This window comes from Neptunicoccus sediminis, assembly GCF_001719615.1.
GTDB lineage: Bacteria > Pseudomonadota > Alphaproteobacteria > Rhodobacterales > Rhodobacteraceae > Amylibacter > Amylibacter sediminis.
The window spans coordinates 115,343-172,579 of record NZ_MDVX01000008.1 but is presented as its reverse complement, the minus strand read 5'-3'; the positions used below and the strand labels follow the sequence as shown (position 1 = coordinate 172,579).

Annotated in this window: 53 protein-coding genes (2 of these 53 only partly in view); 36 read left to right on the top strand and 17 right to left on the bottom strand. The window is 58.1% G+C overall.

The window, feature by feature from the left end:
- On the top strand, window positions 1-705 hold the 3' end of the coding sequence (locus BFV97_RS09695; RefSeq protein ID WP_069300157.1) for a SulP family inorganic anion transporter. The gene continues 1,047 nt to the left of window position 1, outside the view; the window shows 705 of its 1,752 coding nt (coding positions 1,048-1,752); the start codon falls outside the window, past its left edge; the stop codon is at window positions 703-705.
- A 25-nt stretch (window positions 706-730) separates the two neighbouring features.
- On the opposite strand, the gene BFV97_RS09690 is transcribed toward BFV97_RS09695, so the two are convergent.
- On the bottom strand, window positions 731-2,362 hold the full coding sequence (locus BFV97_RS09690) for an AMP-binding protein (RefSeq protein WP_069300156.1): 1,632 nt from the start codon (window positions 2,360-2,362) through the stop codon (window positions 731-733).
- 160 nt (window positions 2,363-2,522) lie between these two features.
- On the opposite strand from BFV97_RS09690, the gene BFV97_RS09685 reads away from it, so the two are divergent.
- Window positions 2,523-3,173 (top strand): sulfotransferase family 2 domain-containing protein, encoded by a 651-nt coding sequence (locus tag BFV97_RS09685; RefSeq protein ID WP_069300155.1) that lies wholly within the window; start codon window positions 2,523-2,525, stop codon window positions 3,171-3,173.
- A 10-nt stretch (window positions 3,174-3,183) separates the two neighbouring features.
- Here the strand turns inward: BFV97_RS09685 and BFV97_RS09680 are convergent, their stop codons facing one another.
- A complete protein-coding gene (locus BFV97_RS09680; RefSeq protein WP_069300154.1) occupies window positions 3,184-3,987 on the bottom strand; it encodes a sulfotransferase family protein in 804 nt (267 codons plus the stop codon).
- Between the two features lie 170 nt (window positions 3,988-4,157).
- Here BFV97_RS09680 and BFV97_RS09675 point away from each other — a divergent pair, with 170 nt between their 5' ends.
- The 3 genes from BFV97_RS09675 to BFV97_RS09665 all read left to right on the top strand — a co-directional run bounded on the left by BFV97_RS09675 (window position 4,158) and on the right by BFV97_RS09665 (window position 6,401).
- Window positions 4,158-5,732, top strand: a complete 1,575-nt coding sequence (locus BFV97_RS09675) for a DUF5928 domain-containing protein (protein ID WP_069300288.1) — start codon at window positions 4,158-4,160, stop codon at window positions 5,730-5,732.
- Between the two features lie 11 nt (window positions 5,733-5,743).
- The gene (locus BFV97_RS09670) at window positions 5,744-6,127 is read left to right on the top strand and encodes an HIT domain-containing protein (RefSeq protein WP_069300153.1); all 384 of its coding nucleotides are present in this window, start codon (window positions 5,744-5,746) and stop codon (window positions 6,125-6,127) included.
- A 97-nt stretch (window positions 6,128-6,224) separates the two neighbouring features.
- Window positions 6,225-6,401 (top strand): zinc-finger domain-containing protein, encoded by a 177-nt coding sequence (locus BFV97_RS09665; RefSeq protein WP_069300152.1) that lies wholly within the window; start codon window positions 6,225-6,227, stop codon window positions 6,399-6,401.
- Window positions 6,402-6,455: 54 nt separating this feature from the next.
- Here BFV97_RS09665 and BFV97_RS09660 read toward each other — a convergent pair whose 3' ends face one another.
- The gene (locus BFV97_RS09660; protein WP_069300151.1) at window positions 6,456-6,956 is read right to left on the bottom strand and encodes a hypothetical protein; all 501 of its coding nucleotides are present in this window, start codon (window positions 6,954-6,956) and stop codon (window positions 6,456-6,458) included.
- Between the two features lie 43 nt (window positions 6,957-6,999).
- On the opposite strand from BFV97_RS09660, the gene polA reads away from it, so the two are divergent.
- The gene (polA, locus tag BFV97_RS09655) at window positions 7,000-9,801 is read left to right on the top strand and encodes a DNA polymerase I (RefSeq protein ID WP_069300150.1); all 2,802 of its coding nucleotides are present in this window, start codon (window positions 7,000-7,002) and stop codon (window positions 9,799-9,801) included.
- A gap of 299 nt (window positions 9,802-10,100) precedes the next feature.
- Here polA and BFV97_RS09650 read toward each other — a convergent pair whose 3' ends face one another.
- Window positions 10,101-10,736 (bottom strand): TetR/AcrR family transcriptional regulator, encoded by a 636-nt coding sequence (locus BFV97_RS09650; RefSeq protein WP_069300149.1) that lies wholly within the window; start codon window positions 10,734-10,736, stop codon window positions 10,101-10,103.
- A gap of 142 nt (window positions 10,737-10,878) precedes the next feature.
- Here BFV97_RS09650 and gndA point away from each other — a divergent pair, with 142 nt between their 5' ends.
- Window positions 10,879-12,300: an NADP-dependent phosphogluconate dehydrogenase gene (gene gndA, locus BFV97_RS09645; protein WP_069300148.1), complete on the top strand. Its 1,422-nt coding sequence runs from the start codon at window positions 10,879-10,881 to the stop codon at window positions 12,298-12,300.
- A gap of 83 nt (window positions 12,301-12,383) precedes the next feature.
- Here the strand turns inward: gndA and BFV97_RS09640 are convergent, their stop codons facing one another.
- Window positions 12,384-12,983 carry a DUF1285 domain-containing protein gene (locus BFV97_RS09640; protein WP_069300147.1) on the bottom strand — a complete coding sequence of 200 codons (600 nt, stop codon included), beginning with the start codon at window positions 12,981-12,983 and terminating at the stop codon, window positions 12,384-12,386.
- A 68-nt stretch (window positions 12,984-13,051) separates the two neighbouring features.
- Between BFV97_RS09640 and BFV97_RS09635 the strand changes: the two genes are divergently transcribed.
- The 4 genes from BFV97_RS09635 to BFV97_RS09620 are packed head-to-tail and all read left to right on the top strand — an operon-like array spanning window position 13,052 to window position 19,833.
- On the top strand, window positions 13,052-14,071 hold the full coding sequence (locus BFV97_RS09635; RefSeq protein ID WP_083225582.1) for an AAA family ATPase: 1,020 nt from the start codon (window positions 13,052-13,054) through the stop codon (window positions 14,069-14,071).
- A 1-nt stretch (window position 14,072) separates the two neighbouring features.
- A complete protein-coding gene (locus BFV97_RS09630; protein ID WP_425412270.1) occupies window positions 14,073-14,966 on the top strand; it encodes a DUF58 domain-containing protein in 894 nt (297 codons plus the stop codon).
- The gene (locus BFV97_RS09625) at window positions 14,963-17,740 is read left to right on the top strand and encodes a DUF4159 domain-containing protein (protein WP_069300146.1); all 2,778 of its coding nucleotides are present in this window, start codon (window positions 14,963-14,965) and stop codon (window positions 17,738-17,740) included. Before BFV97_RS09630 ends, BFV97_RS09625 begins: the two co-directional genes overlap by 4 nt.
- Complete coding sequence (locus tag BFV97_RS09620) at window positions 17,737-19,833, top strand: hypothetical protein (RefSeq protein ID WP_245667682.1); 2,097 nt, start codon at window positions 17,737-17,739, stop codon at window positions 19,831-19,833. Before BFV97_RS09625 ends, BFV97_RS09620 begins: the two co-directional genes overlap by 4 nt.
- 44 nt (window positions 19,834-19,877) lie before the next feature.
- Here BFV97_RS09620 and BFV97_RS09615 read toward each other — a convergent pair whose 3' ends face one another.
- Window positions 19,878-20,576 (bottom strand): DUF599 domain-containing protein, encoded by a 699-nt coding sequence (locus tag BFV97_RS09615; RefSeq protein WP_069300145.1) that lies wholly within the window; start codon window positions 20,574-20,576, stop codon window positions 19,878-19,880.
- 112 nt (window positions 20,577-20,688) lie between these two features.
- Between BFV97_RS09615 and BFV97_RS09610 the strand changes: the two genes are divergently transcribed.
- From BFV97_RS09610 to BFV97_RS09580, 7 genes are all read left to right on the top strand, one after another.
- The gene (locus BFV97_RS09610; RefSeq protein ID WP_069300144.1) at window positions 20,689-22,128 is read left to right on the top strand and encodes an FAD-linked oxidase C-terminal domain-containing protein; all 1,440 of its coding nucleotides are present in this window, start codon (window positions 20,689-20,691) and stop codon (window positions 22,126-22,128) included.
- A gap of 38 nt (window positions 22,129-22,166) precedes the next feature.
- Window positions 22,167-23,252 (top strand): FAD-binding protein, encoded by a 1,086-nt coding sequence (locus BFV97_RS09605; protein ID WP_069300284.1) that lies wholly within the window; start codon window positions 22,167-22,169, stop codon window positions 23,250-23,252.
- Window positions 23,252-24,538, top strand: a complete 1,287-nt coding sequence (gene glcF / locus BFV97_RS09600; protein WP_069300143.1) for a glycolate oxidase subunit GlcF — start codon at window positions 23,252-23,254, stop codon at window positions 24,536-24,538. Before BFV97_RS09605 ends, glcF begins: the two co-directional genes overlap by 1 nt.
- Window positions 24,539-24,650: 112 nt before the next feature.
- On the top strand, window positions 24,651-25,463 hold the full coding sequence (locus tag BFV97_RS09595; RefSeq protein WP_069300142.1) for a trypsin-like serine peptidase: 813 nt from the start codon (window positions 24,651-24,653) through the stop codon (window positions 25,461-25,463).
- Between the two features lie 134 nt (window positions 25,464-25,597).
- Complete coding sequence (locus BFV97_RS09590; RefSeq protein WP_069300141.1) at window positions 25,598-26,086, top strand: Hsp20 family protein; 489 nt, start codon at window positions 25,598-25,600, stop codon at window positions 26,084-26,086.
- Window positions 26,087-26,688: 602 nt separating this feature from the next.
- Window positions 26,689-27,240, top strand: coding sequence for a VPLPA-CTERM sorting domain-containing protein (locus BFV97_RS19045; RefSeq protein ID WP_069300140.1), 552 nt, complete (start codon window positions 26,689-26,691; stop codon window positions 27,238-27,240).
- A gap of 292 nt (window positions 27,241-27,532) precedes the next feature.
- Window positions 27,533-28,750: an MFS transporter gene (locus BFV97_RS09580; protein WP_069300139.1), complete on the top strand. Its 1,218-nt coding sequence runs from the start codon at window positions 27,533-27,535 to the stop codon at window positions 28,748-28,750.
- 133 nt (window positions 28,751-28,883) lie between these two features.
- Here the strand turns inward: BFV97_RS09580 and BFV97_RS09575 are convergent, their stop codons facing one another.
- The 6 genes from BFV97_RS09575 to BFV97_RS09550 all read right to left on the bottom strand — a co-directional run bounded on the left by BFV97_RS09575 (window position 28,884) and on the right by BFV97_RS09550 (window position 35,549).
- Window positions 28,884-29,546, bottom strand: a complete 663-nt coding sequence (locus tag BFV97_RS09575; protein ID WP_069300138.1) for a DUF1523 family protein — start codon at window positions 29,544-29,546, stop codon at window positions 28,884-28,886.
- Between the two features lie 10 nt (window positions 29,547-29,556).
- Window positions 29,557-29,826: a hypothetical protein gene (locus BFV97_RS09570; RefSeq protein ID WP_069300137.1), complete on the bottom strand. Its 270-nt coding sequence runs from the start codon at window positions 29,824-29,826 to the stop codon at window positions 29,557-29,559.
- A gap of 4 nt (window positions 29,827-29,830) precedes the next feature.
- On the bottom strand, window positions 29,831-31,288 hold the full coding sequence (locus BFV97_RS09565; RefSeq protein WP_069300136.1) for a DUF6638 family protein: 1,458 nt from the start codon (window positions 31,286-31,288) through the stop codon (window positions 29,831-29,833).
- 73 nt (window positions 31,289-31,361) lie between these two features.
- Entirely contained in the window at window positions 31,362-33,308 is a 1,947-nt protein-coding gene (locus tag BFV97_RS09560; RefSeq protein WP_069300135.1) for an ATP-binding protein, read from the bottom strand.
- 18 nt (window positions 33,309-33,326) lie between these two features.
- The gene (locus tag BFV97_RS09555; protein ID WP_069300134.1) at window positions 33,327-34,445 is read right to left on the bottom strand and encodes a hypothetical protein; all 1,119 of its coding nucleotides are present in this window, start codon (window positions 34,443-34,445) and stop codon (window positions 33,327-33,329) included.
- Between the two features lie 27 nt (window positions 34,446-34,472).
- The gene (locus BFV97_RS09550) at window positions 34,473-35,549 is read right to left on the bottom strand and encodes a coiled-coil domain-containing protein (protein WP_069300133.1); all 1,077 of its coding nucleotides are present in this window, start codon (window positions 35,547-35,549) and stop codon (window positions 34,473-34,475) included.
- Between the two features lie 247 nt (window positions 35,550-35,796).
- On the opposite strand from BFV97_RS09550, the gene BFV97_RS09545 reads away from it, so the two are divergent.
- On the top strand, window positions 35,797-36,225 hold the full coding sequence (locus BFV97_RS09545) for a PACE efflux transporter (protein ID WP_069300132.1): 429 nt from the start codon (window positions 35,797-35,799) through the stop codon (window positions 36,223-36,225).
- A gap of 110 nt (window positions 36,226-36,335) precedes the next feature.
- Window positions 36,336-37,811: an NAD-dependent succinate-semialdehyde dehydrogenase gene (locus BFV97_RS09540; protein ID WP_069300131.1), complete on the top strand. Its 1,476-nt coding sequence runs from the start codon at window positions 36,336-36,338 to the stop codon at window positions 37,809-37,811.
- A 163-nt stretch (window positions 37,812-37,974) separates the two neighbouring features.
- Here the strand turns inward: BFV97_RS09540 and mdh are convergent, their stop codons facing one another.
- Entirely contained in the window at window positions 37,975-38,937 is a 963-nt protein-coding gene (mdh, locus tag BFV97_RS09535; protein WP_069300130.1) for a malate dehydrogenase, read from the bottom strand.
- Between the two features lie 278 nt (window positions 38,938-39,215).
- Window positions 39,216-39,527: a hypothetical protein gene (locus tag BFV97_RS09530; protein WP_069300129.1), complete on the bottom strand. Its 312-nt coding sequence runs from the start codon at window positions 39,525-39,527 to the stop codon at window positions 39,216-39,218.
- A 355-nt stretch (window positions 39,528-39,882) separates the two neighbouring features.
- Here BFV97_RS09530 and BFV97_RS09525 point away from each other — a divergent pair, with 355 nt between their 5' ends.
- From BFV97_RS09525 to BFV97_RS09465, 13 genes are all read left to right on the top strand, one after another.
- Window positions 39,883-40,755 (top strand): HpcH/HpaI aldolase/citrate lyase family protein, encoded by an 873-nt coding sequence (locus BFV97_RS09525; RefSeq protein WP_069300283.1) that lies wholly within the window; start codon window positions 39,883-39,885, stop codon window positions 40,753-40,755.
- 11 nt (window positions 40,756-40,766) lie between these two features.
- Window positions 40,767-41,339, top strand: coding sequence for an NnrU family protein (locus BFV97_RS09520; protein WP_069300128.1), 573 nt, complete (start codon window positions 40,767-40,769; stop codon window positions 41,337-41,339).
- Complete coding sequence (locus BFV97_RS09515) at window positions 41,336-41,539, top strand: DUF1737 domain-containing protein (protein WP_069300127.1); 204 nt, start codon at window positions 41,336-41,338, stop codon at window positions 41,537-41,539. Before BFV97_RS09520 ends, BFV97_RS09515 begins: the two co-directional genes overlap by 4 nt.
- Before the next feature lies 1 nt (window position 41,540).
- Window positions 41,541-42,575 (top strand): MaoC family dehydratase, encoded by a 1,035-nt coding sequence (locus BFV97_RS09510; RefSeq protein WP_069300126.1) that lies wholly within the window; start codon window positions 41,541-41,543, stop codon window positions 42,573-42,575.
- Between the two features lie 313 nt (window positions 42,576-42,888).
- Window positions 42,889-43,275 carry a succinate dehydrogenase, cytochrome b556 subunit gene (sdhC, locus tag BFV97_RS09505; RefSeq protein ID WP_069300125.1) on the top strand — a complete coding sequence of 129 codons (387 nt, stop codon included), beginning with the start codon at window positions 42,889-42,891 and terminating at the stop codon, window positions 43,273-43,275.
- 12 nt (window positions 43,276-43,287) lie between these two features.
- A complete protein-coding gene (gene sdhD, locus BFV97_RS09500) occupies window positions 43,288-43,668 on the top strand; it encodes a succinate dehydrogenase, hydrophobic membrane anchor protein (RefSeq protein WP_069300124.1) in 381 nt (126 codons plus the stop codon).
- Between the two features lie 15 nt (window positions 43,669-43,683).
- Window positions 43,684-45,489, top strand: coding sequence for a succinate dehydrogenase flavoprotein subunit (sdhA, locus tag BFV97_RS09495; protein WP_069300123.1), 1,806 nt, complete (start codon window positions 43,684-43,686; stop codon window positions 45,487-45,489).
- A 9-nt stretch (window positions 45,490-45,498) separates the two neighbouring features.
- Window positions 45,499-45,810 (top strand): hypothetical protein, encoded by a 312-nt coding sequence (locus tag BFV97_RS09490; protein WP_157888305.1) that lies wholly within the window; start codon window positions 45,499-45,501, stop codon window positions 45,808-45,810.
- A 16-nt stretch (window positions 45,811-45,826) separates the two neighbouring features.
- Window positions 45,827-46,126, top strand: a complete 300-nt coding sequence (locus tag BFV97_RS09485; protein ID WP_069300121.1) for a hypothetical protein — start codon at window positions 45,827-45,829, stop codon at window positions 46,124-46,126.
- On the top strand, window positions 46,123-46,452 hold the full coding sequence (locus tag BFV97_RS09480) for a hypothetical protein (RefSeq protein ID WP_069300120.1): 330 nt from the start codon (window positions 46,123-46,125) through the stop codon (window positions 46,450-46,452). Before BFV97_RS09485 ends, BFV97_RS09480 begins: the two co-directional genes overlap by 4 nt.
- A 111-nt stretch (window positions 46,453-46,563) precedes the next feature.
- Entirely contained in the window at window positions 46,564-47,343 is a 780-nt protein-coding gene (locus tag BFV97_RS09475) for a succinate dehydrogenase iron-sulfur subunit (RefSeq protein WP_069300119.1), read from the top strand.
- 290 nt (window positions 47,344-47,633) lie between these two features.
- Window positions 47,634-48,821 carry a type III PLP-dependent enzyme gene (locus BFV97_RS09470; RefSeq protein ID WP_069300118.1) on the top strand — a complete coding sequence of 396 codons (1,188 nt, stop codon included), beginning with the start codon at window positions 47,634-47,636 and terminating at the stop codon, window positions 48,819-48,821.
- An 88-nt stretch (window positions 48,822-48,909) separates the two neighbouring features.
- Complete coding sequence (locus BFV97_RS09465) at window positions 48,910-50,553, top strand: FAD-binding dehydrogenase (RefSeq protein WP_069300117.1); 1,644 nt, start codon at window positions 48,910-48,912, stop codon at window positions 50,551-50,553.
- Between the two features lie 221 nt (window positions 50,554-50,774).
- On the opposite strand, the gene BFV97_RS09460 is transcribed toward BFV97_RS09465, so the two are convergent.
- A complete protein-coding gene (locus BFV97_RS09460) occupies window positions 50,775-51,227 on the bottom strand; it encodes an MmcB family DNA repair protein (RefSeq protein ID WP_069300116.1) in 453 nt (150 codons plus the stop codon).
- 378 nt (window positions 51,228-51,605) lie between these two features.
- Here BFV97_RS09460 and BFV97_RS09455 point away from each other — a divergent pair, with 378 nt between their 5' ends.
- The 3 genes from BFV97_RS09455 (at window position 51,606) to BFV97_RS09445 (ending at window position 54,892) form a co-directional block, all read left to right on the top strand.
- Window positions 51,606-52,169, top strand: coding sequence for a 5-formyltetrahydrofolate cyclo-ligase (locus BFV97_RS09455; protein ID WP_069300115.1), 564 nt, complete (start codon window positions 51,606-51,608; stop codon window positions 52,167-52,169).
- A gap of 37 nt (window positions 52,170-52,206) precedes the next feature.
- Window positions 52,207-53,022: a TIGR00282 family metallophosphoesterase gene (locus tag BFV97_RS09450; RefSeq protein WP_069300114.1), complete on the top strand. Its 816-nt coding sequence runs from the start codon at window positions 52,207-52,209 to the stop codon at window positions 53,020-53,022.
- A gap of 91 nt (window positions 53,023-53,113) precedes the next feature.
- Window positions 53,114-54,892, top strand: coding sequence for an SLC13 family permease (locus BFV97_RS09445; RefSeq protein ID WP_069300113.1), 1,779 nt, complete (start codon window positions 53,114-53,116; stop codon window positions 54,890-54,892).
- 11 nt (window positions 54,893-54,903) lie between these two features.
- Here BFV97_RS09445 and BFV97_RS09440 read toward each other — a convergent pair whose 3' ends face one another.
- Window positions 54,904-56,682: an SLC13 family permease gene (locus BFV97_RS09440; RefSeq protein WP_069300112.1), complete on the bottom strand. Its 1,779-nt coding sequence runs from the start codon at window positions 56,680-56,682 to the stop codon at window positions 54,904-54,906.
- An 85-nt stretch (window positions 56,683-56,767) separates the two neighbouring features.
- Window positions 56,768-57,237: the 3' portion of a LysE family translocator gene (locus BFV97_RS09435; RefSeq protein WP_069300111.1), read on the bottom strand. Its footprint extends 127 nt past the window's final position; the window shows 470 of its 597 coding nt (coding positions 128-597); the start codon falls outside the window, past its right edge; the stop codon is at window positions 56,768-56,770.

The following is a 57,237-nucleotide window of genomic DNA, read 5'->3' as shown; positions in this document are numbered from 1 at the left end:
ATCCCGAAACCTGCAATGGCGGGGCTGATCCTGCTGGTGGCCTATCGGTTGATCGAGTTTTCCGAACTGCGCCACATTATCACTAGCAGCCGTCCCGAGACCGTCATTCTGGTGCTGACACTGGCCGCCGGTCTGTTCATCGAACTGGATTTCGCGATTTATGTAGGGGTCATCGCCTCGCTGTGTGTGTTCATCTACGAAAGCTCCCATCCCGAACTGCCGGTGACAGCGCCGGTGCTGCAACCCGATGGCACCCGCAAGTTCCGCAATGTAGAGCATCAGGGCGTGACCGAATGCCCGCAGCTTATGATCTTCCGGCTGGATGGTCCGCTGTATTTTGGCAGCGTCGAGAACGTGGCCAAAGCCTATAAGAAAAACTGCGCCCGTGATCCGCGCCAGATTCACAAGATCCTGTATATGAAGGGGGTCGGAAAGACCGATCTGGCAGGGGCGGATTTTCTGATTCAGGCGATACGGGACGCCAAGGCCGAAGGCGGGTCTTTCCGCATTGTCGCCCTGTTTCCGCCGCTGGTGGACAGCCTTTACCGCTTTCACGTGATTGACGAGCTGGGGGAGGAAAACCTCCACTCCAACAAGAGCGACGCGGTCAGCGCGGCGATGAACGACCTTAGTCGCAACATCTGCGAAGGATGTTTGCGCGATGTCTTCTGGGAATGTGACAACGTGATGCGCAGGGACGACTGATCCCTGCGCATGGGGTTGGTTGCGGCTAGAGCGTCTTGGCGATTTTGCGCAGCTCGAATTTCTGGATTTTGCCGGTGCTGGTCTTGGGCAGTTCCTGATAGATCACCGTCTTGGGGCATTTGAATCCGGCCAGATGGGCACGGGTGTGGGCGATGATCTCTTCGGGGGTTGGGGCGGTGGCATCCTCTTTCAGCTCGATAAAGGCGCAAGGGGTTTCGCCCCATTGCTCATCCGGTCTGGCCACCACCGCACAAAGCGACACCGCAGGGTGGGACATCAGCGTGTTTTCCACTTCGACCGAGGAAATATTCTCTCCACCTGAAATGATGATGTCCTTCATCCGGTCGGTGATCTGGATATAGCCGTCCGGATGGCGTACAGCGATGTCACCGGAGCGAAAAGCGCCGCCGTCAAAGGCTTCTGCCGTGGCTTTGGGGTTCTTGTAATAGCCCTTCATCACCGCATTGCCGCGAATGACGATTTCCCCGATGGTTTTGCCGTCCCGCGGCACTGGCTGGCGGGTGTCCTGATCGACAACGTCGATGTCTTCCATCATCGGGTATTGCACCCCGACACGGGCCATTTTTGCATAGCGTTCTTCGGCGGGCAGGGCGGCCCAGTCGTCCGGTTCAACACATTCGGTGACATGGCCATAGGTTTCCGTCAGCCCGTAGACCTGCATTACCCGAAAGCCCAGTGCCTCGGCCCCTTTGATCGTCGCGGGGGAGGGCGGCGCACCGGCGGTGATGACGTTAACCGTGTGATCAAAGGCGGCGCGATCCTCAGGCTTGGCGTTGATCAGGGTGTTCAGAACGATCGGCGCGCCGCCGAAATGGGTGATCTTTTCTGCTGCAATCGCTGCGAAAATCGCCTTGGCGGTCATATCACGGCAAAAGGTGATCTGCCCGCCAAGCGATGGCATCATCCACGTGTGGTTCCAGCCGTTGCAGTGAAACAGCGGCACAATGGTCAGATATTTCGGATACAGCCCGATTTCCCAGCTAAGCGCAGTGCCCATTGTCATCAGATAGGCGCCCCGATGATGACAGACGACGCCCTTTGGCCGTCCTGTGGTGCCCGAGGTGTAGTTGAGCGAAATCGCGTCCCATTCATCGTCCGGCAAATGCCATTTGAAGTCCGGATCGCCTGTGGCGATGAAATCCTCATATTCGATATGGGAGCCACTGGCAGGAAAGCCTGCCTTGGGGTCGGCCACTTCGATCACCTCGGGCGGGGTGCCGTCCATCAGGGCAATGGCGTCCAGTGCAAGGGGCAGGAACTGGCTGTCCGCCAGAACGATTTTGGTTTCCGCATGGCCAAAGATATAGGCGACCGTATCCGCATCAAGCCGCGTGTTGATGGTGTTCAAAACGCCACCGCACAGGGGCACGCCGAAATGGGCCTCGGCAATGGCGGGGATGTTAGGGCAGAGCGTCGAGACCACCTCGCCGGGTTTGATGCCTTTTGCGGCCAGTGCCGCGCCGAGCCGCGTGCAGCGTTCGTGAAATTCGCGGTAGCTGTGGCGGCGGTCGTGATAGACAGTGGCGGTGCGGTCGGGAAACACATCACGCGCCCGTGCCAGATGGCTGAGCGGGGTAAGGGGCACGAAGTTGGCCGGATTTTTGTCCAGTCCGGTTTCATCTGCCATCTGCGCCATATGTGTTCCTCCCAAAGCGTCGAAGTGCGAAAGCAACGATGCCCCGCGGCTGCCTGTTTTTCAATAAAATTTTCGCGGCGCTTTGGCGGAGCAGGTCACAAAGGGGGACAAGCCTTCGCGATTGCCTTGCGGTTGGCAGCGGGATCGCTAACGTGCCGTTATGATAATTTCCCACGGTCGCCAGTTTATCTTTGTGCATATCCCGAAAACGGGGGGCACCTCCCTTGCGCTTGCGCTGGAGCAGAAGGCGATGAAGGATGACATCCTGATCGGGGATACGCCCAAAGCACAACAACGGCGCAGAAGGTTGAAGGATGTAAAGACCAGCGGACGGCTGTGGAAACATTCCAAGCTGGCGGATGTTTACGGTCTGGTGGATCAGGACCAATTGGAGCGTTACTTCGTGTTCACACTGGTGCGCAATCCCTGGGACCGGATGGTCAGCTATTACCACTGGCTGCGGGGGCAGGATTTCGACCACCCTGCGGTGACGCTGGCCAAGGGCGTGGGTTTTTCGACGTTCCTGAATGATCGCACAACCCGCGCGTCCCTGTCCATTGACGGGGCAGCGCGGTATGTCAGTGACCGCGACGGGGTGGAACGCTGCAACCTGTTCCTGCGGCTTGAAAATCTGGCCGAGGATATAGCGCGGCTGGAGGCGGGGGTCGGTGTCAGATTGCCCCAGCCGCCCCATGAAAACCGGTCAGATCGCGGGCCGTATCAGCAATATTACTCCGCCGCTGATCAAGCGCTGGTGGCGGATATATTTGCCGCCGACATCGCGCGTTTCGCCTACCAGTTTGAAGGGTAGGCGATCCGCGTCATTCCCCCAGTTTGGCGTGGATTTCGTCCATATCCGGTTCGGACAAGGGTTCCTTGCGGCTGGGGTCGGTGGCGTCATATTTGAACAGCACGAAATCCCGTTTGTAAATTTCATAGACCAGATGCATGGACAGGTCGTCGAAATAATCTTCCACCGGATGGGCGCGCTTGGGCCCGTGGCCTTCGCTTTCGTTGAAACGGGGCATGGTGTCGATGTCGAGAGGATGCTTCACCTCGACGTTTTTCATGACCTCTTTCATACCCTCTTTGAAATTTTCGGTGGTGATCACCTTGTCATAGCGCCCGCCGTTCACAATCAGCGTGGAGGCATGGCCGGACACAGCGGACCAGTGGATGTCGGGATCCATCGGGCGGCGGTATTTGATGGTGTCCCGCGCGAACAGAAGGAACCGGCGAAAGGATTGAATCTGGTCGAAATCGCCCTCAACCTCGACCCCGTATTTGCGGATGATATTGGGCACCAGATTGCCGCGATAGCGTTTGCCATTGCGCTGGATGCCGCAGATTTTGTCGAAAAAGGCCGACAGAATCCGGGTATACGGATTGCGTACACAGGTAAAGGTATAGGTGTCCTGCGCCTTTACCCGATCGGTAATCGGCTTTTGGGAATAGTCCTGACTCCATTTATGCAGCCCTTGGGTGCTGTCGTGAATGTCGCCGTCAAAGTAATGCCCGTGGTCGGAGTAATACATGATCTGACCAATAGTCGAACACGCACATTTCGGAATCACGCGATAGACCAAGCTTTCGCTTTCGGTCATCCAGGTTCCTGGGAAGCCCATATCAATACTACTCCTGTTGTGGCGCCTTTGGCACCTGCCTTTACGGTTTGTTGGTTGTGTCTGATCTACCTTTTGGGCGGAAGATTGCCAAGAAAAAGTGTTTATTGAGGCGATTTTTGCAGATAAACCAACGGGTGAGGTAGCACGACAACAAACAGGCGATGTATCTGATGGCAAAAATTGCCTATATTCTTCTATGCCATAAAGACCCCGAAGCGATTATCCGGCAGGCCGAAGGGCTGACCTCTGCGGGGGATTGTATTGCGATCCATTTCGACGCCAGCGCCAGTGCTGCGGATTTCAAGGAAATCACCGATGCGCTGGGCGACAATCCGAATGTGACCTTTGCCAAACGGGTGAAATGCGGCTGGGGGGAATGGTCCCTTGTGCAAGGCTCGCTGAATGCAATGATCGCAGCAGACGCCGCTTTTCCCGATGCCACCCATTTTTACATGGTGTCGGGGGATTGTATGGCGATCAAACCCGCCAGTTATGCCCACAGGTTTCTTGACGAACACGATGTGGATTTTATCGAGTGTAACGACTTCTTTGAAAGTGACTGGATCAAGACCGGTATGAAAGAAGACCGGCTGCACTATCGCCACTTTTTCAACGAACGCAAAAGCAAGGCGCTGTTTTACAATTCCTATCGTCTGCAAAAGACTTTGGGGCTGAAGCGCGATGTGCCCAAAGGGATCGAGATCAAGATCGGGTCGCAATGGTGGTGCCTGCGCCGCCGCACGGTAGAGGCTGTCTTGCGCTTCGTGAACGAACGGGCGGATGTTGTGCGTTTTTTCAAAACCACGTGGATTCCCGATGAAACCTTTTTTCAGACTGCCGTGCTGCATCTGGTTCCGAAACAAGAAGTGGTCAACCGCACGCTGACCTTCCTGATGTTCTCGGATTACGGCATGCCGGTGACGTTCTTTAACGACCAGTATGATTTCCTGCTGTCGCAGGATTCGCTGTTTGCGCGCAAGATCTCTCCGGATGCGCTGGACCTGAAGGAAAAGCTCGGCCAGCTTTATGCGGGTGGGGATGTAGAACTGAACATCACGGATGAAGGGCGCACGCTTTACAAGTTTCTGACCACGAGGGGGCGGGAAGGGCGCCGCTTTGCCACCCGTTTCTGGGAGCGGGAAAGCACCATCGGACGGGAGCGGGAACTGCTGGTGCTGGTTTGTAAGAAGTGGCACGTGGCCAAACGGCTGCTGGAATCAGCCGAGCAAGTGGCCGGTGTGCGCGGTTTTGCCTATTTGTTCGACGAGCAGGACACCGCCCTGCCGGATCTTGGCGGTATTGAAAAGACACTGGACAAACGCGCCCGCCACCGCCGCGCCGTGATGCGGCTGTTGTTCGAGCAAGCCGCGACCAACAGGCTGATGATCTGTGCCGATCCGGCCAATATTGCCTTGCTCGACGATTTCTATTCCGACCGCTGCACCACACGGGTGCTGGAAATCGCCTGTAGCTTTGACGATGAATACCTGCGCGGTCACGCCATTCGCACCGGTCTTGCCGCCCACAGCAGTTCCGAAGACACTCTAAAGCGGATTATCCCCACCATTCGCATGGACTTTTCCTATGAAAGCAATGCGATACGGGACCGGAACTATCCCCACTTTTACAGTATTTCGGACCGGAACGAACCGGAAGACAACATCATGCAAATATCCACTTTCATGGATATCACCGAAGACAAAGCGCGCGAAATCGCGCATACCCCGTATTTGTTTGCAGACTAAGGACACCAGACATGGCCTATACCTACGACGATCAGAACATCTTTGCCAAAATCCTGCGCGGTGAAATTCCCAACACGACGGTGCTCGAAACAGATCACGCGCTGGCGTTTCGCGATATTGAACCCCAAGCCCCCGAGCATGTGCTGGTGATTCCCAAAGGCCCCTATGTGACCTATGACCATTTCGCCAATACCGCTTCGGATGCGGAAATCCTCGATTTCACGCGGGCCGTTGGCAAGGTTTGCAACATGCTGGGTGTTTCCCCTGCGGACGGGGAAGGCTATCGGATGATCGCTAATGCCGGGGAAAACGGCGTACAGGACGTGCCCCATCTGCATGTGCATATTCTGGGCGGGCGGAACATGGGACGAATGGTGGCAAAACCGGCGTCCTGAACCGGCGCTGCCGTGACGGTGAGCGCCAGAATACCCTTTTCCTTCGGGCCGTTTGACAGTATTTGAAGGGGAACACCAACTTGCAGGAACCAGTGATATGACTATCGAAGCACCGGAAGTGAAAGAAGTAGACAGCTACCGTGTGGCCTGTGATGGCGGCATCGGCGGCCACCCGCGGGTGTGGTTGCAAATCCCGCTGGATACCGGCTGGGTCGAATGCCCTTATTGCGACTGTAAATACGTGATCAAAGACGGCGCCGACGCCGGACATTAATGCGGTTTGCGATGGCTGCCCGACAAAGGGGTGGCTTCGGGCGGGTGACTGGCGTCAGCCGCCTTTTTCCGTTTTAGGCATATCGGGCAGCGGCACCCAAGTGTCTCCGCATTCAAATCCCGATTTGGCATTGCCGGGAAATTTGACCTGTAGATACCCCTCAAGGTCGGCCCCCGCCCATGACATCATCCGCCGCCCTTTATCCGAGACCGCCACGCCCGAGACCACGTTAAAGTCGTTGCTGCGGGTGAAATACTTGAACCGCGCGCTTTCTGGCCCGCAGGTCAAAGTGCTGGTGCCACTGGTTTTGCCCTTTTCGTTGGCCCATGTGCCAAAGCAGGTTTCGCCCTCGCTGGTGCGGCCCGACAATGTGCCGGATGTCTGGCCGATAGAGGTGCCGTGGAAAAATTCCCCCTCATTGTCGATGCACCCGACGAAGCGCACGCAGCTTTGCGGCGACTCCGGATCGAATACACAGGTTTTCGACTGGGATTGTGCAAAGGCGGAAGGTGCGCAAAGCAGCAAAATGGCTATCGCCTTGGAGGGGAGGTTCATCTAATCTGGTCGCTGACTGTTTGGTTCATAAAAAGGTAGGGTCGTGGGTAGCATCGGTAAAGGGCATCATCTTCATTTAATTGACGGTTCGGGGTTTATTTTCCGGGCCTATCACGCGCTTCCCCCCCTTACACGCAAGTCGGACGGACTTCCGGTCGGTGCGGTCAGCGGTTTTTGCAATATGTTGTTCAAGTTTGTCGAGGACAATAAAGGCCATGATGCGCCCACGCATTGTGCTGTGATCTTTGATGCCAAGGGTAAAACCTTTCGCAGTGACATCTATCCGGCCTACAAAGCCAACCGCCCGCCAGCGCCCGAGGATCTGGTGCCCCAGTTCCCCCTGACCCGAGAGGCGACGCGGGCCTTTAATCTTGCCTGTATCGAAGAGGACGGGTTTGAGGCCGATGATATTATCGCGACCTTGGCGGTGCAGGCACGGGATGCGGGTGCGCGGGTCACAATCATCAGTTCGGATAAGGATTTGATGCAGCTTGTGGGGGGCGGCGTTGAAATGCTCGACGCGATGAAAAACAAGCGGATCGGTGTGGAGCAGGTTGAAGAAAAATTCGGCGTTGGGCCGGACCGTGTGGTGGACGTGCAGTCGCTGGCAGGGGATTCGGTGGATAATATCCCGGGGGCACCCGGTATCGGGATCAAGACAGCGGCGTTGCTGATCAATGAATATGGCGATCTCGATAGCCTGCTGGAACGGGCCGAGGAGATCAAACAGCCCAAACGCCGCCAGACCCTGATTGACTACGCCGATCAGATCCGCATCAGCCGCGAACTAGTGACCTTGCGGCAGGACATGACCGTGCCGTTCGATTTTGCCGAAATGGAAGTGCGCGAACCTGATCCGGAAACCTGTCTGGGTTTTCTGACACAGATGGAGTTTCGCACGCTGTCCGCACGGATTGCAGGAAAACTGGGCGTCGAGCCCCCTGTTATTGCCGAACCCGAGGTTCTGGGATCAGCGCCGGTACCTGCAGCGGCGGCCGTCGGCTTTGATGCGGATAAATACGAATGCGTTCGAGACATGGCCGCCCTGCAAGTCTGGATCGACCGGATCAGGGACAAGGGTGTTGTGGCGGTGGATACGGAAACCACCGGACTGGATGAAATGGTGGTGGAACTGGTGGGTATCAGTCTGGCGGTTGAGGCGGGTGAGGCCTGTTATATCCCGCTGGCCCATAAGGACGGGGAAGGCGACCTGTTCGGCGGTGCTGCATTGGCAGAAGGGCAGATGGATGCCGCCGAGGCGCTGGCCGCGCTAAAGCCGGTACTGGAAGACCCTGCGATCCTGAAGATCGGTCAGAATATGAAATACGATCTGAAAATCCTGCGCCGTCAGGGGATCGAAATCGCCCCGATTGATGACACGATGCTGCTGTCCTATGCGCTGCACGGCGGGTTACACAATCACGGGATGGATGCGCTGTCCGAACGGTATCTGGATCACAAGCCGATCAGCATCAAAACCCTTCTGGGCACCGGAAAATCCGCAAAGACTTTTGATCTGGTACCCGTTGACGAAGCGGTAAAATATGCCGCCGAGGACGCCGATATTACCCTGCGCCTGTGGCAGATGTTCAAACCGCAACTGCATAGTTCCAAGGTGACAACGGTGTATGAAACGCTGGAACGGCCACTGGTGCCTGTGCTGGCAGGAATGGAGATGCACGGTATCAAAGTGGACCGCGATGTCCTAAGCCGGATGTCCAACAATTTTGCCCAGAAGATGGCTGCGCTTGAGGATGAGATCCACCAGCTTGCAGGGCGGTCGTTTAATGTTGGCTCTCCCAAACAGCTTGGTGAAATCCTGTTCGACGAAATGGCGCTGGAGGGTGGCAAGAAGGGCAAAACCGGCGCCTATGCCACAGGCGTCGATGTGCTGGAAGATCTGGCCGCCGAAGGCCACGATCTGCCCGCGCGGGTGCTGGACTGGCGGCAGATGTCCAAGCTGAAATCCACCTATACAGATGCGCTGCAAAATCACATCAACGGGGAAACGGGGCGGGTGCACACCAGCTATTCCATCGCGGGGGCAAGCACGGGACGGTTGGCCAGTACCGATCCGAACCTGCAAAACATCCCGATCCGCAGCGAAGAGGGTCGCAAAATCCGCGAGGCTTTTGTGGCGGAGGAAGGCAATCTTCTGGTGGCGCTGGACTATTCCCAGATCGAGCTACGGATTCTGGCCCATATCGCGAAAATCCCGCAATTGCAGGACGCCTTTGCAGAAGGTATCGACATTCACGCGCTGACTGCATCGGAAATGTTCGGCGTGCCGCTGGAAGAAATGACGCCGGATGTGCGCCGTCAGGCCAAGGCCATCAACTTTGGTGTGATCTACGGCATCTCGGGCTTTGGTCTGGCGCGGAATCTGCGGATCCCGCGCAAGGACGCACAGGGCTTTATCGACCGCTATTTTGAGCGGTTCCCCGGCATCCGGACCTATATGGACGAAACGGTGGCATTCGCCAAAGAGCACGGCTATGTGCAGACCCTGTTCGGGCGCAAAATCCACACGCCGGAAATCAACGCCCGCGGGCCGCGGGCCGGATTTTCCAAACGGGCAGCGATTAACGCGCCGATACAGGGGACTGCGGCAGATGTGATCCGGCGCGCGATGATCCGCATGCCCGAAGCGATCAAGGACCTGCCGGCGCGGATGCTGTTGCAGGTTCACGACGAACTGCTGTTTGAAGTGCCTAGGGACGCAGCCGCGGAAACCATTGCCGCTGTGCGCTCCGTGATGGAAAACGCCGCGATGCCCGCCGTGCAAATTGACGTGCCGCTGATCGTAGAGGCAGGGCAGGGCGCGAACTGGGCAGAGGCGCATTAACCGGCTTTGACCCAGCCGCCCAGCATGTTGCGCGTGGTTCGGGGGGGAGCCGGATTTTTTGACAGGCCCGCGCTGGTATCGGCGTGGGCCTAATCGTGAACAATTCCCTAATTCAGAAGCTTCATATATGAAGCTTCATATAACACGCTTCATAAATGAAGCTTCTTGTATCACGCGTCTTGTATGACGCTTCATATTTGCAGGGTCATCGTTTTTCACCAACAATAGCAGTATGTTAGTTTGTTCTGGTTCGCCTGATTTGCGCCACCGCGCCCTTTGCACCCGAACAAATTCGCACCCTAACGCTGCGCGAGATCCAGCCCCAGTGCACGCAAATTGCGATATGTGGTTTCGGCAATAACCGCGTCCAACCGCGCATGATCCATCCGCGCGCCCGATTGTGCCAGATCCGCCGCACCGTGGGTTGCCGACCAGATATACCGGTTGTCCGCCACGTCAGGGCGGCGGGGCAACAGCCCGTGATGGTACAGATCGTTGCAAATCGCCATGCCAACATCAAACGGCGTGTAGCGGGTCGACTCGGGGTCTTTCACCATCTCATCCCGACAGATCATTCCGATCCGGCCAAACATCATATGCCATAACGCGTTGTTATCGTGGGCAAAGGTGATATAGGCGCGAGTCACTTCAAAACAGCGGTCAATGGCCTGCTGCGGGGTTTCCGCCACCGCGCCTTCAGGGCGCACTGCAAGAAACCGCTCACGCAGATCGAAGAAACCGATCTTCACAATCGCCCCCAGTAGCGTGTCTTTATCCGCGAAATGACGATAGACCGCGCCGGAACTTACCCCCAGATCGCGGGCCGCTTGTCGCAGGGACATCACCTCAATATGACCCTGACGCGCGGCCTCTAGCGCGTAGTCGATTAACGCATCGTGAAGATCGCCGCGTTTGAGTTTCCGTTTATCCGGCATAGTTTTGTGTAAGCACTGCCCGTGAAACGGTCAATCACAGCGTGGCGGCACAGGGGGCACAGGGATTGTGCGCCAGAGCTTTTGCGCTGGACAAGACCGCGGCTTTGCTTTGCACTGACGGCACATTGAAAGGAAACAGAGAATGGCGCATGTGGGACTGGTTGGGATCGGAGTCATGGGGCGGGAATTCGCGCTCAATCTGGCGGAGCAGGGCCATACGGTCAGTCTGCTGGACCGGAACATCGAAAAATCCCGCGAGGTTGTCACCGCAGGCAGTGCGCTCGACGGAGAGCTGATCGCCTGTGCCGATGCAGAAACCTTCGTCGCAGGGATGGCCGCGCCCCGGTCCGTTCTGGTGCTGGTGCCCTCGGGTGCACCGCTGGATGCTGTGATCGAAAGCCTGACACCATTGCTGGACCCGGGGGATTTAATCGCGGATCTGGGCAATTCCCATTTTAAGGAAACCGAACGTCGGGTCCGCGCCTGTGAAGCTGCGGGGTTGCAGTTTCTCGGCATGGGCATTTCCGGTGGCGCAGAGGGCGCGCGAAACGGGCCGTCGATCATGGCAGGCGGATCAAAGGACAGTTGGGCGCAGGTAAAAGACCCCTTGCAGGACGCTGCGGCCAAGTTTGAAGGCACACCTTGCTGTGACTGGTTCGGACCGGGCGGGGCCGGACATTTCATCAAAATGTTGCACAACGGCATCGAATACGCCGACATGCAAATGATCGCAGAGGCTTACGGCATCATGCGCGACGGTTGGGGAATGGATGCCGCTGCCATCGGGGATGTTTTTGCTGGCTGGATGGACGGACCGCTTAATTCCTATCTGGTTGAAGTCGCCGCCGAAGTCACCCATGCCAGTGACCCTGTAACCCAAAAGCCGATGCTGGATATGATACTGGATCGGGCGGGACAGAAAGGAACGGGCCGGTGGTCGGTGATTGAAGCTCTGCATCTCGGGGCGCCTGCCAGCATGATGCAGGCCGCCGTCGAAGCGCGGAATATCTCGGCCGATCTGGACGGGCGGCGTGACGGGGCAATGCTGTTCGGCGCGGCGCCAACGGGCGGTCTGGAAGAACGGGAAGAGGGTTTGAAACAGCTGGAAAGCGCGATGATCGCGGCAAAAATCTGCGCCTACACCCAAGGATTCGAGGTGCTGCGCCGCGCCTCTGATGCGTTTGATTGGTCCCTTGACCTTGCCGCGATTGCGCGGGTCTGGCGGGCGGGGTGTATCATTCGCTCCGTGCTGCTGGACGATATTTCGGATGCCTTTGACGAAGACGCCACCCGAAAGCTGAGCCATGCGCCTAAATTCTCGGCGCTTCTGGACGAAAACGCAGGAAGCCTGAAAACCGTGGTGATGCAGTCGGTGGGTGCCGCACTGGAAACACCGGCGCTTTACGCTGCGCTGAGCTATCACAACGCCAGCCGGACACAGCATTCCACCGCAAATATGATTCAGGCACTGCGGGATAGGTTCGGCGCCCACAGGTTTGAACGGGTGGATGCCCACGGAGAGCAGGTGAACGGGCCGTGGCATGACCCTGAGCGCTATGCTTGATGCGGTGTCGGGATGCCTGCGGCGCGGATATTTTCAGAAAATGGAGCGGTTAGGGTCCGGTTTCAGAATTGGTTTTGCACAGATCAGACGAGCTCATCCGAGGGGATGATCGGAAAGAACCGACCGTTGGAGCGCACGCCGAACCAGCTTTTATCCCCAACCTCTTCGTGGGTGCCAAGGTCGACAAGGCGGTAGAACGACTTGCGGTCGATCAGGGCTTCGAGATTGGCGCGGACAAGGATGTAGGGGCTGGGCTCTCCGGTTTCGGGGTCCCGTTTCACGCGGATCGGATTGTCCGGTCCGGCTGCGACGATGTCATCGACTTGCGTGGTAAAGGTCAGGGTTTGGTCCGGCCCGCTGTTGGTCACATCAAAGTCAATCGCCACAAATGGCGCGTCTTCCACGGTGATTCCGACTTTCTCTACCGGTGTGACGAGGAAATAATCCTCGCCGTCCTTGCGGATGATGGAGGAAAACAGTTTTACCAGCGGTTTCCGGCCGATAGGGGTGCCAAGGTAGAACCACGTACCATCCCGCGCGATCCGCATGTCAAGATCGCCGCAAAAGGGCGGATTCCACAGGTGGACGGGGGCCGGACCCTTTTTGGCAGCTTTTGACGCAGATTGCGCAATGCTATCCGCACTGGGCCGGTCGGTTTTTTCAGGCTCTTTCGGATTTGTCATTTGTCCTTGCCACGTTAATTGGTCTTTAATGGGTTTGAAGGCTTCTGTTGCCTAGAAAGGTATGTGACATGTCCGCGAATGCAAGTGAATTAGAGAGTTTGGCCCGCGAGGTCGAAACCGCAGCAGTATTGCTGGCGCAATCCAAAGCGGGGATCGCCAAAAAGATTATCGGGCAGGAAACTGTTGTGGAACAAACGCTTGTGGCGCTTCTTTGCGGCGGTCATGCGCTGCTGGTCGGGGCCCCCGGACTGGCGAAAACGCGGCTTGTTGATACGCTTGGCACCGTGTTTGGTTTGCACACCAGCCGCGTTCAGTTCACGCCGGACCTGATGCCTGCGGATATTCTCGGCTCGGAAGTGCTGGAAAGCAGTGAAGACGGGGCGCGGTCCTTCCGGTTTCTCAAAGGTCCGGTCTTTAGCCAGCTTTTAATGGCGGATGAGATCAACCGCGCCAGCCCCAGAACCCAATCCGCGTTGTTGCAGGCCATGCAGGAACGTCAGGTGACAATCGCGGGGCGGGAATACGATCTGCCAGCCCCTTTCCATGTGCTGGCGACCCAGAACCCCATTGAACAGGAAGGCACCTATCCGCTGCCTGAGGCGCAATTGGACCGTTTTCTTTTGCAAATTGACGTGGATTTCCCAAGCCGCGAGACAGAGCGCGACATCCTGTTGGCCACCACTGGTGCCACCGAGGAAGAAGCCGCGCAGGTCTTTACCCCCGAAACCTTGATGGCGGCGCAAGCGGCTGTGCGGCGGATGCCTGTGGGCGATGCCGTGGTGGAGGCGATCCTTGATCTGGTCCGCGCAGCGCGTCCCGAAGATGAAACCGCACCGGATTTCGTGCGCGAGGCTGTCAGTTGGGGGCCGGGACCACGGGCTGCGCAGGCGCTTATGCTGGCGACACGGGCGCGGGCGCTGGTTCAGGGGCGGTTGGCCCCTTCGGTGGATGATGTTGTGGCCTTGGCCTATCCGGTTCTGATCCACCGCATGGCGCTTGGGTTTGCGGCGCGGGCGCGGGGTGAGAAACTCTCGGGACTGATCCATCGCCTGACAGAGCGTTGCATCAACACAGAGGCGGCTGCCTGACGTGACCCCAGCCGAGCAAAGCACACCGGAACAGTTGCGCCATGATGCCGAGGAAACCGCCGCGGGGTTTCCGGCGTTAATGGCGGCGGCGGACCAATTGGCCGCAACCATCAGCCTTGGGGCGCACGGGCGCAGGCGCTCCGGTCCGGGGGACGAGTTTTGGCAGTACCGGATGGCAGGGGCAGGTGACTCCTTGCGCGATATTGACTGGCGCCGCTCGGCCCGCGCGGATGCAGATTTCGTGCGCCAGATGGAATGGCAGAACCTGCAAGCGGTGCATCTGTGGGTGGATCGCTCTGCGGCGATGGCGTATCGCGGACAGAACAGCCTGCCCACCAAGGGGGAGCGGGCGCGGATACTCGGCCTTGCCAGCGCGATCCTGCTGGCCAAAGGCGGCGAAAGTGTCGGTCTGATGGAGGACCCGGGGCCGCCGAAACACGGGCGCGGGCAGATCACCAAGATGGCCATGCGCCTTGCCGTGGCTGGCGGGCAAACCGAATATGGCGTGCCGCCCGGCAAGGACATGGGGCGGGGCAACCGCGCCTTGTTGATCAGTGATTTCCTCGGGGATTGGGAGCATGTGATTGCAGCTTTGTCCCGTGCGGCGGACCAGCGGGTGCAGGGCTGCCTTGTACAGATACTCGACCCGAGCGAGGAAAGTTTTCCCTTTGACGGGCGCACCATCTTCCAAAGTATGGGAGAGAGCATCAACTTTGAAACCCGCCGTGCCCGTGCGCTGCGGGACGACTATCTAGCGCGGTTGGCAGAGCGTAAGGACAAACTGGCGACCCTCGCGCATCGCACCGGATGGATGTATATGTGCCATCACACCGACCAGCCGGCGCAAACGGCGTTGATGTGGATTTATAACGCTATTGCAGGGCCGTCCCGATGATCGGGCTCGGGTCTTTGGGTTTCCTTGCGCCTTGGCTTTTGCTGGGGCTTCTGGCTTTGCCGGTGTTGTGGTGGCTGTTGCGGGCCGTGCCGCCCGCACCGCTGCGGCGGCGGTTTCCGGCTGTCACCCTGTTGTTGGGGTTGGAGGATCGCGAAACCACGCCGGATCGCACGCCGTGGTGGTTGCTGTTGCTGCGCATGGCGGCGGTTGCGGCGGCTATTCTGGCCTTTGCCCAGCCGGTGCTGAATCCATCAGACCGGATCGCAGGGCGCGCCCCGCTGCTGATTGCGCTGGATGGCAGTTGGGCCAGCGCCCAAAGCTGGACCGAACGGCAGGACAAACTGGACGAGATTTTGCAATTCGCCACGCAGGACGGTCGTTCCGTGGCTGTCATCAACCTGAGCGAGCGTCCAAGGGGTGAAAATCCGCTGTCCTTTGACAGTGCCGACAGTTGGCGGGGGCGGATCAAGGGGGAACAGCCCCGCGCATGGGAGCCTGACTATGCGGTCTGGCAGGATGTGATCGCCGCCGCCGACCCGTTTGAGACGCTCTGGCTGTCGGACGGTCTGGCACGGGAGGGCCGCGCAGAGCTGTTTGCGGTTTTGTCAGAAAAGGGCGCGGTTTCTGTTGCGCAGTCGGAACGGGATGTTCTGGCCCTGCGCGGGATTGAAATTGAGGGCGGCGCACTAAGCACAACGGCTCTGCGACTGGGGGCAGGGAGTGCGCCGGCCCGCGCCGTCAAAGTGGTGGCAGAAGGGCCTGATCCGGCGGGGATCACCCGCAGTCTGGCACAGGGCGAAGCGGCGTTTGACGCTGGCGGAATGGAAACTGTGGCCTCTGTTACGCTGCCCTCAGAGCTGCGCAACCGCGTGCGGCGGGTGTCGCTGGAAGGCGTGCGCTCTGCCGGTGCGGTGGTCCTGACGGATGACAGTCTCCAGCGGCGCAAGGTGGCGCTGATTGGCGGCGGATCGGAGCAGGAGGGCGCAGTGCTGGTGTCGCCGTTGCACTTTCTGCGCAAGGCGCTGGTGCCCACCGCAGAGGTGATAGAGGCAGGGCTGGCGGATAGTTTGCAGGCCACACCGGATGTTCTGATCCTTGCGGATGTGGCCGAACTGGGGGCGGCGGAAACGCAAGATGTGCTCGACTGGGTAGAGGCCGGTGGCCTGCTGGTGCGCTTTGCCGGTCCCCGTCTGGCTGCCAGCGGAATCGGTCAGAGCGAGGAACACCCCCTGTTGCCGGTCCGCCTGCGGGCAGGCGGGCGCACGGTGGGCGGCGCGATGAGTTGGGGTGCCCCCAAAGCGCTGGAAGATTTTGCCAAAGACAGTCCGTTCTTCGGGCTGGCGATACCCGATGACGTGCTGGTGGAAAGTCAGGTCATGGCGCAACCCGATCCCAATCTGGCAGAGCGGGTTCTGGCAAGCCTGCAGGACGGAACGCCGCTGGTCACGGCCAAGGATCAGGGCGAGGGGCAGGTGGTGTTATTCCACGTCACCGCCAATGCCGAATGGTCGAGCCTGCCGCTGTCCGGTCTGTTTGTGCAACTGCTGGAGCGGCTGGCAATTTCGGCGCGAAGCACAGAGCTGGACAGCACGGCGCTGGAGGGAACGGTTTGGGTGCCCGAACAGGTGCTTGACGGTTTTGGCGTGCTGCGCGATGCTCCTGCGCTGGCGGGGGTGGATGGTGCACGGCTGGCCACCCGCAGCTTTAGCGCCGAAATGCCCCCCGGTGTCTACAAAAGTGCCGACCAGCGGGTGGCGCTGAATGTACTGGCTGCGGACCGCCAGCTTGCCGCGGCGCGCTGGCCCGCGGGCACGCCGTTTCTGTCCATGACCCGTACAGAGGAACGTCCCTTGCAGGCCCTGTTGCTGATGGTGGCATTGGTCCTGCTGTGCATTGATATACTGGCAACCCTTCTGGTTGGCGGGCGTTTGCGGTTTCGCGGGGCAACGACGGCTTTGATGCTGCTGCTGCTCTGGCCGCAGGGGGATGCGCTGGCCCAGAGCACGCCGCAGGATGATGCGGCGCTGTTGATGGCGGCGAATAATACGGTGCTGGCCTATGTGGAAACCGGCGATACGCGGCTCGATGACATCTCGCGGGCGGGGCTTCTTGGCCTGTCCACCGAGCTCTTCCGCCGCACCAGCGTTGAGCCGGTGGAACCTGTCGGGGTTAACCTGGAAACCGATGAACTGGCGCTCTATCCGTTTTTGTACTGGCCGGTGACAGATACAGTGCGGATGCCATCAGAGGCGGCCTTTGAAAAGGTTAACGCCTTCCTGCGGGGCGGCGGGTTGATCCTGTTCGATACACGGGATTCCAACATTGGTCGCGGTATCAGCGGTGGCACGCCAAATGGCAAAATGCTGCAAAATCTGGCGCGTAATCTGGATATTCCCGCCCTTGAACCTGTGCCCGAAGACCATGTGCTGACGCGGGCATTCTATTTGCTTCAGGATTTTCCGGGCCGCTACGCCGACGCCAATGTCTGGGTTGAGGCCGCGCCGCCGGATGCGGAACAGGTGGAGGGCATGCCGTTTCGCAACCTCAATGACGGGGTGACGCCGGTAGTGATTGGCGGCAACGATTGGGCGAGCGCTTGGGCCGTGACCGAGGCGGGCCGGTTTAGCTATCCGGTGGGGCGGGGCGTGGCCGGAGAACGCCAGCGCGAAATCGCCATCCGCTTTGGTGTCAACCTGATCATGCATGTGCTGACGGGCAATTATAAATCGGATCAGGTCCATGTGCCTGCCCTTCTGGACCGGCTGGGGCAATGAGCATGCAGATACTGGACTATGAAATTGCGTTTACGCCGCTGATCCCGCAACAGATGCTGCTGGCCCTTGCGCTGGTCGCGCTGGCCTGCACGGCGCTCGCCCTGTGGCGGCTGCTGCCGGGGTGGGCGCTGCGCGGACTGGCCCTGTGTCTGGTGCTTGGGGCGCTGGCGCAGCCGGTGATCCGGCAGGAAGAGCGCGAATACCTGAGCAATATCGTCTTTATTGTCGTCGATAAGACCGAGAGCCAGTCCGTTGACATCCGCCCCGAACAGATCGCCCGTGGCGTAGAGGCGTTGCAGGCCGAGATTGGCACACTGGACGGATTTGAGACGCGGCTGGTCGAGGTGGAAAACGATCCGGGCGTGGCGGATGACGGCTCTATGATATTGGGCGCACTGGCAAAAGCCGCCTCGGAGGTGGCGACAAACCGGATTGCCGGTGCGCTTTTGGTAACGGACGGGCAGATCCACGATGCCCCCGCGCTCGACAGTTTTCCCGCCCCTGTGCATGTGCTGCTGACAGGGCAGAAAACCGACTGGGACCGGCGGCTGGTGATCACCAATGCGCCCGCATTTGCGATTGTCGGGGAACCTGTGACCCTGCAACTGCGCATTGAAGATCAGGGCGCGGTGCCTGCCTCTGTGCAGGGCATGGCGCATCTGTCGATTTCGGTCGATGGCGGACCGGAGCAGCAGTTTAACGTCGAAACCGGACGCCAGTTTGAACTGCCCCTGACCTTGCCCCACGGTGGCGCCAATGTGTTGCAGTTTACCGTGCGCACCGAGGACGGAGAGCTGACCGACCGCAACAATGCCGCTGTCCTGTCAATTAACGGGGTGCGGGACCGGCTGCGGGTGCTGTTGGTGTCAGGTGAACCCCACGCGGGGGAACGCACATGGCGCAACCTGCTGAAATCCGACAGCGCCGTGGATCTGGTGCATTTCACCATCCTGCGCAGTCCGGACAAGCAGGACGGCGTTCCGGTACGCGAACTGTCCCTGATCGCTTTTCCTACCCGCGAATTGTTTCTGGAAAAGATCGACGAATTCGACCTGATCATTTTTGACCGCTACCGCCGCCGGGGCATCCTGCCTAACAGATACATGCAGAATGTGGCCGATTACGTGCGGCGCGGTGGTGCGGTTCTGGTGGCATCGGGTCCGGCCTTTGGCGGCACCGAAAGCATCGCACGCACCCCGTTGAACAGCATCCTGCCCGCTGCCCCCACCGCGCGGGTGATTGAAAAAGGCTTTGTGCCCCGTATTTCCGAACTTGGTGAGCGGCATCCCGTGACGGCCTCTCTGGATGAATTTGCGCCCCGTCCTGCATCCGAGGATGGAACACCGGGATGGGGGCGCTGGCTGCGCCTGATCGAAACGGTTGCGCCCGAGGGACAGACCGTCATGACCGGCGCCGAAGACAAACCGCTGCTGGTGCTTGATCGCGTCGACGAGGGGCGGATTGCCATGTTGATGTCTGATCATGCGTGGCTGTGGTCCCGTGGGTTTGAGGGCGGTGGCCCGCAACTGGAACTGTTGCGCCGGCTGGCCCATTGGACGATGAAAGAACCCGAACTGGAAGAAGAGCGGCTGTCGGGCCGCGTGGAGGGGGATTCGGTCACCGTGACGCGGCGCTCTTTATCCGAAGAACCGGCGCAGATCACTGTTACCGGACCGGATGGCAGCGGACGCGTGATGGACACGGTTGAGGTGTCGCCGGGCCGTTGGGTCGGGCAGTTCAAAGGCGAAGAGAACGGGTTGTACCGGCTGACGGACGGAGACCTTGAGGCAGTTGTCGCCATCGGTCCGACCGCACCGCGGGAGTTCGAACAGACAATGGCGGACCTGTCCCGCCTGCAACCGCTTTTGACCGCTACAGGGGGTGGGTCTTTGCGATTGGAAGATTACCCTTCGCCACGCTTGCGACAGGTGCGCGAAGGGCGGACTGCTGCTGGGCGCGGCTGGCTTGGCGTGACACCGCGCAATGCCTATATCGCCACGGATATTCGCCAGACTCCGGCTTTGCCTGCGTGGTTGCTGCTGGTTCTAGTGGCGGTGACTATGGTCGCCGCATGGCGTTGGGAAGGCCGTTAGGGGCGGTTTTCAAGTATTTTTGGAACATTGAAACGGGGGGCGTTTCAGGCCGCGAGTGCGGCGCGGGAGCGGGAGTTGAACTCGCGCCGGTAGAGCACGACCGTGGTGGTGATGGCGGCGATGATCAGGGGGATCGGACCGATAAGCCACGTCAGGGTTGCAATGGTGAAATAGACGCTGCGCAGGCCGCGATTAAAGCTGCGGGCCGCATGGTTTGAAATGTCGGCGGCCTTGCGCGCGGTGGGCATGGCCTCGGGGTCGGCGGGATCGTTTGGCACCGAGGCCATGACAATGGCACAATATCCAAACAGGCGGACCGACCAGACGAATTTCAGAAAGCCATTGCCCAGAAACCCCATGAGCATGAGGATTTTGACCTCCCAGACGATTTTCGGCACCACCAGCGCGTCCGACAGGTCCGAGGCAATGACGGTCAGTTGCTCTGCCCCGCCCAGCAGCGCCACACAACCGCCAATGGCGATCATGCAGGAACTGGCGAAAAAGGTGGACCCGTTGCGCATGATGCCAAGGATCGCACTGTCAAATATTCGCGGCTGGCGGGTCAGCATTTGTTCCATCCAGCGGATGCGGTAGCCTTCCATCAGCATATGGGTAGAGAGCTTCGCGGAGGTGCGGCGTTCGATTGTGAAGGTGCAAAAGAACCAGCATAACAGCAGGACCAACAGGGCCAGCCCGTCAAGCAGGCTGAAATGGAGCAAAAGGTCGGGTAGTCTGTCACGCATGCTCTGTCTCTAACGCAGGATGTGGTACAGAGAAAGAGGATTGCGGCGGGTAATGCTTGCAATTTGGGGAATTGGTCATATTAAGTTACCAAAACCGCGAGGAGTGTTGACCATGGAAATGCCTGTGCCAAACGGAGCGGTGATCGCGCGCAAGCAGCAGCTGGTCGCACGGTTGCAGGCGGTGCTGCCGCGAGATGCGGTGATCCACGAACCGCTTGAGACGCGGGTGTATGAATGCGACGCCCTGACCGCTTATAAATGTGCGCCACTTGCGGCGGTTTTGCCTTCCACCACGGCAGAGGTTTCGGCCGTGCTGAAAATCTGCCACGAGATGGGCGTGCCTGTGGTACCACGCGGGGCGGGCACCTCGCTGGCTGGTGGGGCCTTGCCCACCGCGGATTGTGTGATCCTTGGCGTGGCCAAGATGAATGACGTGCTCGAGACCAATTACGCCGACCGCTACATTCGCGTGCAGACAGGACGCACCAATCTGAGCGTGACCGGAGCGGTGGAGGAAGAAGATTTCTTCTACGCGCCTGATCCGTCCAGCCAGCTTGCTTGCGCTATTGCCGGCAACATCGGGATGAACTCAGGCGGGGCGCATTGTCTGAAATACGGGGTGACGACCAACAATCTGCTCGGGGTTACGATGGTTCTGATGGATGGCACTGTGATCGAACTGGGAGGCGCGCATCTGGATGCGGGCGGGCTGGACCTGCTCGGGGTGGTCTGCGGATCGGAAGGCCAGCTTGGCGTGGTGACGGAAGCGACCTTGCGGATTTTGCGCAAACCGGAAGGGGCGCGGCCCGTTTTGATCGGTTTTGACAGCAACGAGGTGGCAGGGGCTTGTGTTTCGGACATCATCAAGGCTGGTGTTCTGCCTGTAGCGATCGAATTCATGGACCGCCCCTGTATCGAGGCGACCGAGGCTTTTGCCAAGGCCGGATACCCCATGTGCGAGGCGTTGCTGATTGTTGAGGTGGAAGGATCGGATGCGGAGATCGACATGCAGCTTGGCGTGATCAGTGACATCGCGCGGCGGCACAATCCGGTGGAACTGCGCGAGAGCACCTCGGCCGAGGAAAGTGCCGCGATCTGGCTGGGCCGAAAATCCGCCTTTGGCGCCATGGGGCAGATCAACGATTACATGTGTCTGGACGGTACGATCCCTGTGTCGAGCCTGCCTTACGTTCTGCGCCGGATTTCCGAACTGTCAAAAGACTACGGGCTGGGCGTGGGGAATGTGTTTCACGCAGGTGATGGCAATATGCACCCGCTGATCCTGTTTGATGCGAATAAGCCGGGCGATCTGGAACTGTGCGAACAGATGGGCGCGGATATTCTGAAGCTTTGTGTCGAAGTGGGCGGCTGCTTGACAGGCGAACACGGCGTCGGGGTGGAAAAGCGCGATCTTATGCAGACCCAGTTTGACGCCGTTGATCTGGAGGCGCAGTTGCGGGTTAAGGATGTGTTCGATCCTCAGTGGTTGTTAAACCCGTCCAAAGTGTTTCCCCTGTCCGTCACGCAAGGCCGCCGCAGTCTGGCGGCCTGATCCGCCGCATTTGAATCCCAGCAGAAAGTCCACAGATGATCCGGCCCGAGAGTGAAGCAGAATTAAGCGCAGCGATTAGAGGGGCGACCGGCCCGTTGCGCATCATCGGCGGTGGCACCCGCAGTATCGGGCGTGCGCAGGGCGAGGTGCTGTCAACGACGGGTCTGACGGGGATTACCCTTTATGAGCCGGGGGCGCTGACCATTGTCGCCGGGGCCGGAACGCCGCTGGCAGAGCTTGAAGCCGCCCTAGCCGCAGAGAACCAGCGCCTGCCGTTCGAGCCGCCGCTTACAGGGGCACTGACGGGTGCAACGGGGCAGTCCACCATCGGCGGGGTGGTTGCGGCCAATGCCTCGGGGCCGCGTCGGATACAGGCGGGGGCCTGTCGGGACAGTCTGATCGGCGTGCGTTTCGTGGACGGGCGCGGTGATGTCATCAAGAACGGCGGTCGGGTGATGAAAAATGTCACCGGATATGATCTGGTAAAGCTGCTGGCGGGGTCCTATGGCAGCCTCGGGGTGATTAGTGAGGTGGCGTTTAAGGTGCTGCCCGGTGTGGAAGCAACGGCGACAGTGGTGGTGCAGGGTCTTGATGAGCAAAGGGCGGTTGAGGCCATGTCCACAGCGCTCGGCTCACCCTATGAGGTTTCGGGCGCGGTCCATGATCCGGCGCGGCAGATGACACTTTTGCGGCTGGAAGGCTTTGCAGAGTCAGTGGCCTATCGCAGCGGCAAACTCCAGCAGACGCTGGCACAGTTTGGCGATGTTTCTGTGGAGGACAGTGTGGATTGGACGGCGATCCGTGATGCCAGCCTGTTCGCAGGTGGCAGGGGCGATCTGTGGCGGATTTCGGTGAAACCCTCTGATGGCGCGGCACTGGGCACTTTGCTGGGGGAGGCGCCGCGGCTTTATGACTGGGGCGGTGGCCTGATCTGGGCCGAGGTGCCTTCGGGGTTCGATTTGCGCAGTGTCATGGGCGGTTTCAAAGGCCACGCGACATTGGTGCGGGGGCAGGGCTGTGGTCCGGTATTCCACCCCGAACCCGCGCCTGTAGCGGCCCTGTCTAAAGGGGTGCGGGCGCAATTTGATCCGCGCGGAATACTGAATGCGGGGATTATGGACTGATGCAAACCACCTTCACACCGGAGCAACTGGCCGATCCTTCCACGGCACGCAGTAACGAAATTTTAAGAGCATGCGTACATTGTGGGTTTTGCACGGCAACCTGCCCGACCTATCAGGTGCTCGGGGATGAATTGGACAGCCCGCGCGGGCGGATCTATCTGATCAAAGATATGCTGGAGGCAGGTCGCCCGGCGGATGAAAAAACGGTCAAACATATCGACAGGTGCCTGTCCTGTCTGGCCTGTATGACAACCTGCCCTAGCGGGGTGCATTACATGCATCTGGTGGATCACGCGCGGGCCCATATAGAGGAGACTTATAAGCGCCCGCTGATGGACCGTCTGCTGCGCTGGACACTGGCGCGAATTCTTCCCTATCCGGGACGGTTTCGTGTTGCCTTGCTTGGGGCAAAGATCGGGCGGCCTTTCGCGCGGTTTCTACCGGACCCGCGATTGCGGGCGATGCTGGAAATGGCGCCAAAACATATTCCTCCGGTCAGCCGGAATGACGACGCGCAGGTTTTTCCCGCCATTGGCACACGCAGGATGCGTGTGGCGTTGATGACGGGATGTGCGCAAAAGGCGCTGAACACGGATATTAACGATGCCACCATTCGCCTGTTGCGGCGGCTGGGCTGTGAGGTGGTGATCGCCAAGGGGCAGGGATGCTGCGGGGCGCTGGTGCATCACATGGGGAGGGTCGATGAAAGCCATATGGCCGCCGCGCAGAACATCAAGGTCTGGAGTGCAGAAATGGACCGTGACGGGCTTGATGCAGTGGTGATCAACACTTCGGGTTGTGGCACCACGGTGAAGGACTACGGCCACATGTTCCGCAATGATCCGCTGGCCGAAGATGCGGCGCGGGTTTCGGCACTGGCAATGGATGTGTCGGAGGTTCTGATGAAGCTGGACCTGCCGGAAGGCACGTCCAAGGGGCTGCGGGTGGCCTATCACGCGGCCTGTAGCCTGCAACATGGCCAGCAGATCAAGTCCCACCCGAAAACCCTGCTGAAGCGGGCCGGATTTGATGTGGTCGAACCCGCAGATAGCCACCTGTGTTGCGGCTCGGCCGGGACGTATAACCTGTTGCAGCCGGAAATCTCGGGCCAGTTGAAGGCGCGGAAAGTAGACACGCTGGAAGCAAAGCAGCCGGATGTCATTTCAGCAGGCAATATCGGCTGTATGATGCAGATCGGCAGCGGCACAGGCGTGCCTGTTGTCCATACGGTAGAGCTGCTCGACTGGGCCACAGGAGGTCCGAAACCGCCGGCACTGGCGGGCTGAGCAGGGCGGTCGGGCGTGGTTGCCTCAACCTTGACATAATTTTTCGTCGTACGGACATGTTTTAGACCAAGTGTTGGGACAAACTGGCAGGGTAGAACAACGGGTAGCTGTCATGATCGCGCGTCTTTTAGCCATATTTTCAGTCTTTTTTGCCACGCTCGCCACCGCCGAGAATGGCGACCCCCTGCGCAAACTGATGACCGCGGACGAAGCCCGCGCATGGCAGTCTGTCGGACGCGTCAACACCGCAAGCGGCGGTTTTTGCACGGGTGCCCTGATCGCCCCCGATCTGGTCCTGACCGCGGCCCACTGCGTGTTTGATCCCTACACCGGCAGGGTGCTCGATGCCGGCGAAATCACCTTCGCCGCCGGTTGGCGTCAGGGCCGTGCTGCGGCCCACGGCGTCGGGCGGCGCGTCGTTGTGCATCCTGCCTACGCCCATCAGGGATCGGCAGAGTTCAACAATGTGGGCCATGACATTTCCATCATCGAATTGCAGCATCCGATCCGCAACACCACCATCATGCCCTTTGAGCGTGCACCGCGTCCGACAATCGGCACTTCGGTCAAAGTGGTCTCTTACGGGCGCGACCGGGATGACTGGCCCTCGATTGAGGAACCTTGCGAAATCCTCGGCAAAAGCCTTTCCGTGCTGGTTCTGTCCTGTCTCGCCACCTTCGGGGCATCCGGTTCCCCGATCTTTGTCATGGAAAACGGCTATCCGAAAATCGCGTCCGTGATTTCTGCCAAAGCGACATGGAACAATCGCGAAGTGGCGCTGGGCACCTCGCTCGGCCGCCCTCTGGAAGAGCTAATGGGACAGTTAAAATCGGACAACGGCGTGTTCAAATCCAAGCGTCCTTCTTCCAAATCTTTAAGCGAACAACTGGGTCGCTCTGACCAGACAAGTTTTTTGAAGTACTGATCTTGAAAGGGTGAAACCCGACTCCTAGATTGTGTGTTACCGGATGCCCATAACGGGGTCCGGTGTCAGAAATCGGCCTGTCCATACCGGAAGGCCATACCTGAAGTATCGCTTCTTAAGGAGGATGTTTCCCTATGCGAACTTATGATTTTGCACCCCTTTACCGTTCCACCGTCGGCTTTGACCGTCTTGCATCCATGCTGGACCGTGCCATGACTGTCGATGTCAACACGAACGGCTACCCCCCCTACAACATCGAAAAAACCGACGAAAACGCCTACAGGATCTCTGTAGCTGTTGCAGGTTTCACAGATGACGAACTCTCCATCGAAATGCGTGATGGTCAACTGGTTATCTCCGCCAAGAAAGCGGATGCCGAGAGTGAGTCCGCTGACGTGACCTACCTGCATCGCGGCATTGCGTCCCGCGCTTTTGAAAAGCGTTTCCACCTTGCGGATCATGTCCGTGCCACTGGCGCGAAGACAGAAAACGGTATCCTGCATGTGGATCTGGTGCGCGAAGTGCCAGAGGCACTGAAGCCGCGGCGTATTGAAATCGCCGGTCCGGGCAAGGCGATTGAAGCCAAAGCCGATAAAAAAGTGACCAAGAAAGAAACTGCTTAAGCCAATTTCCGGCGCCCCTTTTCCTCCCCCTCGGGCGCCGGGAACCTGCCTGCCTCCCAATAGGCCGGCCAAGCCGTCGTGTAGCTCAACTGTCCCTTCTGAAGCTACACGACCTGTCATTGCAGAACCCCCGTTGTGAGACACAGCGGGGGTTGGCTTTTGCGCGGGTTGTCCGGTGGTGTTGGTTAATGAAGGCTGCTGTCCGGATAGCTTGGCTCTGTTCCGTTACGGCCGAGAAGCGCTAAGTCGAGCGACCGACATTTCCGCCACGAATGCACCGGTGACAGCAGCAAACCCCTCTAATTGATCAGATTGGCTGTTTGGCTAAGCGGATCCCGTAGCCGTGGCACCGCCGTTGCGCTGCGACCGGAAGAGCGATCATAGTGATTCGCTGAAAACCCGCAGAAGCTAGGGTTATGTATTGGTGAAATACATGGAGCAGATTCCACTGCAAGTAAGTATAGACCGACAATAATTGTAATGTTTTACAGGGTTCTAGTCGTTAAGTATGAAAAAATACTTAAAAATTGGAAAACGTGGTAAAATTTAACTCAATACTTTTTTAACCTCTTTAATCTCTCTTAGAGAACAGGGTGGCCAAAATGGTTTATTTTAAGATTAAATCTACAATTATGACCCTTGCAGTTGGTGGTCTTCTGGCGCTGACGGGTCCTGCAAATTCTGCAACTATGTCGTGCACCACGTCCGGCCCTGGAAATTCTGCTGCAACCCTATCGCTTACCGATGCGTTAGATGCGGCTTGTTTCAATGGGAACGATACAAACGACATTGGATCAACCTTTTCAATATTCGGCCTGACCAATTGGATTCTAGCCGATAAGAATGACGACGTTTCTTCAGGAGACCAAAGCATTACGTTCAATTCCGGTGTCGTCAATGGTTCGACTTCTGGTGCTTGGGGATTAACGTCCCTTGCGAGCGCGTCGAGCGTGATCATCAATCTGAAAGCAGGCAACGGATGGGCCTCCTTCCTTGTCGACACAACATCGGGGGCATGGACTTCCTCTAAGGACCTGTCACACGCGTCCATCTACTACCAACCCTTAACTCCCGTACCGCTTCCCGCCGCGGGCTGGTTGCTGTTGGCCGGTCTCGGGGGGCTTGCTGCGGTGAGGCGTCGTAAGAAAGCCTGATTTTCAAGACCTAATCCAACTGCGGCCCTGAAGTATCGTCAATCGGGGCCGCAACTTATGAACCTGCGATGCGAAAACAGGTGCATCGCTGCTTGCGGTCGTTCCGCCACATAAAAACGGATCGCCTCTTACGCGCCATAACCACGCCTTTCAGCGTAACAATCCGTAGTTGATACGTAAGGTTGAGCTTGTAACAGGCTTGTGCCTCGTGACATTAAATTCCCATAGACGTGATCCTGTCGGAAGTCGCATTTTTTGCTTCCGGAGAATTTCATAGCAAAGGGATTTGAGCATGGAACTAGAGCAAGACAGACCGTCCGAACCGGCGTTTCGTTGGTTGGTCGTTTTGGCAGCCGCCCTTTTGCTGGCGATTGCGATGGGGACGTTGGTTAATGGTATTTCGGCTTTTCTGCTGCCTCTGGAGGCGCATTTCGGGTGGAGCCGTGCGGATACTTCTGCCATCAATTCTGTCGGCTTGATCGGCATCGGATTGGGTGGCATCGGAATGGGGTTTCTGGCGGACCGAGTGCAGACCCGTACCGTCTGTCTGATCGGTGCCGTAGCGATGTCCGTGACCTTGGTAACATCTGCCTATGCGCAAACGCTCTGGCAGTTTTACGCGCTGTTTTTCGGCGCTGGTGTGTTTGGCGGTGGTGCGCTGTTTGCGCCGGTTATGGCGCTGGTCGGGCGCTGGTTTCAGACCGGCGCGGGGCTGGCCATCGGGATTGCCTCTGCGGGGCAGGCGATGGGGCAGGGGTTGGTGCCTTATGGCGCGGGGTATCTGATTGAGAATTTCGGCTGGCAGACTGCGATTACCAGTCTAGGGGTTCTGGCAGCCGTTACGCTGGTGCCGCTGTCGTTTCTGATGCGCGAACCCCCTGCGAAAACCCAGAACATTTCCCGCGCGGATAGCACGGACCGCCCGAGGCTTTCGCACTGGGTGGTGCTGCCTGCGCTGTCCATTGCGGTCTTGGGCTGTTGCGCGGGAATGGCTGTTCCCCTGATGCATCTTGTTCCCCTCATCCAGAGCGTTTGCGGCGTAGGGGCAGAGGCAGGCGGACCATTGTTGCTGATGTTAATGGCCGCAATCGGCGGGCGTTTGTTCTTCGGGCGACTGGCAGACCTGATCGGACCGCTGCGCGCTTGGATGGCGGCAACGGCATGGCAAACCGCCTTGATGCTCGGCTTTTTGATGCTGGGCACAATGCAATCTTTCTGGCTGTTTGCGCCGCTTTACGGTTTTGGATACGGCGGCGTTATGACGGGTGTTTTGATCTCTGTCAGAGCCCTGACACCGGAATCCCGCCGCGCATCAGCCACGGGCATAGTCCTTTCGTTTGGCTGGCTCGGACATGCGCTTGGCGGCTGGCAGGGGGGGCTGTCGTTTGATTTGACGGGTGCCTATACATGGGCTTTTGGAAATGCGGCGCTGTTTGGCCTGCTGAACCTGATGATCGTGATCACGATTTACTATGCGGCACATCGCAAATCGGCCGCCGCTGCGGTGTGACCAAACAGAAACCGGGCTGAACAGATCAGGCCGGTTATAACCACCTGTGTCGGTGGTACTCGTTCAAGGCAGCGGCGCATTGAAAGGGGCAGGTCCGGATCCGGTTTCGCCCTGTCATCTGCCGCTTTCGCAATTATCCGAACCAGCTTTTGAACCAGGCGCGTACGCCGCCTCTGGCGCGGTTTACATCCTCGCCCGCTTCCGCAGCGCGGATTTCGACCGCGTCCCAGCGTTCCTCTATCTGGGCCAGCGCAGGATCAATCTTGCGCCGTTTGAACCGTTGCACCAACCGGTAAAATCCCAGCATAAGCAGCCCGATGACCGCATAAATCACAAAGTTCGACCAAGGGATAATCCGTGCATCCGGACCCGAAACATCCCAGATTGTCACCGCATTTGGATAGATCGACAGGTATTCATTGCGCCAGCCGTAGTGTTTGATTGCCACCCATTCCGGCGCCGCACGGGTAGAAACCCTGTCCGCCGCTTCTGCGTGCAGGTTAGAGCTGTCCAGTTTGAAATACCACGGCCAGCCAAATCCGGTGTCTTCATTGCGAAAAACCATGATTTTGCCGTCGGGATAGACCGTGTTAATCAGGCGCAGGTCGCGGTTAACGTTCTCGTTGTTGCCGCTGTCGGTCTGGGCGTAAAAGATGCGGTTCCATTTGGAGAAATCCTGCCGGATAATTTCGGTTCCTGTCACCCGCACGATGTCGCGCTGTGGCAGCGTATAATGCAGGAACGCAAAGACCAGCGCGATCAAGACAATCCAGAAACCCCATTTGAACCAGCGCATATGGCCATCCTCACATAAAATTTGTCACATATAGCATCACGATCACCAGAATGACCGGAATAACGTAAACGCCCCAGATCAGCTTGCGCCGGAGCGACCCTTCATAGGCTTTCAGCCCGTCCTCGATGAACTGTTCACGGGGACCGGGATGTTCTGCGCCTTCGTCAAACTGCTTTTCCAGTTTCTCACGCCGCACAGAACGGGAGTACCATGACAGACAGATGTAGACGATTGTCATCAAAAACAAGCCGATAATGATTAATCTCACCCATCCGAACATTGGACTATCTCCGTTTTACCGCCCCCCAAGGGCCCACCAGTCGTATCATATCGCGGTCTTTATCGTCATCATCATCATCATCATCATCATCGTCGTCGTCGTAATCGTCGTCATCATCATCCTTGCGACGACCCCAAGGCTGGATTGCCGGCTTGCGGGCCTGCGGTTCTCTGGCAGGCGGGGGGGCGTCTATGGCGGCGTCATGGCCGAACAATTCCTCCCGCGCGCCGGCCTTGTCCATCATATAGGCAGAGGCCAGATATTCTGCCACAAAGTCCTTTTTGGCGTCCGACCATCCGGCATAGGCACGGTAGAAGGCTTCTTTGTGGCAGATGAACAACTGGCGCACATCCAGCGGGGCGAGTTCCGCCAGAAGCATGTTCACCAGATCCTTATCGGCGTGATCGCTGGCCCGTAACGTATAGAAATAGGCCGGATGTTCAGAGGTGATCCGCGGCCAGTCCCCCTGACCCCGCGCCCATTGCCACAAACGGTATAGCCCTTCGTATTCCTGTGGCAGATGGTGGAAATGTCTGCGTGCAAGCTGGCGCAGGGTCCTGCGATCCGGATTTTCAAACTGCTCACCTGATGCGGCGGCGGTGTCCACGACAATAAAATCGAGCTTTTGTTGCAGGATCGCAGCCACATCCCGCCCCCGCGCCGAGGTGATCGGCTCCACAAGGTTATTCGCTGCCAGGAAGGTCGCGATGTCATTGCGCTGGGTAAAATCCATTACGTATTCGACATCCCACTCGGATACGTCATCTACAACCTGCGCCGAAATTACGGCCGCCTCTTCCAAATCGCGGAACACGTACAGCCCGCCAAAATGAGAGGTGTAAAAGTTGCGCTGTTCAAAGCTGTTGTGGGTAAAGACGACCGGATTGCGGGTAATATCGCCGGTTTTCTTGCCGATCTCGATCATCTCGGCAATCAGCACATCATCCCACCACGCGTCCTCTTCCCGCAGGAAACGGTCGATTTTGCCTTGCAGGATTTTGCCATCCTCAACCGTAGAGGCCGTTGTGTCGGCCTCAACCTCTATCCGGCGCATGGCCAGCAGGTCGTTGGGACGCTGAACTGAAAACACAGAGTTCACCAACTCTCCGGCCACGGCATCCTTGGCGGTCAGCGCAAACAACTGATCCTCGTTTTCATCCATCCAACGCCGCAGGATGCTGCGCGAGGTAGAGAATTTCGCATTCAGCAGCGGCGCGGTCTTTTGCTCGGTGGACAGCACAATAAACTGCCGGTTGCATCCGTTGGGATTGAGGTAGAGATCATCGCCAAATTCATCCCCGATTTCAGGGGAATAGCCGGAAATATCCAGATGGAATTCCGTCAGCGCAGTCCGCCGCCCCGTCAGATGTTCCAGCGCACGGTTGTAGCGTTCCACCAAAGTGGGGGAGCGCACCTCAAACAGGTTCCCGAACATCAACCCCCGACGCACAAGACGCATCATGAGAGGGCACCCCGTAGGTCGGGCTTCAGCCCGACGAAACGAAACACAACGGATATTAAATCAAGGAAAGCCCTCAAACCTTGCCCTCCAGATACCGCCGTTTGGCTTCCTCGTTCCGCGCAAACTCCCGAACCATATTTTCAATCGCCACCTCGTCGGATTTATCTGCGTACCGGAACTCGGAATCGGCGTAGCGGTTGATTTCCTGAATGACCATCTCAACCGTGATCGGCTGGGCCAGTTCGGCGATCATTGCCTTTTTGGTCTCATAGTCCTTTGCCAGAAACAGGTCGGTATTCTCCATCCATTCATCCGGCAGTTCAAAATTCATCGCGCGGACTTTGACGGCATCCGTGATGTTCTTGATGGCGCGGCCGGTAAAGCGCGGATCGGCCTGCTGAATTCCCTTCAGATAGGTGCCAAGCTTGGCAATCGTATCAAGCGCACCAATTTCCGAAGTGACACGGTCAAACACGTTCAGCAACCCTGTTTCATGGGGTTTGGAATGGCTTTCATAGCTCGCCGCGACTGCCTTTTTGATCTGCTGGGCGGCAAAGAGTTCATGTTCCCCTGTCGGGATCGAATGGTTCTTGCCCATCAGCAGGTGCAGGATGTCGATGTAATCCTCGCGGGTTTGCGGCCCGTCCACCAGAAACCGCGCCCCCGCCCGCTGGCGCAGGGCATCGTCCACATTTTCGGGATAGTTCGAGAACATGCCAAAGGTACAATTGCCGCGCACCACGGTATTGGCACCGGCAAAGCTTTCCATCAGGACGGCGGTGATTTCCAACTGCCCCGCGCTCGACTGTCTGTCGCCCCGCTTACCGGCAAGCTGGTCGATGTCGTCGATTGTGCCAAAGCCGATCACCTTGGGATCAATCACGTTATTGATGAACGCCTTGGCGTTCTGGGCCGACTTCCCCTGATAGCTGTCAATCGAATCGGTGCTGAGGTTCTGATAGCGAAAGGCATAGCCCGCATTGGTGCAATAATCGTTAATCATCCCCGCCATCATCTGGATCAACGTGGTTTTCCCCGTGCCGGGCGCACCATCGCCCATAAAGGTAAAGATAAAGCCGCCCAGTTCGGCAAAGGGGTTCAACTGGCGGTCAAAATCATAGGCCATCAGCATTTTGGCCAGTTTCATCGCTTGATATTTGGCGATATGGTTGCCGACCACCTCGTTCGGCTTTTTGAACGTCATGGTCAGTTTGGTGGATTTCGCCTTATGGCTGGCGGTGAAGCCGTTGATCTCAAAATCATCCGCCTCTACGCGATAAGACACGGTCCGGAACGGCTCCAGCCGGGGCAGGGAGCCTGCCCGCAGCGCGACTTTTTCCATCAGCTTTTCGCAGAACGCCTGCACCACATGGACAACGCCCGCTTCATCCTTGGCAAATAGTGCAAGGTCCTGATCCAGCTCCCACAAGGCACCGTGTAGCGCCAGCTGCGGGTTGTCGGTCAGCACCTCTTCGACCTCGCCAATATCGACGGTGCCTTCACCTTCGGACGCCGCAGTCGAGGACAGCAGATAGGCCGCCGTATTGGCAAAAACATGCAGGGAAATGGCGGCAGAGGCTGCCAGAAGCTCTCCAAATGCGCCCTTTTTTGCAGGTGGCAGCGCTCCGGCGAGATTGTCTTTCAGCAGGGCCGAAAGACCCGTCTGGTCGGCAAACTGGTCGCTGACCACATGGGCCACCGCCAGCGCACGGCGCAGGGCCTGCAACACGCTGGCCTGTTTCGGAGAGGTCAGCGGATCGCTTTCATCCGCACCCTCGATCCGTTCGATCAGATGCACCCCTTCAGGTCGCGCCGTGCTGCGCGTCACCAGCCCCGGCGTGGTAGAGCGGAACCGCCGCCGCGTCCCGATCCCGCTGGAGCGTTCCTTTTGCGGTTCGCCATCCCGTTTCTGCGCCAGTCGCGGCGTATGATCGAACCCGTCCAGCATCGCCAGCGCCGCGTCATACTTGCCAAGGATCAACTCCTCTTTCAGTTCCATCAGATTGCCGGTTTCATTCATTGTCTCAAAATCCTGTCGTCAATTGTAACTGGCCACGCGCCCGCTGTTGCCCACGACGTATTTGCGCACATTGCGCATTCCCGCAGGGTCCCGATCCTTAAGCACCTGATAGGCCCGTTGTGGCAGGATCAGGGCGCGGTTCTGCTCGGTTGCGCCGGTCTGCTCTCCGCGATCTTCCAGATTGAAAATCTCCCGCTCGGCTGAGGAAAACCAGCCGGTTTTTTCCTCGGTGACAGATTTCGACCACAGGGTTTCCACCGTCCACGCCAGCGCCCAGTCCATGCCCTCCTGTCCGGCGGTTTCGGCCAGAACATCGCGCAACGGGCCGGTTTGTTCGGTGTAGGCGTGGGAATACATCGGCCCGATATGGATCCGGCGCAGTTTTTTCGGGTGCAGATCGTCGAAATCCTGATCAAACCCGGTGCCGATTGTCACCAGCTTTAGCCCCGACACCGCCTGCGCCATCAGATGGGCCTGCACCTGCGGCCAGCGCCGCTCATCCTGCACCAGCGGCGTGCGTCCTGAATCTTCCAGTTCCATCAGATAGAGCGCGGGTAGATTGGTCTGGCTGTCATAGCTTGCCCAATGCAACAGATAGCGCCGCCGCCCGTCGTCGATATTGCCCCGCCAGACCGCTTGGGGGTCATTGCCTGCATAAAACAGATCCCGCCCGGCCAGTGCCTCGTAGTAGAGCCGCTGGGACAGGGCGTATTGCAATGCGGTGGGGTGGGATTGCTCGTTCAGAATATGCCGCACCATCGCCTTTTTGATCTCTTCAGGCGACTGGGATGTTCGCAGGTGATGCTCTGCGTTCAGCGCATCATTTGCCATCTGCAAGAGTTCCTGAAACACCGGAAAGCCGCTGTCCTGACGGTCCACGGTCATCCCGTTGGGCAAGGCGCCAGAGACCCGCCATGTCATCAGATACTTGTAGGACAGCGCCGAAAACGTGTGGCTGAGCCGTGACAGGTAGTCCTTGATGATCTCTGCCTCGGCACGGCCCACCAGACCATCATCGCTGGACAGGTCCGTGACCCGCTCCAGATGGGCAATGATTTTCGCAAAATTCGCGAAATAGCGCCGCGTGCGGGCTGCGCCTTGCAGATATTCGTGATCAAGCGTCAGATCAACGTTCATTCAGACAGCCCCGCAGCGGAAAAACCTCTATGCGCCATAGAGGTTCTTATCGTGTTTCTCGACAATTTTCTCAAAACGTCGGGCAAAGCGTTCGTCGGATTTCGCCTTTTCCTCCAGCACCTTACGGGCAAAGACCATGTGATCCTCGTGCTTTTCCATCATTTCGGCCATGCGCTGGTTTGTAGCTGACCCAATCGCCGCCATCGCGGTTTGCGCCTCCTGATCTGTCTGCACGCCGATTTCGTTGATCTTATGGGCCACATCCTGCTGTTGCGCGGTTTTCAGGGACTTCGTCAGCGCATCGTATAAAACCACCCGCTGCTTGGTGTCTGTTTGCAGCTTGTTAATCAAAACCATCTGGGTAGCCGCCTGATTTTGCAGACTATCGACCCAGGATTTGCCCTTTTCGATATAGCGTTCCAGCGTCTGGGAGTTGGCCAGTTTGACCTGTTCGGCTTGTGCCAGCTCGTTATATTTGGCGTTCAGCGCCGCAAGTTCGCTTTCCAGCTTGGTGCGTGCGGCGGCGTCCTGCTCCATCGAGATCTTGTTTTCCAGCTCGATAATGCTCGGGTCCATCGCCAGCAGATCGGCCTTGATCTGTTCCAGCTCACCCACCACAGCTTCCCGTTCCGTCAGGGTTTCCTGCAAATTGCCTTCCACCCGCGTTTTATGTTCGTTCAAAACGGCAAGCTGGCTTTGCAACAGGTTCACAATCACATCCGATTTTGAAATTAGATCCTGCAGTTTGTCGTCAATACTGGCGGTGCGCATCCGTTCCTGCCGCAGACTTTCGGACCGCCCCTTGGAGAAGATCCCCACAAAGGTTTCCCAGCCGGTTTTCGTGCGCATCGCATCAAAATCCTGACTGAAGGCAGAGGTTACATCGTCCAGCCCCATGATCAGTTCAGCGATATTTGCATTCATCGCGTCCGAATGGGCGTGCACATCATCCAGCGAGGCGTTTTCTATATCAATCGAAATATCGTCGCCGGATTTCATCTTGTCCTGTGCTTGTTCCAGCTTGGAGGACATTTCCGAGATTTTAGACTGCGCTGCCTCCACCTGTGCCTGAGATTCCCTGATCTGCGCGTCAAAATCTGCCATCTTAAACCCTTTCAAAATCGTTTTGCTTCCGTTTATTTAAGAAGCATACTCTCCGATTATAATAGTTTTGCGGCGATTTATCGAAATTGTCGAGCGTTTCGCACCATCACCCCTGATTAAACCGCCCTTGCCTTGCCCCCGCCGTTTGATATGATCACCGCCAGAGGACGACCTCCTCCGCGGCTTTGCTGGCGGAGTTACTTATTGGAAAGGGACGACCCTTTAAGCACATCTAAAGGGAATTCCCATGCGTACAACTTTCGATCGTATCCGTCAGGCGCTTTTGTTTGAAGGACTAGCCCTGAGCATCCTCATCACTGTCGGTATTCTGTTTCTCGACCTTTCGCTTGCAGGGATTGGCGTGATTGCTGTTGCAGGCTCGGTTCTGGCGACAGTATTGAACTACGTCTACAACCTGATATTCGATCTGGTGCTGCAGTATAAAACCGGCAGCACTGCAAAATCCGTGCGTGCCCGCGTCATCCATACAGTGGGCTTTGAAACCGCAATGATGCTGATGATGCTGCCTTTTGTGATGTGGTGGCTCGAATTGCCCCTCTTTCAGGCGCTTTTGTTCGATATGTCCTTTACCCTGTTTTACCTGTTCTACACATTCGTCTTCACATGGGCCTATGACCTGATTTTCCCCGCGCCCGCCACGATCCGCGCGGTTTAACCGGACAGCAACCGGATTTGGCAGATCAAAGCGGTTTTGCGGCCTTGCCCTTGGGGTAGAAATCGTGTCACCTCGCCGCGGAAATGAACATGTTACCGGAGGAGCCCCGCATGCTTGATAAGACCGAATTGAAAAACCTCTTGAACGATCCTTCGCTCCTGTGCGCACAGGCATATGTAGCGGGGGAGTGGATCGACGCGGACAGCGGCGCCACCTTTGAGGTGAAAAACCCTGCCCGCGGCGATGTGTTGACCACATTGCCCGATCTTGGCATCGACGAAGTTAAACGTGCCATTGATGCGGCACAGAAATCCCAAAAGGAATGGGCCGCCCGCACCGGCAAGGACCGCGCCGCGATCCTGCGGAAATGGTATGATCTGATGGTGGAAAACGCCGATGATCTGGGCCGCATCCTGACGGCCGAGATGGGCAAACCCTTTGCCGAAGGGCGCGGCGAGATCCTCTACGGTGCCTCTTTTATCGAATGGTTCGGTGAGGAAGCCAAGCGCAACTACGGCGAAACCATTCCGGGCCACCAGCCTGACAAACGCATCACCGTGATCAAACAACCCGTGGGCGTTGTGGCCTCGATCACGCCGTGGAACTTCCCCAATGCGATGATCGCGCGCAAAGTGGCGCCCGCTCTGGCGGTCGGCTGTACCTTTGTCGCCCGTCCCGCAAAAGAAACCCCGCTTTCGGCACTGGCTATGGCACTGTTGGCTGAACGGGCCGGTGTCCCCGCAGGCGTGTTCTCGGTCGTCACCAACACCCGCGCCTCCATTGTGGGCAAGGAATTCTGCGACAACCCGATTGTGCGTAAACTGACCTTCACAGGCTCCACCGAAGTGGGCCGCATCCTGATGGAACAGGCCGCAGGGCAGATCATGAAAACCTCGATGGAACTGGGCGGCAACGCACCGTTCATCGTGTTTGACGATGCTGACCTCGACAAAGCGGTTGAGGGCGCGATGATCTCTAAATACCGCAACAACGGCCAGACCTGCGTTTGCGCCAACCGGATTTACGTACAAGCCGGCGTCTATGATGCTTTTGCTGAAAAGCTGGCCGCTGCGGTTGAGAAAATGACCGTCGGTGATGGTCTGGAAGACGGCGTCACGGTCGGGCCGCTGATTTCTGAAGATGCGGTGGAAAAGGTCGAAGAACACATCAAGGATGCCACCGACAAAGGCGCAAAAATTGCGGCAGGTGGCAAGCGCCACGCCCTTGGCGGCACCTTCTTTGAACCGACAATCCTGACCGGCGTAACCTCTGACATGATGGTTACAAACGACGAAACCTTCGGCCCGGTTGCGCCGTTGTTCAAATTCGACACCGAAGAAGAAGTGGTCGCAGCCGCCAATGACACGATTTTCGGTCTGGCGTCCTATTTCTACTCCAACGACCTGTCCCGCGTACACCGTGTACAGGAAGCACTGGAATACGGGATGGTTGGCGTGAACACCGGCCTGATCTCAACCGAACTCGCCCCGTTTGGCGGCGTCAAACAATCCGGCATCGGTCGCGAAGGCTCGCGCCACGGCACCGAAGACTACCTCGAAATGAAGTATATCTGCACCTCGATTTAAGTCAGAAAACCCAAAGAGAATACCGCGCCCCAACCGGCGCGGTTTTTTTGAGTCCGCAAACCTTCAATGTTCCGAATAATACTCCCGCCGGAGGCCCGACATCCGGCCCAAAAAAAGCCCCGCAAACTGTTGCGGGGCTTTTCGTTTTTAAGGGCAGGCCGGTTTACGCCAGAGAGGAGTCGATCCCCTGACAGGCGGCTACCAGACCTTTAACCGCGTCGACAGATTTGTCGAACATGGCTTTTTCGTCTTTGTTCATGTCGATTTCGATGACTTTCTCGATGCCACCAGCACCGATCACGGTTGGCACGCCAACATACATCCCGTCGAGCCCGTAAGCGCCTTCCACGTTTGCTGCACATGGCAGCACGCGCTTCTGGTCTTTCAGGTAGGCTTCGGCCATTTCGATAGCAGAGGCCGCAGGCGCGTAGAAAGCAGAGCCGGTTTTCAGCAGACCAACGATTTCAGCACCGCCATCACGGGTGCGCTGGACGATGGCGTCCAGTTTGTCCTGTGTGGTCCAGCCCATTTTTACCATGTCCGGCAATGGGATACCTGCAACGGTGGAATACCGTGTCAGCGGCACCATCGTGTCGCCGTGGCCGCCCAGAACAAAGGCAGTTACGTCTTTAACGGACACTTTGAACTCATCCGCAAGGAAGTGACGGAAACGGGCGCTGTCCAGAATGCCAGCCATGCCGCAGACTTTTTCTTTTGGCAGGCCAGAAAATTCGCGGAGTGCCCATACCATCGCGTCCAGCGGGTTGGTGATGCAGATCACAAAGGCGTTCGGTGCGTGTTTCGCGATGCCTTCGCCAACGGATTTCATGACTTTCAGGTTGATGCCCAGCAGGTCGTCGCGGCTCATGCCGGGTTTGCGGGCAACACCGGCTGTTACGATGCACACATCTGCACCAGCGATATCTGCATAGTCATTTGCGCCGCTCATGGCTGCGTCATAGCCATCAACAGGTGCGGCTTCAGCGATGTCGAGCGCCTTGCCTTGTGGAATACCTTCGGCAATGTCGAAAAGGACAACGTCGCCCAGCTCTTTAAGGGCTGCCAGGTGGGCCAATGTGCCGCCGATCTGGCCTGCGCCGATCAATGCAATCTTTGCTCTCGCCATGTTTCAAACTCCCGTGTGATGTGAAACTCGACCGTGTGCTACCGCCATTGGGTAGGCAGAGCAAGGCACATTTGGGCCGCTTTGGGGGAGTTATCCTTAACGTAGACGGCTAAGGCACTGTGATAAAACAGTTATTCTGTGAAGCCGGGCATCGGGCTGGCGGGCGTAAACCTGCGGTCACTTGCATGCCGTTGTATACATTTGATTCGGATTTGGACAATTCCGTGTAGCGGAGCCACCCGACAAAGGGGGCGGTGTGGCTCCGGTTGGTGTCGGGATCAGGCTTTTTCCCCGTCCTGCGCAGGGTCGTTCACGGACTCATAGGACTCACCGGCGGCGACGAGGCAGGTCATTCCGTCGGGCCGCGTGATCACGATGGTCCAGCTACCGCTGTGCGCACTGGCAAACACCTCTATCACGCCGTTATTCGCGGCCAGACCAATAGAGCGCCGCGTCTCGCCGTATTTGGTCTGAAGCCTCTCCACAACCCGCGTGCGTTCGGCGCAGCTGGCCGGTTGGGACTGGGCCGCGCTATGGGCCAGAATGACGCCGAGGAACCCCAGCGACAGGGCGAAAAGGAGTTTTTGCATCTGTTGTCTCCGTTCTTTCAACGGGGGGTGGCGAAACCGGCCTTGTCCGTCTTGATCTGCGCCAGCGACCCGAAATTGGTCTGATGTGATCACAGGGCTGCTTCCGGTCTATATTCAGGCGGCCAACCGGCCGGCCCGTTCCCCTGTGACGGTGTGCGTTCAGATTGGACCGAAAAGCGGAAAAAAATGGTTAACGGCGCGGACTCTCCGGCTAAAACCGGACACGCTGCGCAAGAATGCTGCGTAACTATGGCGCATTCCGGTAGTATTGTTGCGCGGCCTTGTTGTGTTGCACGGAAAACTGTGGTTGATCCTGAACCCGAAACCGACCTTCCTTTTGACCGGAGCCGCCAAGATGACCGCTGAAAACCGCCCGTATCGTTCTGTTCTTTACATTCCGGGGTCCAAGACCCGTGCGCTGGAGAAGGCACAAACACTGCCAACGGACGGGATAATTTTCGATCTGGAAGATGCGGTCGCCCCCGAAGCCAAAGCCGAGGCGCGGGGCCATGTGGCGGATGCTCTGCGGGATCTGGATTATGGCAACCGCGCGTTGCTGGTGCGGATCAACGGGTTTGAAACCGAATGGGCGATGGATGATCTTGATACGATCCTGCCGGCCGGCCCCGAAGCGATCCTGCTGCCCAAAGTCTACAGCGCAGCGGACATCGAAAAGCTGGCGACAATTCTGGACGGGGCAGAGAACTGCGCCCACACAAAGATCTGGGCCATGATGGAAACACCTCTGTCCATGCTGAATGCCCGCGAGATCGCAGCCGCGCCGCGCATGGCAGGTATGGTGCTTGGCTCGAACGATCTGATCAAGGATCTGGGCGCGCAAACCGATCCGGCACGCACGGCGCTTGCGGCGTCCATCGGTCTGTGTCTGCTGGCGGCACGGGCCTACGGGCTGATCTGTATCGACGGTGTCTATAACGCCTTTCGCGATGTGGAAGGCTTGCAGGTCGAACTCGACCACGGGCGCTTGATGGGGTTTGATGGAAAATCCCTGCTGCACCCGGACCAGCTTGCCCCGACGAACACCGCCTATCGTCCCTCCGAAGCAGAGATCGAGCTGGCGAAACGCCAGATGGCGGCCTTCAAGGAAGCGGAAGAAAGCGGAAAAGGCATTGCGGTGCTGGATGGCAAGATAGTAGAGAATCTGCACATCGTAACCGCACGCGCGCTGTTGGCCAAAGCGGATGCCATCGCAGCCAGTGAAACCTGAGGGATACCCCCATGACGCTTCTATATCTTGGCATTGCCATCTGGATACTGGTCCATCTTTTCAAAAGGATCGCACCGGAAGCACGGGCGGCCATGGGCCGCGCTATGGGGCAGGGACCAGCCAAAGGCGTTATCGCCGTGTTGTTGGTGATCTCCATCGTGTTGATGGTGATCGGCTACCGCGCTGCACCCTATGATCCGGTCTACGCGCCGCTTGCAGGGATGGGCCATCTGAACAACCTGCTGATGCTGGTTGCTGTCATGTTGCTGGGGGCGGGGTCTTCCAAGGGTAAAATGCGCAGTTGGTTCCGGCATCCGATGCTGCTGGGCGTGATCGTCTGGTCCTTTGCCCACCTTCTGGTAAACGGCGATTTTGCTTCTGTGGTGCTGTTCGGCTCTATGGCGCTCTGGGCTGTGGCTGAAATCCTTCTGATCAACCGCGCCGAGCCCACTTGGGCACGGCCTGAACCCGGCCCGATCAAGGGCGACATTCGTCTGCTGGTCATCGCGCTGGTGCTTTACGCCATCATCGCAGGCATTCACGTGGCATTGGGCCACAATCCGTTTTTGGGAACTTACGCATGATTGTTTACCGTCTGATCACCGAGGATGACACCTCGCAATTCTGCCACCGCGTGACCGAGGCCCTGTCTAAAGGCTGGTCGCTGCATGGCTCTCCCTCCTATGCGTTTGACGGCGCAAATGGCGTGATGCGCTGTGCGCAGGCTGTCACAAAAGAAAGCGATCAGGACTATTCGCCGGATATGAAACTGGGGCAGGCATAAAATGGTAAAGACGAACGCAGGCCGCTTTTTTGAAGATTACACCGTCGGGGAGACCATCCACCACGCGGTGCCACGCACGATTTCAGGGGGGGAACGCGCACTATATCACGCGCTCTATCCGGCCCGCCATGCGCTCTATTCCTCGGATGAATTTGCCCGTGCCAGCGGACTGCCCGCCGCGCCACTGGATGATCTGGCCGCCTTCCATGTCGTCTTCGGAAAGACCGTGCCGGATGTATCCCTGAACGCGCTGGCCAACTTGGGCTATGCAGAGGGGCATTTCCTGAAACCGGTGTATGCCGGCGACACCCTGCGCACCACGTCCGAGGTGATCGGGCTAAAGCAGAACTCCAACGGCAAAAGCGGTGTGGTCTGGGTCCATTCCAAAGGCTTTAACCAGCGCGACGAAGTGGTGATCGATTACAAACGCTGGGTGATGGTGCGCAAACGGGATCTTGATGCCGCAGCGCCCGAAACCGTCCTGCCGGAACTTAGCAGTGTCATTGATGCGGCTGATCTGACCATTCCGGACGGACTGGATTTCAGCGCTTACGATTATGCCCTTGCAGGTGAACCTCACCGTGCCGCGGATTATGAGGTGGGCGAGAAGATCAACCATGTGGACGGTGTCACCATAGAGGAAGCCGAACATATGATCGCAACGCGCCTGTGGCAGAATACAGCCAAGGTACATTTTGATACGTCGGCCCGACCGGATGGCACGCGGCTGATCTATGGCGGTCATGTGATTTCCATGGCCCGCGCCCTGTCGTTCAACGGTCTGGCCAATGCGCAGATGATCGCGGGGATCAATGCCGGTGCCCATGCCAACCCCTGTCTGTCAGGGGATACAATCCGCGCATGGTCCGAAGTGCTGGATAAATCCGAAACCTCTGCAAAAGGGGTCAGCGCAATCCGCTTGCGGTTGGTTGCCACCAAAGGCGACAGCGCGGATATGGAACTGCGCGGCACAGACGGAAAGTACCGTCCCGACGTGCTGCTTGATCTGGATTACTGGGCGCTGATGCCATCCTGATATTCCGGACTGGCCCTGCACGCGGCGCGGTCCGGATTTGGATATTTTTCCCAAAAAGAGCCCTGCCGGTTGGAACAGAGTCGGCAGGGTTCCATTTTCTTCAAATATCCTCGCCGAAGGCGGATGCGCGACCGCGCGGCGCAGGGAGTCTATTTTGTGATCACGAAAATATTGCTGTGATCACAAAATCGCGAAAACCGTGGCAAATGGTCAAAAAACCGCACGGCACAAGCGCAAATAATTGACCGCTTCCCTATGACTCCGCAGAAATCTTTGCTAACAAAGCCCCAGCAAGCTGATCAAGAGGTGCCTTATGGCAGACGTGAACCGAGGCAATCGCCCGCTATCCCCCCATCTATCCATCTATCGTCTAAGCATTACCATGTTCGTGTCGATCGCGAACCGGATTACAGGGGCTGGCATGGTGCTGGCGGCCTTTCTGGTTGTGTGGTGGCTTATGGCTGCGGCCTCCGGCCCTGAATATTACGATATGGCCAACGGGTTCCTGACCTCATGGTTCGGCCTGTTGATTCTTGTCGGATCGCTTTGGGCGCTGTGGTTCCACTTTCTTGGCGGGTTGCGCCATCTGGTGATGGATTTTGGTATCGGATACGATCTGAAGACCGTCAACTCTACCGGATGGGGTGTTGTGATCGGCAGCTTCGTGCTGACCGTCATCAGCCTGTTCTGTTTCATTTAAGGGGCGCGCGTTATGTCTTATAAAACTGATCTTGGCCGTGTTATCGGTCTCGGGGCTGCCAATGAGGGTGTGCATGAGTGGTTTACAGGCCGTGTGCTTTCCGTTGCACTGGTGCCGCTGACTTTGGCATTCCTCTGGATTGTCGGTCCGCTGATCGGCGCAGAGCACGCTGCGGTGGTTGCGGCCTTCCAGAACCCGTTCAAGGCGATCGTCGTGATCCTGTTCCTGCTGGTGGTGTTCAAACACCTTGCCGACGGGATAAAGGAAATCCTGCTCGACTACGTCCACGGTAAGGCGACGCTGACCATTTCCTTGGTTGCAACCCGCCTGATCTGTTACTTCTTTGGGGCCGCTGGTGCCTTTGCTGTTGCCAAAATCGCCTTTGCCGGCTGATCGGAGACCGAATTTATGTCCGCTTATGAATATGTAGACCACACTTATGATGTTGTCGTTGTCGGCGCCGGCGGCGCTGGCCTGCGTGCCACGCTTGGCATGGCCGAACAGGGGTTGAAGACCGCCTGTGTGACCAAAGTTTTTCCGACCCGTTCCCACACGGTTGCAGCGCAGGGCGGCATTGCGGCCTCGCTGGCGAATATGGGGCCGGACAACTGGCAGTGGCACCTATACGATACCGTTAAAGGGTCCGACTGGCTTGGCGATACGGATGCGATGGAATACCTCGCCCGTGAAGCCCCCAAAGCGGTCTACGAACTGGACCACTACGGCGTGCCGTTTTCCCGCACCGAAGAAGGTAAAATCTACCAGCGTCCCTTTGGTGGTCATACCACCGAATTTGGCGAAGGCCCGCCGGTGCAACGCACCTGTGCTGCGGCGGACCGTACAGGCCACGCCATTTTGCACACGCTTTATGGCCAGTCGCTGAAGAACAACGCGGAATTCTTTATCGAATATTTCGCGCTGGATCTGATCATGGCGGAAGACGGCACCTGTCAGGGTTTGCTGGCATGGAAGCTGGACGATGGTACGATCCACCGCTTTAACGCCAAGATGGTTGTTCTGGCGACGGGCGGCTATGGTCGCGCCTATTTCAGCGCCACATCGGCCCACACCTGTACAGGGGATGGCGGTGGCATGGTGGCCCGTCAGGGGCTGCCCTTGCAGGATATGGAATTCGTACAGTTCCACCCCACCGGCATTTACGGGTCGGGTTGTCTGATCACCGAAGGCGCACGGGGTGAGGGCGGTTATCTGACCAACTCCGAAGGCGAACGGTTTATGGAGCGTTATGCGCCCACCTATAAAGACCTCGCCAGTCGCGATGTTGTCTCCCGCTGTATGACAATGGAAATCCGCGAAGGGCGCGGGATTGGCAAGGACGGGGATCACATCCACCTGCACCTGAACCACCTGCCGCCCGAAGCCTTGGCCGAACGGTTGCCCGGTATTTCCGAAAGCGCGCGTATCTTTGCTGGCGTTGATCTGACGAAAGAGCCGATCCCGGTGCTGCCGACCGTACATTACAACATGGGCGGTATTCCGACCAACTATTGGGGCGAAGTGCTTGACCCGACCAGCCGCAACCACGACCGTATCTTCCCCGGCCTGATGGCTGTGGGCGAGGCGGGGTGTGCCTCGGTTCACGGGGCCAACCGTCTTGGCTCCAACAGTCTGATCGACCTTGTGGTCTTTGGCCGCGCCGCCGCCATCAGGGCGGCTGAGATTGTTGATCCCAAAGAAAGCAACCGCCCGCTGAACATGGCATCGGTTGAAAAGGCGATGGATCGTTTTGACGCCATGCGCAATGCAAACGGTTCTATCCCGACAGCAGATCTGCGTCTTGAGATGCAAAAAACCATGCAAGCAGATGCAGCCGTGTTCAGAACCGACAAGACGCTGGCCGAAGGTGTGGACAAGATGAAGGCGGTAGCGGCCAAAATGGGCGACATCAAAGTCACCGACCGTTCGCTGATCTGGAACACTGATCTGATGGAGACGCTGGAGCTGGACAATCTGATGCCAAACGCGCTGGCCACGATTGTCGGGGCCGAAGCCCGCAAGGAAAGCCGTGGCGCCCACGCCCATGAGGACTATCCTGATCGGGACGACAAGAACTGGCGCAAGCACACCCTGGCGCGGGTTTCTGGAAATGAAGTCAATTTGAGCTATCGTAACGTTCACGTTGATCCGCTTACGCCGGAAAAAGAAGGCGGCATCGACCTGAAGAAAATCGCGCCCAAAGCGCGGGTTTACTAGGAGCATATCGTGAGCAAAGGTTATCCAGTGTTGCGCAGTTTGGGGATCGGGCTTTGCCTGAGCCTGGGTGTGGCCAGCGTGGCGGAGTCCCGCCAGCGGATACCCTTAAGCGCGGCAATCGCCCAATGTGACACGCAATCCATGCGCTACAACCGCCAGATTGCGGATGGCGGGGCGAATACCCCCTCTGTCGAGAAACTGAACCGTCACTACCGGACCTGCGTTTACGCAAAGTCCGGCCAGTATCCACCGCAGCCCAAAGTTGCACCGGGTCTTCGGATTTCGGGTACGGCGCGGCTGGGTATTGTGGTGCGGAACTGACAGGATGGGTGATTGAATGGCACATGGGGTGACACAAACACTGACCGCCGGTCTGCTGCTGCTCGCGCTTGGTGCGGGGCAGGGGGCGACAGCGCGTCAGGCGCAGATGTCGCTGGAGCAAGCGGTTGAGGTTTGTACCGAGCGGGCTGTGAAATTCGGGCGCAAACCCTATGGGCTATACGGTGACGAGCCGCCGCCCTACCGTGTGCAAACCGAATACCGCGCCTGTGTCTGGGCCTATTCCAAGCAATATCCGGATGCGCCGGTGGACTACCGCGATCCTGCGCCCACAGTTTTAAGGAATCTTTTCAAATGATGCGATTTTCCGGTCTCCTTGTTCTTGTTCCGCTGGGGATGGCCTGCACTCCGGTGACGCAGGACCAGACGCCAGACGCCTCTAAGGCCGAAAAACAGGCGCAAGTTCAGGCCTATTGCACGCAGGAAGCGCAAAAATATGCCAGACGCCCGCTGGTGATTGCAGATGACACTGGCAGGATCCAGATCGGCTTGCAGGCGGTGCTTCCGGATCAGGCAGCCGTGAACGCGTATTACAAAGACTGTTACCGTGGCCAGTTCCGCAACCGGCCCGCCAAAAGCACCCCTGTGCCAGATGATATTCCCAGCCTGCCGGCCTATGGCTAGCTGACCTGATCCAAACAAGACCAATGAGATGGACTGGAACCCTTCCCAGCCAAAAGTTAAGACAACGACACGCACGCGAAGATCGAACGCGCAGTTAGGAAGACGCATAAAATGGTAGAACTCACCCTTCCCAAGAACTCCCGTATGACTGTTGGCAAAACATGGCCAAAACCGGAAGGCGCCACCAATGTGCGCGCGTTCAAGATCTATCGTTTTGATCCGGAAACCGGGGAAAACCCGCGCGTTGATACCTATTACCTTGATATGGACACCTGCGGCCCGATGATTCTGGACGCGCTGATCAAGATCAAGAACGAGATCGATCCCACCCTGACCTTCCGTCGCTCCTGTCGTGAAGGGATCTGCGGGTCTTGTGCGATGAACATCGACGGGATCAACACACTGGCCTGTATTTACGGTCTGGATGAGGTGAAGGGCGAGGTGAAAATCTATCCGCTGCCCCATATGCCTGTGATCAAAGACCTGATCCCTGATCTGACCCACTTTTACGCCCAGCACGCCAGCATCATGCCGTGGCTGGAAACCAAGACAAACCGTCCGCAAAAGGAATGGCGTCAGTCGATTGAGGACCGCAAAAAGCTCGACGGATTGTATGAATGCGTGATGTGCGCCTCCTGTTCCGCATCCTGCCCCAGCTACTGGTGGAATGGCGATAAATACCTCGGGCCGGCAGCTTTGTTGCACGCCTACCGCTGGATCGTTGACAGCCGTGACGAAGCCACGGGCGAACGTCTGGACGATCTGCACGACCCGTTCAAACTTTATCGTTGTCACACCATCATGAACTGTGCGCAGACCTGTCCGAAAGGTCTGAACCCTGCGAAAGCCATTGGCGAGATCAAGAAGCTGATGGTGGAACGCACCATGTGATGGGAAAACCATCGGTTCGCCGTGAAGAACAGGGGCAGACGCATACAGCGGCTGCCCTTTTTTAATTGCGTTTTTACGGGGTGGAACGGGGTCATTCCGGTGTCGAAAAGAAAATGCGAGCGGTGCGATAATTTATCTTGTCACGACTCGGTTTTGGCCCCATATGCGCGTTTAAGACGCCAACGCACGCGCCTCTGGCACGATGGTCTAACCGCACGGTTATGTAGCGACGGTAACGTCTCCTTTGGACATGAGCGGCCATGGATGGCCGGTTCTAGTGGAGATGCATCATGAATGCTTTTGTCGCCGACTTCGCGGTCGCTAAACCTGTAATTGCCCCTTCTGTTCACCGACAGTTGCGTCTGGAAACCTTCCTGCGCACCGCCCGGTTTGAACGCCCGACCCTTGTTCTGGACATTGATCAGGTCGAAGCCCAGTATCACGCACTGGCCGCCGGTCTTGGTGATGCGCATATTCATTATGCTGTCAAAGCAAATCCGGCTGACGCTATTCTGGCGCGGCTGGTGCAGCTTGGGTCCGGTTTTGATGCAGCTTCGCGGGCCGAGATCGAAATGTGTCTGTCCCACGGTGCAGACCCTGCGCGGATTTCCTTTGGCAACACTGTCAAGAAAGCCTCTGACATTGCGTTCGCTTATGGCGCGGGCATCAGCCTCTTTGCGGCCGATGCGGAAGAAGAGCTTGAAAAAATTGCAGAACATGCCCCCGGTGTGCAGGTTTACATCCGTCTGATCGTGGACGCATCCGAGGCCGACTGGCCCCTGTCCCGTAAATTCGGCTGCGCCCGTGACAAGGCGCTGGCGCTGCTGGGTTATGCCCGTGAACTGGGACTTGATCCGGTTGGGTTCTCTTTCCATGTCGGCTCTCAAACCCGCCGTGCGAAAATGTGGACCGCCACGCTCGACCAGATCGCAGGCATCTGGCACATGGCACAGGCGCAGGGGTTCGACCTGTCCCTGCTAAACATCGGTGGTGGTTTTCCCGCCTTCTACGGCGAGGACATCGAAGCAGCGACCCCTTATGCGGCCCGTGTGATGGAGCTGATCCGCGCCCGTTTCGGCGCGGTGCCCCGTCTGATGGCCGAACCGGGCCGTGGTCTGGTGGCGGCTGCCGGTATGATTGCTGCCGAAGTGCTGCTGGTGTCGCGTAAATCCAACAGCGACATGCACCGCTGGGTCTATCTTGATATTGGGAAATTCTCCGGTCTTGCAGAAACCATGGACGAAGCGATCCGCTACCAGTTCCTGACCGACCGGGACGGCGAGGAAACAGGCCCCTGTATTCTGGCGGGACCAAGCTGTGACAGTGCCGACGTATTGTATGAAAAACGCCCTGTGAACCTGCCGCTGGGTCTGAAATCCGGCGACCGGTTCATCATTCGCAACTGCGGCGCCTATACATCGACCTATGCCAGCATCGGCTTTAACGGATTCCCCCCGCTGGATGTTGTGGTGATCTGATCCGCCGCAACTGACGTCAGGGCGCCTTTGGTTTTTCTTTCTTCACAGACAGCTTGCTCGTAGGCTGCTGTGAAGCGGGAGGCATATTATGGGCGAAACCTATCAGACGGATGTAATCGTGATTGGCAGCGGGCTGGCCGGACTGGTGGCGGCGTCACAGGCCGCTGCGCGAGGCCGCAAGGTGTTGGTGCTGGATCAGGAGGGCGAACAGTCCCTTGGCGGGCAGGCGTTCTGGTCGCTCGGCGGATTGTTCATGGTGGATACCCCAGAACAGCGCCGGATGAAAATCCGCGACAGCCGTGAACTGGCAGAACAGGACTGGTACGGTTCTGCGCAATTCGACCGGCCCGAAGATGCCAACCCCGAAGCCTTTGCCCAAGCCTATCTGGATTTCGCAGCGGGCGAGATGCGCCCGTGGCTTTACAGCCTTGGAATGCGCTGGTTCCCTGTGGTCGGCTGGGCCGAGCGGGGTGGCGGGCAGGCGGACGGGCATGGCAATTCCGTGCCCCGCTTCCATCTGACATGGGGCACCGGACCCGGCGTTGTGGCCCCGTTCGCGCGGGCCTGTCTTGAGGCGCGGGACGCGGGACAAATCACGTTCCGGTTCCGCCACCGTGTCAGCGGCATTGATCTGAAAGGCAAGGTCCTGAACGGAGAGATACTGGAATCCACTGGTGCCGCGCGCGGGGTTTCAACCTCTCGCACGGTAGTCGGGGAGTTCACCGCCACTGCGCAGAGCATCATCATCACCAGCGGCGGGATCGGCGGCGATCACGACGCGGTGCGCCGCTACTGGCCGCAAGACCGGCTCGGCCCGCCACCGCAAAAGATGGTCGCGGGGGTGCCGGATTATGTAGACGGACAAATGCAGCGGCTGGCGCAAGAGGCTGGCGCGGGGCTGATCAACGGCGACCGGATGTGGCATTACTGTGAAGGCGTGCAGAATTGGGATCCGATCTGGCCCAATCACGGCATTCGCATCCTGCCCGGACCCTCGTCTATGTGGTTTGATGCCTTGGGGCAGCGCATGGAGGCGCCCTATCTGCCGGGGTTTGACACGCTCGGCACGTTGAAACGCATTCTATCCACAGGGCATGCGCATAGCTGGTTCATCCTGACCCAGAAGATTATTGAAAAAGAGTTTGCCCTGTCAGGGTCGGAACAGAATCCGGACTTTACCTCCGGCCGGTGGCGGGAGGTTCTGAAATCCCGTCTTGGCAAGGGCGCAACGGGCCCGGTGGAGGCATTCAAAGAGCACGGCGCGAATTTCGTGGTTCGCGATACTCTGGAAGATCTGGTCGCGGGGATGAACCGGCTGACGCCGGAGGTGCCGCTAGAACTGGATCACATCCGCCGCCAGGTTGAGGCGCGTGATCGTGAGTTGGACAATAAATTCAGCAAGGACGCGCAGATCACGGCGATCCACGGGGCGCGGGGGTATCTGGGCGATAAACTGATCCGCACGGCGCGACCGCACAAGATACTCGATCCGGTAGCGGGGCCGCTGATTGCTGTGCGACTGAACGTGCTGACGCGTAAGTCGCTGGGCGGGCTGCACACAAACCTGAAGTCGCAGGTTCTGGACGAGCAGGGGCAAGTGATAGACGGAATCTACGCCGCCGGAGAAGTCTGCGGCTTTGGCGGTGGCGGGTATCACGGGTATAACGCGCTGGAAGGTACGTTTCTGGGGGGCTGTATTTTTTCCGGAAAACTGGCCGGTGAGAATGCCTGAGTGGTTTGGTGGTCGTTTGTAAGTTTCTGAAATTAATTGGAAAACTGGGTTAACATACTGCATATATGAAGCTTCTTAAATGAAGCTTCTCTAAACAAGCTTCTTATATGAAGCTTCATATTTATAGGGTGATCCGGATAGGACCGGCGCGTATCAAACGTGACTCTGGCCACCGCAACGGCAAGCCGGATGCCCGGCCACAAGTCGGTTGTTTTAAGATTTCAGGTGAAAATCCGGCCCGGTTTCGGGTCCACATAACGGCGCAAGCGGTCCGCAGCGTTGCGGGCAAATTTCAGCACCATCTTCTTGCGCCGCGCCGCCGCCAGTTTGGTCTCGGGGGCAGGGCGGATGATCTCGGCATCATAGGCGTCCGCAATGATCAGGCCGGTATTTTCGGGCAGCAGTTCCGTCGGAAAATCCGGTGGCACCGCCCAAAAAAACCGGTCGCACCATTCAAGATAGCCTTGCCATTTGCTATCGGCCATGAAATCGGCGCGGCCCGATTTACACTCGATCACCCAAAGCTCGGATTTTGGTCCCAAGGCCATCAGATCGACCCGCAGACCGCTGGTTGGGACGAACTCCTCAATGCAGAGAAAATCATGCTGGCGCAGGTGGCGGGCAGTGCCGCGGGCGATCAGTTGACCGGCCTGAAGAGGGGGGAGCGATTCCATTGCGTCAGTATGAACAATACGTGAACATCTCGTCAAGAGCGCACGAATTTACAGGCTGCGGGTTTATTTTTCGCCAGCCCTTGTCCCGCCCCACCATAAGGCCTAGATTGTGTGGAGGCGGGTTCTGCCCTTCTCGTGCTGAAGATCTATTCCAGTGGCCGATAAGTTTCTTGAGGGAGCTGGCTCTGTGACTGACCCTGGTCTATCGCACCCGGTGCCCACCTGTTTTGTACAGGCTCTCGGGAATACCCATACTTCCACGGTTGTGCCGCCCTGCGGTTCAGTGGGCCCGCCGCTTTTCCCGCACCGGTTTTCGCTTTTGGCGCAGATTTTCGCCTTCGGCGAGGATATTTGTGGAAAATGGAAGCGAGGTGTTCGATGGATATTTCACAGGTAAAGGCAGAGGCACGCAAAGTGGCTTTTGCGGCAAGGGCCAAGGTGCATAACACCGGGCTGGACAGCGCGGCGAATGAGAAGCTTCTGGAAGAAATCGCGCGGTATCCCGATGCGGAAATTGTCTCGGCTTATATGGCGATGCGCACTGAAATTGATCCAACCCCTGCGATGGTAAAACTGCACGAGCAGGGCAAACGGCTCTGCGTGCCCCTGATCGAAGCCCAAGGCCAGCCGCTGTCTTTCGTGGAATGGACCCCTGACACCGAAATGATCGAAGGTACTTTCGGGGCGATGGTTCCGGCAAAGGGCGCGCGCTTGCAGCCCGATCTTGTGATCTCGCCCTTGCTGACCTTTGATTCCCGAGGCTACCGTTTAGGATACGGCGGCGGTTTTTATGATCGCACGTTTGAGGCACTGCGCGCTGAAAAACCCGTGGTCGGTATCGGTTTTGCCTATAGCGCCCAGCACGTCAGCGAAGTGCCGGTGGAGCCGACCGATTACCGGCTGGATGCGATTGTGACAGAGTCCGAGATTCTGCGTTTTTAATTGCACTTAGGGCGCACTGGCAGTATCGCATAGCCTTATGAAACTACTTTTTTTAGGTGATGTTATGGGCCGCGCGGGACGCCGGGCCATACTGGAGCGTCTGTCCGGTTTGCGGGCGGAGTGGAAGCTGGATTTCGTTGTTGTAAACGGCGAAAATGCGACCAGTGGGGCCGGATTGAATGCCGCCCATGCCCGTGCGCTGCTGGAGGCTGGTGCGGATTGTCTGACCCTTGGCGATCATGCGTTTGACCAAAAGGACATGCTGTCCTTTATCGAACAGGAACCCCGCATCCTGCGTCCCCTGAACTATGCAACCCAAGCCCCCGGCAAGGGTGCCCGTCTGTTCACGGCACAAAACGGACGCAAGGTTTTTGTGGCGCAGGCGCTGGGGCAGGTGTTTATGAAAAAGCCCTTTGCCGATCCGTTTTCCGCCCTCGATCAAGCGCTGAAGGCCGCGCCGCGGGGCGGGATGGCTGATGCGGTGATTGTGGATTTCCATGCCGAAGCGACCTCTGAAAAAATGGGCATGGGGCACTGGCTTGATGGACGCGCGTCTCTTGTGGTGGGAACCCATACCCATGTGCCCACGTCCGATACGATGATCCTGCCAAAAGGCACTGCCTTCCAATCCGATGCGGGCATGTGCGGTGACTATCATTCCGTGATCGGAATGGAGAAAACCGAACCCCTGCGCCGCTTTGTGACCGGGATGGTCAAGGAACGGTTCACCCCCGCCAATGACGAAGCGACCCTGTCCGGAGTTTACGTGGAAACCGACGACCGCACCGGTGCGGCGACCAGAGTTTGTCAGATCCGTGTCGGTGGAACCCTGTCCCAATCCGTGCCGGTCTGATGCGCGGCGGTTATCAGCGCCGCAAAGATCGGGCTTGAGCAGACCGCCCCCTTCGGCCACACTGCCTCGCAGCAGTTAAAAGGCGTAGCACATGCTAGAAGAATACATCCCGCAAGCCTGGCACGCATGGCTTTCGATGGGGGTTGTCGTAGTGATGTTTATCCTCTTCGTGCGGGAAACCTATCCCACCGAAGTGGTTGCCATTGGCGGCGTAGCCTTTTTGTTGCTGACCGGCGTTCTACCCTATGCCACAGCGCTTGATGTTTTCTCAAACCCCGCGCCGTGGACCATCGCCGCGATGTTTATTCTGTCCGGTGCGCTGGTGCGGACCGGCGCGCTTTACAGCTTGTCCAACTGGGTGACGACAGTCGGGGCGACACGGCCGAAAACCGTCTTGGCCGGACTCGGCGGTTTCACCGTGCTGGCAAGTGCGTTTATGAACAATACGCCGGTGGTTGTGGTGCTGATTCCCGTGGCGCTGCAAATGGCGCGGATGATGCAGGTGAAAGCCTCCAAGCTGTTAATACCCCTTAGCTATATGGCGATCTTTGGCGGGATGTTGACGCTGATTGGCACCTCGACAAACCTACTTGTGGACGGTGTGGCACGGGCCAACGGGCTGGCGCCGTTCTCCTTGTTTGAAGTCACACCGATGGCCATCATCCTTGCGATTTACGGCGCGACTTACCTGCGGATCATGGCCCCCCGTCTCCTGCCAGAACGTGACACAATGGCAGAAATGCTGCGCGACAAATCCAACATGAAGTTCATCACCGAAGTGGTCGTCCCCGAAGACAGCGCCATCATCGGGGAAAACCCTTTGCAGGTTGATGCGTTCAAGCGGGACGGCGGTCGGGTGATCGACGTGCTGCGCAACGACAATACCCTGCGCTTCCAGTTTCCCGATGTCACGCTAGAGGCAGGCGACCGCGTGGTGCTGCGCACGCGCATCACAGAGCTTTTGGGACTGAAGGAAAACAAGGAAGTGATCCTTGCGGATAAAGTGTCCCACCGCGAAACCACCACCGTAGAGGCGCTGATCACACCGGGGTGCCGGATGATCGGGCGGCGATTATCTGCACTGAACCTGCGGCGTCGCTTCGGGGTTTATCCCATGGCGGTGCACCGGCGGAACCAGAACCTTGGCCGTGAGGTGGGAAATATCGTGGTCGAAGTCGGGGATACCATCCTGCTGGAAGGTGCGCCCAACGACATACAGCGGCTTGCACAAGAGATGGAACTGGTAGACCTCGCCATGCCAGAAGCGCGGCCTTTCCGCCGCGCCTACGCCCCGATTGTGGTGCTGATGCTGGCCGGAGTTGTGATCCTCTCGGCCCTTGGGGTTGCGCCGATCTTTGCGCTGTCTCTTGTGGCAGTTGCCGTTGTGCTGATGCTGCGCTGCATTGATGCGGATGAGGCTTTCAGCTCTATTGACGGGCGCTTGCTGGCGCTGATCTTTGCCATGCTCGGCATCGGCTCTGCGCTGCAGGAATCTGGCGCTGTGGCAATGTTGGCGAACGGGGTAGCGCCGCTGCTACACGGGCTGCCACCATTCTTTGTAATTTGGGCGATTTACCTGCTTACCTCGGTATTAACCGAACTGGTCAGCAATAATGCGGTGGCGGTGGTGGTGACGCCCATTGCCATCGCGCTGGCTGCTGCGCTCGGGATTGATCCGCGCCCGCTGGTGATTGCAGTCATGGTCGCGGCAAGCGCGTCTTTTGCCACGCCCATCGGCTATCAGACCAACACGCTGGTCTATGGTCCGGGGGGCTATGCCTTTACTGATTTTCTTAAGATCGGTGTGCCGCTGAACATCACCGTTGGCTTGCTCGCCAGCGCATTGATCCCGCTATTCTGGGAGCTGTAGGGGCTAAAACCTCAAAGCGGCCAGAAGAACAGGATTGCAGGGATGCTGACGGCAACAATCAGGATTTCCAGCGGCAGCCCCGTGCGCCAGTAATCCCCGAAACGGTATCCCCCCGGCCCGAGGATCAGCGTGTTGTTTTTATGCCCGATCGGGGTCAAAAACGCGCAGGAGGCCGCCACCGCCACGGCCATCAGAAACGGATCGGGACTGACCCCGAGGCTCTGGGCCATCTTGATCCCTACGGGTGCTGCAACGATGGTTGTAGCCGTGTTGTTCAGCACATCCGAAAGTGTCATCGTCACCACCATAAGAACTGTCAGGATCACCCAGGCGGGCATGCCTTCGGTCAGTCCGATCAGGGAATTGGCAATCAGTTCCGTGCCACCCGAGGATTCCAATGCAACCCCCAGCGGGATCATAGAGCCGAGCAGCACCACCACGGGCCATTCGATATGGGTGTAAACCTCGCTGATGGGCACGATCCGCGTCAGCGTAAACAGGGCCACCACCACACCAAGCGCAACCGGCAGATAGACCAGCCCGAAGGAAGCCGCCACCACCGCGGCGCCGAATATCCCGATGGCAAGCCACGTCTTTTCGTCCTGCGTCACCTGAAGGCCACGTTCCACCAGCGGCAGGCAGCCCAGCCAGTCCACCACATGGTTGTGAGTCTCTTTCGGGGTCAGTAGCAACAGGATGTCACCGGGCTGGATGAGGGTGCGGCGCACCTGACTGCGGATCGGCTTGCCGTTGCGCGAAATCCCCATCAAAATGGTGTTCTGCCGCCAGTTCAAGCCGATCGACAAAGACGACTTTCCCGCGATCCGGCTGTGTTCGGTAACAACAACCTCACTTAGCGCCAGCCCGTCACCGGCGGCTTTGACCTTCTCCTGCCGGCGTTCCTGATCAAAATCCAGCTTCACCGCACTGCGAAATTCATCCAGCGCTTCGGGTCGCGCCTCCAGCACCAGCGCATCGCCAGCCAGCAGTTTGCGATAGCGGGCATTGCCATAAAGGCGCCGCCCCTCGCGGATCACACCGATGATGGCGATGTCTGCTTTTTCGGCCTCTTCGGACAGATCAAACGGGGTTTTGCCGATCAGGTCGCTTTCGGCAGGCACTGTCAGTTCTGCAATGTAATTGGCATTGTCGAGCAGTTTTTCCACGGGGGAGTCCACCTCCACCTGCGGGATCAACCGCCAGCCGATGGTTGACACAAACAGCAAGCCGCTGATGGCCGCAACCAGTCCGACAGGGGCGAAATCGAACATGCGAAAGGCTTGGCCAAGGGAATCCTCGCGGATGGTAGCGATAATGATGTTTGGCGGCGTGCCGATCATTGTCACCATGCCCCCCAGAATGGTTGCAAAGGACAGGGGCATCAGGGACAGACCCGCCGCCCGTTTGGCCTTTTTCGCTGTTTGCAGATCGACCGGCATCAGCAGGGCAAGGGCTGCAACATTGTTCATAAATGCGGACAGCACTGCGCCGACGCTACCCATAATCGCAATATGCGCGCCAAGTTCGCGGGATTTGTCTACAAGTGACCGTGTGATCAACCCCACCGCGCCGGAATTCACCAGCCCTGCTGACACGATCAGCACCAGCGCCACCACCAGTGTCGCCGGATGGCCAAAGCCGGAAAACGCCTCATTCGCGGGAACCACACCGATCAGGACCCCTACCAGCAAGGCACCAAACGCCACGAGGTCATAGCGGTAACGCCCCCAAAGGAGCAGGGCAAAGACACAAGCAAAGATGACAAACAGCAGGATCTGATCAGTGGTCATACCCAAGACTTAGTCCCCGATCGCCCGCCGGTCATCCTCTAACGCTCCATTTTCCCCAAATATCCCCGCGCGGAGCGCAATCCTGTCACTTCAGCAAAAGCACCGGCAATGCAGACAGCACCAGCAGCAAGGCCATGACAATATTGAACGCCCGCAACCAGCGGGGGCGGTTCAGGATACGGCGGATCTGCTGGCCCATAACGGTCCATGTGCTGACACAGGGCAGATTGATAACCCCGAACACCAGCCCCACCAGCACGATGGACCAGACAGTACGTTCCGGCGCATAGGCGGTGATCGCGGTCAGCGCCATGGACCATGCCTTAGGATTGACCCATTGGAACAGCGCAGCTTGCAGGAATGTCATCGGAATGTCGCCGGACTCTCCGGCACTTGGCGGCGCGGCATTAGCGATTTTCCACGCCAGCCACGTCAGATACGCAATACTAAAAATTTGCAGCAGCGTGTAAGACAGTGGAAACAGGTCAAACAGCCCGATCAGCCCCAACCCGACCAAAAGGATCATCACGGTAAATCCGATACCAATCCCCAACA

Excerpts from the sequence above, each read along its gene's own strand:
- BFV97_RS09690 (WP_069300156.1), bottom strand. The coding sequence starts at position 2,362 with ATGGCGCAGATGGCAGATGAAACCGGACTGGACAAAAATCCGGCCAAC.
- BFV97_RS09685 (WP_069300155.1), top strand. The coding sequence starts at position 2,523 with ATGATAATTTCCCACGGTCGCCAGTTTATCTTTGTGCATATCCCGAAA.
- BFV97_RS09680 (WP_069300154.1), bottom strand. The coding sequence starts at position 3,987 with ATGGGCTTCCCAGGAACCTGGATGACCGAAAGCGAAAGCTTGGTCTAT.
- BFV97_RS09675 (WP_069300288.1), top strand. The coding sequence starts at position 4,158 with ATGGCAAAAATTGCCTATATTCTTCTATGCCATAAAGACCCCGAAGCG.
- BFV97_RS09670 (WP_069300153.1), top strand. The coding sequence starts at position 5,744 with ATGGCCTATACCTACGACGATCAGAACATCTTTGCCAAAATCCTGCGC.
- BFV97_RS09665 (WP_069300152.1), top strand. The coding sequence starts at position 6,225 with ATGACTATCGAAGCACCGGAAGTGAAAGAAGTAGACAGCTACCGTGTG.
- BFV97_RS09660 (WP_069300151.1), bottom strand. The coding sequence starts at position 6,956 with ATGAACCTCCCCTCCAAGGCGATAGCCATTTTGCTGCTTTGCGCACCT.
- BFV97_RS09650 (WP_069300149.1), bottom strand. The coding sequence starts at position 10,736 with ATGCCGGATAAACGGAAACTCAAACGCGGCGATCTTCACGATGCGTTA.
- gndA (WP_069300148.1), top strand. The coding sequence starts at position 10,879 with ATGGCGCATGTGGGACTGGTTGGGATCGGAGTCATGGGGCGGGAATTC.
- BFV97_RS09640 (WP_069300147.1), bottom strand. The coding sequence starts at position 12,983 with ATGACAAATCCGAAAGAGCCTGAAAAAACCGACCGGCCCAGTGCGGAT.
- BFV97_RS09635 (WP_083225582.1), top strand. The coding sequence starts at position 13,052 with ATGTCCGCGAATGCAAGTGAATTAGAGAGTTTGGCCCGCGAGGTCGAA.
- BFV97_RS09625 (WP_069300146.1), top strand. The coding sequence starts at position 14,963 with ATGATCGGGCTCGGGTCTTTGGGTTTCCTTGCGCCTTGGCTTTTGCTG.
- BFV97_RS09620 (WP_245667682.1), top strand. The coding sequence starts at position 17,737 with ATGAGCATGCAGATACTGGACTATGAAATTGCGTTTACGCCGCTGATC.
- BFV97_RS09615 (WP_069300145.1), bottom strand. The coding sequence starts at position 20,576 with ATGCGTGACAGACTACCCGACCTTTTGCTCCATTTCAGCCTGCTTGAC.
- BFV97_RS09610 (WP_069300144.1), top strand. The coding sequence starts at position 20,689 with ATGGAAATGCCTGTGCCAAACGGAGCGGTGATCGCGCGCAAGCAGCAG.
- glcF (WP_069300143.1), top strand. The coding sequence starts at position 23,252 with ATGCAAACCACCTTCACACCGGAGCAACTGGCCGATCCTTCCACGGCA.
- BFV97_RS09595 (WP_069300142.1), top strand. The coding sequence starts at position 24,651 with ATGATCGCGCGTCTTTTAGCCATATTTTCAGTCTTTTTTGCCACGCTC.
- BFV97_RS09590 (WP_069300141.1), top strand. The coding sequence starts at position 25,598 with ATGCGAACTTATGATTTTGCACCCCTTTACCGTTCCACCGTCGGCTTT.
- BFV97_RS19045 (WP_069300140.1), top strand. The coding sequence starts at position 26,689 with ATGGTTTATTTTAAGATTAAATCTACAATTATGACCCTTGCAGTTGGT.
- BFV97_RS09580 (WP_069300139.1), top strand. The coding sequence starts at position 27,533 with ATGGAACTAGAGCAAGACAGACCGTCCGAACCGGCGTTTCGTTGGTTG.
- BFV97_RS09575 (WP_069300138.1), bottom strand. The coding sequence starts at position 29,546 with ATGCGCTGGTTCAAATGGGGTTTCTGGATTGTCTTGATCGCGCTGGTC.
- BFV97_RS09570 (WP_069300137.1), bottom strand. The coding sequence starts at position 29,826 with ATGTTCGGATGGGTGAGATTAATCATTATCGGCTTGTTTTTGATGACA.
- BFV97_RS09565 (WP_069300136.1), bottom strand. The coding sequence starts at position 31,288 with ATGATGCGTCTTGTGCGTCGGGGGTTGATGTTCGGGAACCTGTTTGAG.
- BFV97_RS09560 (WP_069300135.1), bottom strand. The coding sequence starts at position 33,308 with ATGAATGAAACCGGCAATCTGATGGAACTGAAAGAGGAGTTGATCCTT.
- BFV97_RS09555 (WP_069300134.1), bottom strand. The coding sequence starts at position 34,445 with ATGAACGTTGATCTGACGCTTGATCACGAATATCTGCAAGGCGCAGCC.
- BFV97_RS09550 (WP_069300133.1), bottom strand. The coding sequence starts at position 35,549 with ATGGCAGATTTTGACGCGCAGATCAGGGAATCTCAGGCACAGGTGGAG.
- BFV97_RS09545 (WP_069300132.1), top strand. The coding sequence starts at position 35,797 with ATGCGTACAACTTTCGATCGTATCCGTCAGGCGCTTTTGTTTGAAGGA.
- BFV97_RS09540 (WP_069300131.1), top strand. The coding sequence starts at position 36,336 with ATGCTTGATAAGACCGAATTGAAAAACCTCTTGAACGATCCTTCGCTC.
- mdh (WP_069300130.1), bottom strand. The coding sequence starts at position 38,937 with ATGGCGAGAGCAAAGATTGCATTGATCGGCGCAGGCCAGATCGGCGGC.
- BFV97_RS09530 (WP_069300129.1), bottom strand. The coding sequence starts at position 39,527 with ATGCAAAAACTCCTTTTCGCCCTGTCGCTGGGGTTCCTCGGCGTCATT.
- BFV97_RS09525 (WP_069300283.1), top strand. The coding sequence starts at position 39,883 with ATGACCGCTGAAAACCGCCCGTATCGTTCTGTTCTTTACATTCCGGGG.
- BFV97_RS09520 (WP_069300128.1), top strand. The coding sequence starts at position 40,767 with ATGACGCTTCTATATCTTGGCATTGCCATCTGGATACTGGTCCATCTT.
- BFV97_RS09515 (WP_069300127.1), top strand. The coding sequence starts at position 41,336 with ATGATTGTTTACCGTCTGATCACCGAGGATGACACCTCGCAATTCTGC.
- BFV97_RS09510 (WP_069300126.1), top strand. The coding sequence starts at position 41,541 with ATGGTAAAGACGAACGCAGGCCGCTTTTTTGAAGATTACACCGTCGGG.
- sdhC (WP_069300125.1), top strand. The coding sequence starts at position 42,889 with ATGGCAGACGTGAACCGAGGCAATCGCCCGCTATCCCCCCATCTATCC.
- sdhD (WP_069300124.1), top strand. The coding sequence starts at position 43,288 with ATGTCTTATAAAACTGATCTTGGCCGTGTTATCGGTCTCGGGGCTGCC.
- sdhA (WP_069300123.1), top strand. The coding sequence starts at position 43,684 with ATGTCCGCTTATGAATATGTAGACCACACTTATGATGTTGTCGTTGTC.
- BFV97_RS09485 (WP_069300121.1), top strand. The coding sequence starts at position 45,827 with ATGGCACATGGGGTGACACAAACACTGACCGCCGGTCTGCTGCTGCTC.
- BFV97_RS09480 (WP_069300120.1), top strand. The coding sequence starts at position 46,123 with ATGATGCGATTTTCCGGTCTCCTTGTTCTTGTTCCGCTGGGGATGGCC.
- BFV97_RS09475 (WP_069300119.1), top strand. The coding sequence starts at position 46,564 with ATGGTAGAACTCACCCTTCCCAAGAACTCCCGTATGACTGTTGGCAAA.
- BFV97_RS09470 (WP_069300118.1), top strand. The coding sequence starts at position 47,634 with ATGAATGCTTTTGTCGCCGACTTCGCGGTCGCTAAACCTGTAATTGCC.
- BFV97_RS09465 (WP_069300117.1), top strand. The coding sequence starts at position 48,910 with ATGGGCGAAACCTATCAGACGGATGTAATCGTGATTGGCAGCGGGCTG.
- BFV97_RS09460 (WP_069300116.1), bottom strand. The coding sequence starts at position 51,227 with ATGGAATCGCTCCCCCCTCTTCAGGCCGGTCAACTGATCGCCCGCGGC.
- BFV97_RS09455 (WP_069300115.1), top strand. The coding sequence starts at position 51,606 with ATGGATATTTCACAGGTAAAGGCAGAGGCACGCAAAGTGGCTTTTGCG.
- BFV97_RS09450 (WP_069300114.1), top strand. The coding sequence starts at position 52,207 with ATGAAACTACTTTTTTTAGGTGATGTTATGGGCCGCGCGGGACGCCGG.
- BFV97_RS09445 (WP_069300113.1), top strand. The coding sequence starts at position 53,114 with ATGCTAGAAGAATACATCCCGCAAGCCTGGCACGCATGGCTTTCGATG.
- BFV97_RS09440 (WP_069300112.1), bottom strand. The coding sequence starts at position 56,682 with ATGACCACTGATCAGATCCTGCTGTTTGTCATCTTTGCTTGTGTCTTT.